The 56,279-nt window shown below is 71.3% G+C and carries 50 protein-coding genes, 2 pseudogenes and 1 riboswitch (1 of these 53 running past the window's edge); of the genes and pseudogenes, 28 read left to right on the top strand and 24 right to left on the bottom strand.

Going from position 1 to position 56,279, the window contains the following annotated elements:
• Positions 1-157: 157 nt before the first annotated feature.
• A complete protein-coding gene (locus tag IG62_RS0104120; protein WP_030417210.1) occupies positions 158-646 on the bottom strand; it encodes a TetR/AcrR family transcriptional regulator in 489 nt (162 codons plus the stop codon).
• 160 nt (positions 647-806) lie between these two features.
• Between IG62_RS0104120 and IG62_RS0104125 the strand changes: the two genes are divergently transcribed.
• Positions 807-1,868 carry an FAD-dependent monooxygenase gene (locus IG62_RS0104125; RefSeq protein WP_037837752.1) on the top strand — a complete coding sequence of 354 codons (1,062 nt, stop codon included), beginning with the start codon at positions 807-809 and terminating at the stop codon, positions 1,866-1,868.
• A gap of 213 nt (positions 1,869-2,081) precedes the next feature.
• Here the strand turns inward: IG62_RS0104125 and IG62_RS0104130 are convergent, their stop codons facing one another.
• A complete protein-coding gene (locus IG62_RS0104130; RefSeq protein WP_030797682.1) occupies positions 2,082-2,651 on the bottom strand; it encodes a SixA phosphatase family protein in 570 nt (189 codons plus the stop codon).
• A 455-nt stretch (positions 2,652-3,106) separates the two neighbouring features.
• On the opposite strand from IG62_RS0104130, the gene IG62_RS0104135 reads away from it, so the two are divergent.
• The 3 genes and pseudogenes from IG62_RS0104135 to IG62_RS46065 form a co-directional block, all read left to right on the top strand.
• The gene (locus IG62_RS0104135) at positions 3,107-3,388 is read left to right on the top strand and encodes a hypothetical protein (RefSeq protein WP_158794976.1); all 282 of its coding nucleotides are present in this window, start codon (positions 3,107-3,109) and stop codon (positions 3,386-3,388) included.
• Positions 3,389-3,693: 305 nt separating this feature from the next.
• Positions 3,694-4,440, top strand: coding sequence for a VC0807 family protein (locus tag IG62_RS41370; protein WP_051797560.1), 747 nt, complete (start codon positions 3,694-3,696; stop codon positions 4,438-4,440).
• A gap of 105 nt (positions 4,441-4,545) precedes the next feature.
• Positions 4,546-4,718: pseudogene (locus tag IG62_RS46065) on the top strand (IS5/IS1182 family transposase); the annotation flags it as partial.
• 22 nt (positions 4,719-4,740) lie between these two features.
• Here the strand turns inward: IG62_RS46065 and IG62_RS0104145 are convergent.
• On the bottom strand, positions 4,741-5,181 hold the full coding sequence (locus tag IG62_RS0104145) for a phage tail protein (protein WP_030797689.1): 441 nt from the start codon (positions 5,179-5,181) through the stop codon (positions 4,741-4,743).
• Between the two features lie 397 nt (positions 5,182-5,578).
• Between IG62_RS0104145 and IG62_RS0104150 the strand changes: the two genes are divergently transcribed.
• The 3 genes from IG62_RS0104150 to IG62_RS0104160 are packed head-to-tail and all read left to right on the top strand — an operon-like array spanning position 5,579 to position 6,999.
• Positions 5,579-6,505 (top strand): DMT family transporter, encoded by a 927-nt coding sequence (locus tag IG62_RS0104150; protein WP_051797562.1) that lies wholly within the window; start codon positions 5,579-5,581, stop codon positions 6,503-6,505.
• A gap of 10 nt (positions 6,506-6,515) precedes the next feature.
• Positions 6,516-6,716 (top strand): hypothetical protein, encoded by a 201-nt coding sequence (locus IG62_RS0104155; RefSeq protein WP_030797694.1) that lies wholly within the window; start codon positions 6,516-6,518, stop codon positions 6,714-6,716.
• Positions 6,717-6,726: 10 nt separating this feature from the next.
• Positions 6,727-6,999, top strand: coding sequence for a hypothetical protein (locus IG62_RS0104160; RefSeq protein WP_234326262.1), 273 nt, complete (start codon positions 6,727-6,729; stop codon positions 6,997-6,999).
• Positions 7,000-7,284: 285 nt separating this feature from the next.
• On the opposite strand, the gene IG62_RS0104165 is transcribed toward IG62_RS0104160, so the two are convergent.
• Positions 7,285-7,566: a DUF6355 family natural product biosynthesis protein gene (locus IG62_RS0104165; RefSeq protein ID WP_030797699.1), complete on the bottom strand. Its 282-nt coding sequence runs from the start codon at positions 7,564-7,566 to the stop codon at positions 7,285-7,287.
• A gap of 540 nt (positions 7,567-8,106) precedes the next feature.
• On the opposite strand from IG62_RS0104165, the gene IG62_RS0104170 reads away from it, so the two are divergent.
• Entirely contained in the window at positions 8,107-9,186 is a 1,080-nt protein-coding gene (locus tag IG62_RS0104170; RefSeq protein ID WP_030797702.1) for a mechanosensitive ion channel family protein, read from the top strand.
• A gap of 449 nt (positions 9,187-9,635) precedes the next feature.
• Positions 9,636-10,553, top strand: a complete 918-nt coding sequence (locus IG62_RS0104175; RefSeq protein WP_324604608.1) for an SDR family oxidoreductase — start codon at positions 9,636-9,638, stop codon at positions 10,551-10,553.
• A 104-nt stretch (positions 10,554-10,657) separates the two neighbouring features.
• Here IG62_RS0104175 and IG62_RS48305 read toward each other — a convergent pair whose 3' ends face one another.
• Both IG62_RS48305 and IG62_RS41375 read right to left on the bottom strand, forming a co-directional pair.
• Positions 10,658-11,023, bottom strand: coding sequence for a hypothetical protein (locus IG62_RS48305; protein WP_234326263.1), 366 nt, complete (start codon positions 11,021-11,023; stop codon positions 10,658-10,660).
• Entirely contained in the window at positions 11,020-12,117 is a 1,098-nt protein-coding gene (locus tag IG62_RS41375) for a DUF4419 domain-containing protein (protein WP_234326265.1), read from the bottom strand. Before IG62_RS41375 ends, IG62_RS48305 begins: the two co-directional genes overlap by 4 nt.
• Before the next feature lie 331 nt (positions 12,118-12,448).
• Between IG62_RS41375 and IG62_RS0104185 the strand changes: the two genes are divergently transcribed.
• Together IG62_RS0104185 and IG62_RS0104190 are read left to right on the top strand one after the other, a co-directional pair.
• Positions 12,449-13,093: a hypothetical protein gene (locus IG62_RS0104185; RefSeq protein ID WP_051797564.1), complete on the top strand. Its 645-nt coding sequence runs from the start codon at positions 12,449-12,451 to the stop codon at positions 13,091-13,093.
• 92 nt (positions 13,094-13,185) lie between these two features.
• Positions 13,186-13,446, top strand: coding sequence for a hypothetical protein (locus IG62_RS0104190; protein WP_030797709.1), 261 nt, complete (start codon positions 13,186-13,188; stop codon positions 13,444-13,446).
• 42 nt (positions 13,447-13,488) lie between these two features.
• Here IG62_RS0104190 and IG62_RS47020 read toward each other — a convergent pair whose 3' ends face one another.
• Positions 13,489-14,787 (bottom strand): hypothetical protein, encoded by a 1,299-nt coding sequence (locus IG62_RS47020; RefSeq protein ID WP_051797566.1) that lies wholly within the window; start codon positions 14,785-14,787, stop codon positions 13,489-13,491.
• Between the two features lie 92 nt (positions 14,788-14,879).
• On the opposite strand from IG62_RS47020, the gene IG62_RS0104200 reads away from it, so the two are divergent.
• Both IG62_RS0104200 and IG62_RS0104205 read left to right on the top strand, forming a co-directional pair.
• The gene (locus IG62_RS0104200) at positions 14,880-15,311 is read left to right on the top strand and encodes a Clp protease N-terminal domain-containing protein (protein WP_234326266.1); all 432 of its coding nucleotides are present in this window, start codon (positions 14,880-14,882) and stop codon (positions 15,309-15,311) included.
• Between the two features lie 430 nt (positions 15,312-15,741).
• Positions 15,742-16,701, top strand: a complete 960-nt coding sequence (locus IG62_RS0104205) for an EamA family transporter (RefSeq protein ID WP_051797568.1) — start codon at positions 15,742-15,744, stop codon at positions 16,699-16,701.
• A 166-nt stretch (positions 16,702-16,867) separates the two neighbouring features.
• Here the strand turns inward: IG62_RS0104205 and IG62_RS50025 are convergent.
• From IG62_RS50025 to IG62_RS0104215, 3 genes and pseudogenes are all read right to left on the bottom strand, one after another.
• A pseudogene (locus tag IG62_RS50025) lies at positions 16,868-17,063 on the bottom strand (tannase/feruloyl esterase family alpha/beta hydrolase); the annotation flags it as partial.
• Positions 17,064-17,111: 48 nt separating this feature from the next.
• Positions 17,112-17,972, bottom strand: coding sequence for an alpha/beta fold hydrolase (locus IG62_RS0104210; protein ID WP_030797716.1), 861 nt, complete (start codon positions 17,970-17,972; stop codon positions 17,112-17,114).
• Positions 17,969-18,415, bottom strand: a complete 447-nt coding sequence (locus IG62_RS0104215; RefSeq protein WP_030797718.1) for a helix-turn-helix domain-containing protein — start codon at positions 18,413-18,415, stop codon at positions 17,969-17,971. Before IG62_RS0104215 ends, IG62_RS0104210 begins: the two co-directional genes overlap by 4 nt.
• 257 nt (positions 18,416-18,672) lie before the next feature.
• Here IG62_RS0104215 and IG62_RS0104220 point away from each other — a divergent pair, with 257 nt between their 5' ends.
• Positions 18,673-19,398 carry a hypothetical protein gene (locus IG62_RS0104220; protein WP_030797721.1) on the top strand — a complete coding sequence of 242 codons (726 nt, stop codon included), beginning with the start codon at positions 18,673-18,675 and terminating at the stop codon, positions 19,396-19,398.
• Positions 19,399-19,447: 49 nt separating this feature from the next.
• On the opposite strand, the gene IG62_RS0104225 is transcribed toward IG62_RS0104220, so the two are convergent.
• From IG62_RS0104225 to IG62_RS0104245, 5 genes are all read right to left on the bottom strand, one after another.
• A complete protein-coding gene (locus IG62_RS0104225; protein ID WP_030797723.1) occupies positions 19,448-20,017 on the bottom strand; it encodes a GNAT family N-acetyltransferase in 570 nt (189 codons plus the stop codon).
• A gap of 142 nt (positions 20,018-20,159) precedes the next feature.
• On the bottom strand, positions 20,160-20,888 hold the full coding sequence (locus tag IG62_RS0104230; RefSeq protein WP_420711043.1) for a class I SAM-dependent methyltransferase: 729 nt from the start codon (positions 20,886-20,888) through the stop codon (positions 20,160-20,162).
• A gap of 256 nt (positions 20,889-21,144) precedes the next feature.
• Positions 21,145-22,545 carry an MFS transporter gene (locus IG62_RS0104235; protein WP_234326268.1) on the bottom strand — a complete coding sequence of 467 codons (1,401 nt, stop codon included), beginning with the start codon at positions 22,543-22,545 and terminating at the stop codon, positions 21,145-21,147.
• Complete coding sequence (locus IG62_RS0104240; RefSeq protein ID WP_030797729.1) at positions 22,542-24,845, bottom strand: PEP/pyruvate-binding domain-containing protein; 2,304 nt, start codon at positions 24,843-24,845, stop codon at positions 22,542-22,544. The genes IG62_RS0104235 and IG62_RS0104240 overlap by 4 nt, the downstream gene beginning before the upstream one ends.
• The gene (locus IG62_RS0104245) at positions 24,842-26,266 is read right to left on the bottom strand and encodes an ATP-grasp domain-containing protein (RefSeq protein ID WP_078871808.1); all 1,425 of its coding nucleotides are present in this window, start codon (positions 26,264-26,266) and stop codon (positions 24,842-24,844) included. The genes IG62_RS0104240 and IG62_RS0104245 overlap by 4 nt, the downstream gene beginning before the upstream one ends.
• A 343-nt stretch (positions 26,267-26,609) precedes the next feature.
• Between IG62_RS0104245 and IG62_RS0104250 the strand changes: the two genes are divergently transcribed.
• Together IG62_RS0104250 and IG62_RS0104255 are read left to right on the top strand one after the other, a co-directional pair.
• Entirely contained in the window at positions 26,610-28,118 is a 1,509-nt protein-coding gene (locus tag IG62_RS0104250) for a PAS domain S-box protein (RefSeq protein WP_030797733.1), read from the top strand.
• Positions 28,119-28,343: 225 nt separating this feature from the next.
• On the top strand, positions 28,344-29,210 hold the full coding sequence (locus tag IG62_RS0104255; protein WP_037837753.1) for a dienelactone hydrolase family protein: 867 nt from the start codon (positions 28,344-28,346) through the stop codon (positions 29,208-29,210).
• A 125-nt stretch (positions 29,211-29,335) separates the two neighbouring features.
• On the opposite strand, the gene IG62_RS0104260 is transcribed toward IG62_RS0104255, so the two are convergent.
• Positions 29,336-29,767: a VOC family protein gene (locus IG62_RS0104260; protein ID WP_030797738.1), complete on the bottom strand. Its 432-nt coding sequence runs from the start codon at positions 29,765-29,767 to the stop codon at positions 29,336-29,338.
• A 466-nt stretch (positions 29,768-30,233) separates the two neighbouring features.
• Between IG62_RS0104260 and IG62_RS0104265 the strand changes: the two genes are divergently transcribed.
• The 4 genes from IG62_RS0104265 to metE all read left to right on the top strand — a co-directional run bounded on the left by IG62_RS0104265 (position 30,234) and on the right by metE (position 37,980).
• Complete coding sequence (locus tag IG62_RS0104265) at positions 30,234-31,682, top strand: glyceraldehyde-3-phosphate dehydrogenase (RefSeq protein ID WP_030797741.1); 1,449 nt, start codon at positions 30,234-30,236, stop codon at positions 31,680-31,682.
• Positions 31,683-31,836: 154 nt separating this feature from the next.
• Positions 31,837-32,445: a signal peptidase II gene (gene lspA, locus IG62_RS41380; protein ID WP_199812408.1), complete on the top strand. Its 609-nt coding sequence runs from the start codon at positions 31,837-31,839 to the stop codon at positions 32,443-32,445.
• A gap of 211 nt (positions 32,446-32,656) precedes the next feature.
• Positions 32,657-35,221, top strand: a complete 2,565-nt coding sequence (locus IG62_RS0104275) for a SpoIIE family protein phosphatase (protein ID WP_030797746.1) — start codon at positions 32,657-32,659, stop codon at positions 35,219-35,221.
• A gap of 14 nt (positions 35,222-35,235) precedes the next feature.
• A riboswitch (cobalamin riboswitch) is annotated at positions 35,236-35,462 on the top strand.
• Positions 35,463-35,637: 175 nt separating this feature from the next.
• Complete coding sequence (metE, locus tag IG62_RS0104280) at positions 35,638-37,980, top strand: 5-methyltetrahydropteroyltriglutamate--homocysteine S-methyltransferase (RefSeq protein WP_030797749.1); 2,343 nt, start codon at positions 35,638-35,640, stop codon at positions 37,978-37,980.
• 67 nt (positions 37,981-38,047) lie between these two features.
• Here metE and IG62_RS0104285 read toward each other — a convergent pair whose 3' ends face one another.
• Positions 38,048-38,449 carry a VOC family protein gene (locus tag IG62_RS0104285; RefSeq protein ID WP_030797751.1) on the bottom strand — a complete coding sequence of 134 codons (402 nt, stop codon included), beginning with the start codon at positions 38,447-38,449 and terminating at the stop codon, positions 38,048-38,050.
• Positions 38,450-38,494: 45 nt separating this feature from the next.
• Positions 38,495-38,992 (bottom strand): hypothetical protein, encoded by a 498-nt coding sequence (locus IG62_RS0104290; RefSeq protein ID WP_199812409.1) that lies wholly within the window; start codon positions 38,990-38,992, stop codon positions 38,495-38,497.
• A 154-nt stretch (positions 38,993-39,146) separates the two neighbouring features.
• On the opposite strand from IG62_RS0104290, the gene IG62_RS0104295 reads away from it, so the two are divergent.
• Positions 39,147-40,400, top strand: coding sequence for a sensor histidine kinase (locus tag IG62_RS0104295; protein WP_030797755.1), 1,254 nt, complete (start codon positions 39,147-39,149; stop codon positions 40,398-40,400).
• Positions 40,385-41,032 (top strand): response regulator transcription factor, encoded by a 648-nt coding sequence (locus tag IG62_RS0104300; RefSeq protein WP_030797758.1) that lies wholly within the window; start codon positions 40,385-40,387, stop codon positions 41,030-41,032. Before IG62_RS0104295 ends, IG62_RS0104300 begins: the two co-directional genes overlap by 16 nt.
• Positions 41,033-41,194: 162 nt before the next feature.
• Here the strand turns inward: IG62_RS0104300 and IG62_RS0104310 are convergent, their stop codons facing one another.
• Complete coding sequence (locus IG62_RS0104310; protein WP_030797761.1) at positions 41,195-42,835, bottom strand: penicillin-binding transpeptidase domain-containing protein; 1,641 nt, start codon at positions 42,833-42,835, stop codon at positions 41,195-41,197.
• Positions 42,836-42,913: 78 nt separating this feature from the next.
• A complete protein-coding gene (locus IG62_RS0104315; RefSeq protein WP_030797763.1) occupies positions 42,914-43,900 on the bottom strand; it encodes an alpha/beta hydrolase family esterase in 987 nt (328 codons plus the stop codon).
• A gap of 85 nt (positions 43,901-43,985) precedes the next feature.
• Here IG62_RS0104315 and IG62_RS0104320 point away from each other — a divergent pair, with 85 nt between their 5' ends.
• The 3 genes from IG62_RS0104320 to IG62_RS0104330 all read left to right on the top strand — a co-directional run bounded on the left by IG62_RS0104320 (position 43,986) and on the right by IG62_RS0104330 (position 47,232).
• The gene (locus IG62_RS0104320) at positions 43,986-44,966 is read left to right on the top strand and encodes a LysR family transcriptional regulator (RefSeq protein WP_078871809.1); all 981 of its coding nucleotides are present in this window, start codon (positions 43,986-43,988) and stop codon (positions 44,964-44,966) included.
• Complete coding sequence (locus IG62_RS0104325) at positions 44,963-45,835, top strand: serine hydrolase (protein ID WP_420711044.1); 873 nt, start codon at positions 44,963-44,965, stop codon at positions 45,833-45,835. The genes IG62_RS0104320 and IG62_RS0104325 overlap by 4 nt, the downstream gene beginning before the upstream one ends.
• 182 nt (positions 45,836-46,017) lie before the next feature.
• Complete coding sequence (locus IG62_RS0104330; RefSeq protein WP_030797769.1) at positions 46,018-47,232, top strand: beta-ketoacyl-[acyl-carrier-protein] synthase family protein; 1,215 nt, start codon at positions 46,018-46,020, stop codon at positions 47,230-47,232.
• Positions 47,233-47,283: 51 nt separating this feature from the next.
• On the opposite strand, the gene IG62_RS0104335 is transcribed toward IG62_RS0104330, so the two are convergent.
• The 3 genes from IG62_RS0104335 to IG62_RS0104345 all read right to left on the bottom strand — a co-directional run bounded on the left by IG62_RS0104335 (position 47,284) and on the right by IG62_RS0104345 (position 51,586).
• Positions 47,284-48,366, bottom strand: a complete 1,083-nt coding sequence (locus IG62_RS0104335) for a PP2C family protein-serine/threonine phosphatase (protein WP_030797771.1) — start codon at positions 48,364-48,366, stop codon at positions 47,284-47,286.
• Positions 48,367-48,486: 120 nt separating this feature from the next.
• Entirely contained in the window at positions 48,487-48,684 is a 198-nt protein-coding gene (locus IG62_RS0104340) for a hypothetical protein (RefSeq protein WP_030797773.1), read from the bottom strand.
• A gap of 106 nt (positions 48,685-48,790) precedes the next feature.
• Positions 48,791-51,586: a LuxR C-terminal-related transcriptional regulator gene (locus IG62_RS0104345; RefSeq protein ID WP_051797573.1), complete on the bottom strand. Its 2,796-nt coding sequence runs from the start codon at positions 51,584-51,586 to the stop codon at positions 48,791-48,793.
• A gap of 292 nt (positions 51,587-51,878) precedes the next feature.
• On the opposite strand from IG62_RS0104345, the gene IG62_RS0104350 reads away from it, so the two are divergent.
• Positions 51,879-53,477 carry an MFS transporter gene (locus IG62_RS0104350; RefSeq protein WP_030797779.1) on the top strand — a complete coding sequence of 533 codons (1,599 nt, stop codon included), beginning with the start codon at positions 51,879-51,881 and terminating at the stop codon, positions 53,475-53,477.
• Here IG62_RS0104350 and IG62_RS0104355 read toward each other — a convergent pair.
• Entirely contained in the window at positions 53,463-54,785 is a 1,323-nt protein-coding gene (locus tag IG62_RS0104355) for a diacylglycerol/lipid kinase family protein (protein ID WP_030797781.1), read from the bottom strand. The two genes, IG62_RS0104350 and IG62_RS0104355, sit on opposite strands and share 15 nt — an antisense overlap.
• A gap of 324 nt (positions 54,786-55,109) precedes the next feature.
• Between IG62_RS0104355 and IG62_RS43055 the strand changes: the two genes are divergently transcribed.
• Entirely contained in the window at positions 55,110-56,102 is a 993-nt protein-coding gene (locus IG62_RS43055) for a hypothetical protein (RefSeq protein ID WP_051797575.1), read from the top strand.
• Positions 56,099-56,279, top strand: the start of a protein-coding gene (locus tag IG62_RS0104365) for a DUF2252 domain-containing protein (protein ID WP_030797785.1). Its footprint extends 1,220 nt past the window's final position; the window shows 181 of its 1,401 coding nt (coding positions 1-181); it begins with the start codon at positions 56,099-56,101; its stop codon lies beyond the right edge, outside the window. The genes IG62_RS43055 and IG62_RS0104365 overlap by 4 nt, the downstream gene beginning before the upstream one ends.

The raw sequence follows: 56,279 nt of genomic DNA on the forward strand, positions 1-56,279 counted from the left end.
GGGTGGGGGTGGTGGCGGTGGGCGTGGGGGGCGGGGTGAAGGGATGGGGGTGAAGCGACGGGGGCGAAGGGGGCTGGGCTATCGAGGGGTGTCAATCCATGGGGGCCGGTCCGTGAGTGCCCGCCCAGGGGTCGGGTCGGCCCCCATGGCGTTGGCGTCAATCCAGGGACGTCGAGCGCAGTTCCGCGATGACTTCCGCGCCCGACGGTGCGTTCTCCGGGTCCACCAGCCACTGCAGCATCAGACCGCTCAGCAGGGCGAGCGGTACCGAACCGCCCAGCCCCTCCCGCGCCATACGCTGCCCCTCGGCGAGGTGCGCCCGTACCTCCGGTGACCGCTCGGCCTGCACCGCGGCCTCCAACTGGGCCACCCACAGGGCCCGGTGTGTGGTGAAGCTGTCGATCAGTGCTTGCCAGCGCTGTTCCGGCGTCCCTTCGGGCGCGCGACTCGCGAGCTCGTCACCGAGCTCGTCCACGGCCTTCACGAGCGCCTGGGTGAGCAGTGCGTCCCGGGAGCCGAAGTGGTAGCCGATGGCGGCATGGCTGACCCCGGCCGCCGCGGCGATGTCCCGGACCGTGGTCCGTGCCCAGCCGCGTTCGATCAGGCACTGCTTGGCGCCGGCGAGGAGGTCCTCTCGATTTCCCATGTCCGCAGCGTATCCGGGGGTTGTCCGCTTGGTTCATCCGTCCGGTTCAGCCATTTGATCCAGGCGCGCGATGGCACGACCTGCTGACCGCTCGGCATTTGTCCATTTGGTTAATCCATTTGGTTTGCCCATATGGTCAAATCTGGCTAAGGTCAGTCCCATGACTCACGCAACGGTTCTGATCTCGGGTGCCAGCGTGGGCGGGCCCGCCCTCGCCTACTTCCTGCATCGCGACGGGTGCGACGTCACCGTGGTGGAACGCGCCCCGGACCTCCGGGACAGCGGATACGCGGTCGACTTCCGCGGCGCCGCGTTCGACGTGCTCGACGACCTGGGCGTTCTCGCCGAGGTGCGCGGCCACGAGACCAAGATGCGCGGCACAGCCCTGGTGGACGAGACCGGCACCGAGACCGGGATGCTGCCGGCCGAAGCCTTCGCGGGCGAACTGGAGGTGCCGAAGCGGGAGTTGACCCGGACCCTGCACCGGATCACCACGCACGACGTGGAGTACGTCTTCAACGACTCGATCAGCGCGCTGACCCAGCACGACTCCGGCGTCGCCGTCGAGTTCGAGCGCGGCGCGCCCCGTACCTTCGACCTCGTCATAGGGGCGGACGGGGTCTACTCGAAGGTCCGGCGGCTCGCGTTCGGCCCGCACGGCGACGCGGTGCGTCACCTCGGCCTCTCCGGCGCCGGCTTCAGCACCACGAACTACCTCGGCCTCGACCACAGCGGTGTGCTGCAGCATGCACCGGACACGGCGATCTACGCGTTCAGCGCGGGCGACGCGGACCGGCTGACGGTCAGCCTCTCGTTCGCCACCCCGACGCCCGCGCTGGACCGGTGCGGCCGGGAAGAACAGGAGCGGGCGCTGCGCACCGCGTTCGCGGGACGCGGCTGGGAAGCTCCGCGACTGCTGGACGCCATGACCGAGGCCGACGACTTCTACTTCTCCTCGGCCTGCCAGGTCCACCTGGACCGCTGGTCGCACGGCCGGGTCGCCCTGCTCGGCGACGCGGGCTACTGCGCGGCCCCCACCAGCGGTATGGGCACCTCCCAGGCCTTGATCGGCGCACGGACACTGGCCCGACACCTGGCCGCAGCGAACGGCGACCACACGGCCGCCTTCGCCGCCTACGAGGCGGAGCTGCGGCCGTACGTGGCACAAAACCAGGCGACGGGCGTGGAAGGGGCGGCCATGTTCGGGGGCGGGGGCCGGTGATTGCTGGCGAGTGGCTAGAGGCTAATTGCGGGTGACCATTGGCCGCGCTGGTCGGTGGCCGGTGGTCGAGGCCGGTAGGGGCCGGTAGTAGGGGGGCGTTCGGTCGGCGGCTGCGGGCCGTGGGCGGGTGGCTGCCCGGGGGGCCTGGTCGCCGATGATAGGTGGGTGAGGAAGGGAGAAGCGGAAGTGGAAGTGTGAGCTGAGCGTTCCGGGTCACTTCCCGGGGGCTTCGCCGCGCGGGACGGCGAAGTGCGTAAGGGTGGCGGTCCCCGGCGCGAGGTCCGCCCAGGCGCCCGACAGGGCCAGCACCGCAACCCCCGACGTCGGGAACTTCGCACGCACCCGCGCCCACGCTTCCTCGCTCCCGTCCTCGTCTCCCTCTCTCTCCGCCACTCCCTCTGCCTCTTCCGCCAGCGACAGCACCACGTCCTGAACGCCCGGCTGATGACCGATCAGCAGCACCGTCCGCCGCTGCTCCGGAACCTCACGCAACACATCGAGCAGCTCAGCAGCGCTCGCTCCGTACACCCGCGGCTCGAAGACCACCTCCGGTCGGCCGCCGAGCTCCGGTACGACCAGGTCCCAGGTCTCGCGGGTGCGGCGGGCCGTGGAGCACAGCACGAGGTCGGGTAGGCACCCGTACGCGAGCAGTTGGCGCCCGGCCGCCGGTGCATCCCTGCGGCCGCGCTTGGCCAGTGGGCGCTCGTGATCGGGCACGTCCGGCGGCCAGGCGGACTTGGCATGGCGCAGCACCACCAGCCGGGCGGGAAAGGACGGCGTCATGGCTCCATTGTCCTCCGGGGCACGGTGGACACGAGCCTTGCACTCCGTTCCCGGTCCCGGTTCACGCTCACGCCGCTGCTCGCTCCTCGCTGCTCGGTACCGGTGCTCAGTGCCCAGTGCCCAGTGCTCGGTGGTCGGGCTGTCGGGCTGACGGGCGATATGCGGGCCAGCGGCCGCTCGACGACTAAGTACGAGTCCCCACCGCACATCACCCCATCTGAGTAGCCGCCCCCTGGCAACCGGGCTCCCCAGCCACGTTGACTCATCCCATGACCGACAACGCAACTGCTCTGCCGCCTCAACCTGGCCCCACCGCATACGCGCCAGAGCCCGTTGCCCATCCCCACGCCGCACCTGCCATGGTGCCCCCGCCCCACCCTGCCGTGCCCCTGCCCCCTGTCGCCCCCGCCTCGGCACGGCGGCTCCGAGATCCGTTGTGGTGGTGCCCCCCGCTGGTGGCAGTCGGGGTGATCGGCGGTCTCTTCATGCCGGCCTTCGCCCTCTACGGCTTCGCAACCATGGCCACGGATTCCTGCGGCCCGGACCAATGTGCGGCCAGCGTGACCATCCCCCTGAGCAGCGCACCCTTCCTCTACCTGACCGGCGCATGCCTCGCCCTGCTCTCCTTCGCCTTCCCCTGGACCGTACGCTGGCGCAAGGCACGGATTTCGGTCGCTTGGATCGGTACCGCAACCTCTGCCTCGGTCGTGCCGCTGCTGCTCTCCGTCATGCTCTGAAAGCCGTCTCCTCGACAACGCCTACACCGCGATGAAGCACCGCGACGCCTGAGGGGCCCGGCATCCCGCAGCACGCAGGGGAGCGTCGTGGGGCCAGCAGGTCGAGCTCCACCCACCGGTTGAGGAGCACGGGTGGAGAGCCAGGACCGCCGGACCAACCCTCGGGCCGACGCCTCTCCACCCTCCCGCCCCCTAACGTCGATGCACGTGGTCATTGGCGACGGTGCTGCACGGCCGGACAGCCGTACAGCCACACAGCCATACACCTCGTCATCTTTGCTTCGTTCGAACCGCTGGGGGGCCTCATGAACACCGTGGAGGACAAGAAAGCCATCGAGGAGGCGAATGCCATGGAGACCGTTGCGGGCACGGAAGCCACGGGAGCCACGGGAGCCACGGGAGGCGCGGATGCCTCGTATCCGGACGGCACACGCCGACGGCCCGCCTTCCTCATCCCGCTGATCGTCAACCTCCTCCTGCCTTTCGTCGCGTATTACGTGCTGCGCGCTCAGGACATCGCCCAGTGGCAGGCGCTGCTGCTGAGCGGCGCCATCCCGGCGGCGCACGCAGTCGGCACCGCCGTGGTACGCCGACGCGTCGAATTCTTCGACCTGCTGGTGGTAGCCCTGCTGGTGGTATCGGCCGTCACCTCACTGATCAGCGGCAGTCCACGGGTCCTGCTGCTGAAGGACGCCGCCATCCCCGCAGTCCTAGGGGTGTGGATCCTGAGCTCGCTGTTCGCGGCCCGGCCGCTGGCGTACCAGTTCGGACGCCGACTACGCGGTCCGGGCGCGGAGAAAGCAGCGGAACGCACCTGGCGCGAGCAGCCGGACTTCCGCGCCGCGCTCCGCAGCCTCACGGTGCTGTGGGGCAGCGCGCAGCTGGTCGACGCCGCATTGAGCACCGTCGAGGCATTGACGCTGCCCGTCGACCTGGTGCCGATCGTCGGCCGCTTCCAGTCCCTCGGCATCCTGGCCGCCATGGTGACACTCACCGTGCGCCACAGCCGCGCCTTCCACCGACGCCGCGGCATACCCCTCTTCGGCCCCTGATCAGCGCTCACCACGCCCCCGACGTAACGGCCGCCGTGCTACCCCACGCGCCTACGAACCGTCCGCGTGCCTGCCTGTCTGCCTTGACCTGCCTGCTTGCCTTAAGGGCGCCGCCCCGCCGGCTTCTACAAAGAGCAGTACAAGCGCCGCAACGAAATCGAACGGGCTATCAATCGGATCAAGAGTTTCCGAGCCGTGGCAACCGCTATGAGAAGCGGGCTTACGTCTTCCACGGCACCGACACCGTCGCCGCGATCCGCCTTTGGCTTCGGACGTGATCCGCCGGACAGAAAACAATCGCTACTCGATGGTGATGTCTTCGTAGGTGATCGTCACCTGCTCCGTCGCAGGCCCGGAGTCGGAGGCCTCCAGTTGCGGCCCCTCCCAGCGGGACGCCCAGGCGTTGCTGAGATGAATTCGGCGGACGGTCTGCTTCTGAGCGTCCTTCAACGCGATCGTGATGTTCTGACGGGCAGAGTCGAGGTCGGAGTTGACCAGGTTGGCCTTGATCCAGTCGGTGAAGGCGGCGCTCTTGTCCCTACCGCGGGTGATGGTGATCTCGCCGGTGTTGCGGGCCCCCGGCTGCTTGCGAACAATCAGCTCACCGGTCGCCGAGACCTGCCGGGTCTCCACTACGTCCTGCTCCAGAGTGAGTCCCGAGACGGCCTGGACGGTCTCCACCTGGAACTTGCCAAGCTCGATGGCGAAAGTACTGCTGCTGAAGGTGTCACCAGTCAACACGATGCATGTCCTCCGCTGCTCATGGCTGAACGGCCGGCGGTCATCTCCTCCGGCCGCTACGCAGGTGCCTAACGCCACAACCATGAGGAGGTCACATGATCCGCCGGACAGGCCCTGGGCACCAGCCGGGGACCGCAGCCGCCGTTCATGCCTCACGCCAGGTCGACTCACGCCCGGACGGCCCAGGACGAGGCGGGGACTGGCGAGGCAGGGACGGGCTAGGAGGAGGGATACGAGGGAGGGGCCGGGAGGGCTAGGTCGCTGACAGAGGGGCGTTTCCGGACGTGGTGTGGCCGCCGTTGTCATCTGGTGGCGTGCCGTGCTCCGCGCGTTGCGGATTGCTCTGCCACGGTTGCTGCGAGGGACCGATGGCCCAACGACCCGAGGGGATCGCACGGTGGCGGCTGTGTTGTCTGCGCTGTTCGCGCTGCTGGCGGCCGTGGGCAATGCCACGGGTACCGTGCTCCAGCGCCTGGCCGCACGGACCGTTCCGGCGGGTGATGCGTTCAGTCCCAGGCTGGTCCGGCACCTGGTGCGGAATCCGGCATGGCTTGGCGGGATCGCCGTGGTGGTCGGCGCTGCGGCGTGTCAGGCGCTGGCCCTGTGGCTGGGTTCGCTCGTCCTGGTCCAGCCGATCCTGGTGACCGAACTGCCACTGGCACTGGTGATCGCGTGCGCGCTGGCCCGCCGAAGGCTTCCGGCGGCGGGCTGGGCCGGTTCCCTGAGTGTCGCCGCCGGCCTCGGTCTGGCGCTGGCCGCTGCCGCACCGTCCGGTGCGGGCACCGAGGTCTCGTCGGCAACGTGGGTGGTGACGCTGCTGGCCACCGGCGGCGCCATCACGCTGTGTGCGTCGGCCGCGGCACCCCGCCCGCGTGGAAAGGCCCGCGCGGCCCTCTTCAGCGCCGCCTCAGCGATCGGTTACGCCCTGACGGCGACATTGATGAAGTCCGCGACCGACACCTTCGACCGGCACGGTCCGGGCGCCTTCTTCGCCTCCTGGCAGACCTACGGCTTCGTGGCGGCCGGCGCATGCGCGCTGTTTCTGCTGGCCAACGCCCTCGAATCCGGCCCGCTGGTGGTCTCCCAGCCCGTCCTCACCCTCGGAGAGGCCCTTGTCAGCCTGGCTCTGGGCATCGTGGTGTACGGGGACCGCGTACGCACCGGGTGGTGGCTGATTCCGGAGGCGATCGGGGCGGTGCTGGTCACTTGGGGAGTGCTCGTCCTGTCAAGGGTCCAGATGGAGGACGAGGGGGAAGGGCAGGGAGAGGGGGAAGGGGCGGCGGCGGGGGAGCAAGGGCCGCCCGCGGGAGGCAACGTCACCTGACGGTCTGCCCGTGCTCGTGCAGTCCTCCCCCTACGTCGGGGCCGCCGGCATCGCCGGGTCCGGGGCCTGCGCATCGGCCGAGGGCACCCTCTGTGTGACGCGAGCCCGCGCCGTACCCCAGGTGGCGTGGGAGCGTCAGGCATCGGCCGAGGGCCTGCTGGGCTGTCGCCCCGCCGAGGGCACCCACTCGTGGTTCGATCGGCTCCCGTAGGGTTGCCGCCGTGGGCAAGGGAATGGGGCGGTGGCCCAAGGTGGATCTGGACAGCGGTGTCGAGGACGCGACGCTGCTCATCCTGGAGTGGCTCGGTGAGCAGGGAATCGGAGCCATGATCCGCGTCGATGCGGAGCGCCTGCACGAGGGCCGGCCGGCATGGACCTTTGCTGCCAGCGGTGGCCCGTTGCCACCGATGAGAGCTGACGGCGCCTCGGCTGCCGAGTGCATGAGCCGGGCCCTGAGCCGACTGCGAGAGGCTGGGGTCGCCGTCCCCTTCTGAGTCGGCGACCGAGGTACCTCATTGGTGCGCCAGACGATGTCCCGCGACCCGGCACATCACCCGTTGGGTACGCGAACTCGCGGACCAGCACCACGAAGTTTCGTCCGTTCTCAAGCGCGCGCTGTGTGCGGCATCTACGGCATCTACGGGAGTAGCGGAATCCCCAAGTGGAGTGGCGTCTGTGGGGGCCACAGAGGCTACGGAGTCCACGGCCTCGTCCCGCAGAGTGCGTACAAGCGTAGAGGTAGTGGGACGCCGCGCTGCCGGCGCGCGGCTCGCCGCTGGTCAGCAGGTGCGCCCCACGTAGTGCGCGCCCTGGATCCTGGAGGCGGAGCCCAGCCACGTACGGCCGGGGCCCACGCAGCGTTCGTAGTCGGGGGCCCAGGCGACCTCCACCTTGATCACGACGTTCGAACCGTCGCTGGTGCAGTGGCGGTAGTACGCATCACTGCCCGTCTCGTAGAAGCCACACGGTTCTTTGGCCAGGGCGATGGCCTGACCGGGTGCGGCGGCGACCGTTCCGCAGAATGCGGCGGCACCGAGCATGAGAGCGGCAAAGCGGCGCATGGAACACCCTTCCTCAAGGCTCCACTTGGGCCTTGGCCCTTTCTGGCCTTTCACCCGACCCAAGTCGGCCCTTCTCAAAACACCAGTTGGTCCGCCGCCGTGTCGGTCGACGTGTGCGGCTCCGCATGACTCCCCCTCGCGGAACCGTCCATGCACAGGACCGCACGTGTGGGTGACGGCAAAATGGGCCAGATCGGGGTTCGGCGCGTGGGGTGGGTGGGGTTCGTAGCGAGTGCAGGCGTGACGGAGGCGGCGGACAGGGGCGGTTGGTTTCTCCTAGGGTGCCCGCCGTGTGCCATGTCGCGTGCGGCAGGATGGCTGATCGCGTCAGGACGACTTCGTCTGCGGGACGTCTGCGTTTACGTTGCGTCTTCGTCGTCGTATTCGTCCACGTCCCGTCCATGTCCCGTCGACGTCTACGGGCGGGGCCCCGGCGCGTTCGAAGTCCTAGAGACAAGCAGGTAAAAACCGAATGATGGAGCATCACATGCGATGCGTGGCAGTGGCAGGGCCGCAGTTCCCGGGAGTGGGGGTCGACCGGTGAACCGTGCTGTCACGCTGCATGACCTGATCCTTGCCGGTGCCGCGCTGATTGCCGGTATCGTCGCCGGCCTGTTGTGCAAAGCGGTATTGCGGTGGCTGGGAAAGCACGCGAGCAGAACGCGATGGAGCGGCGACGATGTCATTGTCGATTCACTGCGATCCGTGGTGCCCTGGGCGGCGATATCCGGCGGCCTGGCGGCCGCGGCCGCCGCGCTGCCGCTGACGCCTACGGTCGGACGGAACGTCAACCGGACGCTGACCGTGCTGCTCATCCTGGTCGTCACGCTGACCGCGGCCCGGATGATCACTCGACTCGTGAGGTCCCTGGCGCAGTCGCGTTCCGGCGTGGCCGGTTCGGCCACCATTTTCGCCAACATCACCCGCATCGTGGTGCTGGCAATGGGCGTTCTCGTCATCCTGCAGACCCTGGGCATTTCCATAGCCCCTCTGCTCACCGCGCTCGGTGTGGGCGGCCTGGCGGTCGCCCTGGCACTGCAAGACACCCTCGCCAATCTCTTCGCCGGCGTACACGTATTGGCTTCGAAGACCGTACAGCCCGGTGACTACATTCGGCTGAGCAGCGGGGAGGAGGGATACGTCGTCGACATCAACTGGCGTAACACCGTGGTGCGCCAGCTCTCCAACAATCTCGTGATCATCCCGAATGCACAGCTGGCCGGCACCAACATGACCAACTTCACCCGACCGGAACAGCAGTTGTCGATCCTCGTCCAGGTTGGCGTCGGCTACGACAGTGATCTCGAACACGTCGAGCGGGTCACCATGGAGGTCGTCAAGGGCGTCATGACCGATGTCAGCGGCGCCGTCCCGGAACATGAACCGGCCGTTCGTTTCCACACCTTCGGAGACTCTCGGATCGGCCTCACGGTGATTCTGGGCGTGGGCGAATTCAGCGACCAGTACCGGATCAAGCATGAATTCATCAAGCGGCTCCACCAGCGGTACCAGGCCGAGGGCATCAGGATTCCCGCGCCGACACGGACGGTGGCACTGCAGCAGCACCCCGAAGACGTGGGGATACCGCAGCAACGGGGCACGTCCGACCCGGTGCTGTAGGGGTGTCGGTGAGGTGAGGTGAGGTGAGGTGAGGTGAGGGGAGGGGAGGGAGGCGGGGCGGGGCGGAGTGAGGCGGGGGTCGGGTGGTGCGCCGGTACGGTGATCGGCGCTTCGAGGTTGGCGTCTGTCCAGCTTCGCGCGGCCCGGCTCGGGTGCTGTCCGGCCCCGGTCCGCCTCCGTAGGGTCCGCCTCCGTACGGCCCCGGTCCGCCTCCGTACGGTCCGCCTCCGTACGGCCCCAAGCCCGGCGCCCTGACCGCCCTGAGCCCTGCCTCACCTCCGGCTCGCGGCTCAGAAGAATGACGGCAGCCGGTGACGGTATCCGTCGTCATGACACTCAACATGCCGGTATCCGCCAATCTCTCCGCGGTGGTGGCTGGCCCCGGAGCTCCGTTGCGCACTGTGGACGGCGCCAAGTGGGACAGACATCGACTGAAGAGGAGTAGTGCGATGGACACGGAGACGGCGATGAACCGGACGGCGGAGGGCATGGCGGAGCCGGAGCCCACCGTGCTGGTCACCGGTGCGACGGGGAACGTGGGCCGGCAGGTCGTCGCCCAGTTGTTGGCAACCGGTGTCGAGGTACGGGCCCTGACCCGGCACCCGGACTCGGCCGGCCTGCCGCACGGCGGCGTCGACGTACGGGCCGGCGACCTGGCTGACCCACGCGGCCTGGAAGAGGCCCTGAAGGGCGTCGATCGAGCTTTCCTCATGTGGCCCTTCCATACGGCTGACGCCGCGCCCGGTGTCGTCGAGGCGCTACGGCATCACGTGGACCGCGTCGTCTTCCTCTCCTCGGGGGCCGTCCAGGACGGGCTCACCCCCGAGCAACAGCGGCACCCGGTAGGCCGCTCCCACGCCGCGGTGGAGCGCCTCATCGAACGGTCGGGACTCGGCTGGACGCACCTACGCCCCAGCACCTTCGCCAGCAACACCCTCTGGTGGGCCGACCAGATCCGCGCCGGTGACGTGGTGCGCGGCGCTTTCGGAGCGGTTCCCATGGCCCTGCTGCACGAGGCCGACATCGCCGCCGTCGCCGTACGCGCCTTGACCGAGGACGGCCACGACAAGGCGGCCTACGCGCTGACCGGGCCCGAGGTCCTGACCCAGGTCGACCAGGTGCGCATCCTCGGTGAGGCCATCGGACGGCCCCTCCGGTGGGAGGAACTGACGCGGGAGGCTGCCCGGCAGCAGCTGCTCGCCGACGACACCTTTCCCGACTTCTTCGTGGACACCCTGCTGGATGGGTACGCCGAGATGCTTGACGCCCCGCGTCCGGTCACGACCACGACGGTCGAGGACGTGGTGGGGAGGCCGGCACACACCTTGCACCAGTGGGCGGTTGAGCACGCCGCCGACTTCCGTTAGCCGACCTCACCCCACCCCGCCCCATTCCGTCCCACGCCACCCCGCCCGCGGACTTGTCCCCTGACCGTCGAGAGGCAACGCCCTCGGAGCCGGCTGGCCGGCTGTCAGAGAGCGCGCAGTGCGTCGCCAAGGTCCGGGCCGTAGGAGGCCCAACACTGGATGTCACCGGCGTCGGAGACCAGATCGCCCAGATACCAGTGGCCGCCATTGTCGTCATTGCCGTCGCTGGCCCGGACCGCGCAGATGCCGTCGAGGTTGACCACGCAGTCGGCATGGAGGCGGTTGCCGTTGTGAGTAACGATGCCGACGGTGGTGAGCAGATGGGCTTGTGGGCAACCGGTGAGGCCCTGGACGTCCGCCAACGTCCAGGGCTCGGGCAGGCGCACGCCATACGGCCTGTCCTGCGGTTCGCCGTTCGGGCGGCCGTCCGGTTCGTCGTTGGGCTTGGGGCGCTTGGATGTGGGAGTCAACTCGGCGACGACGTGGCCGAGTTGCGGTCTCTGATCCACTCTTCGTCGCGCTCAATGCCGAGGACGCCTCCGAGGAACGCCATGTCCAAGGTTCCCGTGGGGGTCTCCCAGCGGAACGGGACCCGGGAGACGTGTGAGGGGAATTCGTCCTCGGCGGTCGTGCCGGGCCCGAACGACTGCTTCGGGCGCGGCCCGTCGTCGGTGTACCGGTGGGCGAAGAACGCGGTGATCCACCCGGTGACCCGGTCGCCACCCGATGCCGACTCCCACTTGTAGAGGGAACGCCAGAATTTCTGGTCGATCCCCCACCCCGAGGCCGTCGCCCAGATCGCGTCCAGCACCGGTTGCAGTGCCGTGAACCATGGCCGCAGCCCTTCGAACCACTCCGCCAGTTCCCGCACCCGGGCCGCCAGCAGACGCCAGTCCCGGTCCGTGCCCTCCAGTCGGATCCGCGGAATGCCGCAGAGGGTTTGCCACCGAAAGCGGTAGTACGGGCTGACCACGTCCATCAGCGCCACCAGTATGGCCGTGGCGTCCGTGTCCGTGGTGGTGGAGAAGGTGGGCTGGAAGAGGTCGGCGACCTCGTCACCGATCCTGGCGCGCAGGGGCTGTTGGACCAGATTGATCGAGCGCTCCCAGTCCAGCGGGGCCAGATCGTCGCGTACGGCGATGGTCTGCCGGTGCCCCGGCGTCTCCGTGAAGATTCCCTCGTACGTCTTGGAGTTCAGCCGGACGTGCACGGCCACCTCGTGCACGACTGCGTACCAGAGGAGGTCGGGCGAGAGGCTCAGGGGGAGGTGAGCGGTGAAGCAGGTGTGGAGGGCGCGGAGCAGGAGGCTGGTGGTGGGTTCGGCGATGTCTGGGACGTCAGTGGACCAGCCTAGGAGGCGGTCGGTGCTGCGGTGGTGGAAGCATGCCGGCGGCTGATCGCGGAGCACCGCCCGTAGGAAGCCTTCGTTGCCGAGGTCGGTGAGTTCTGAGGTGAGCCGGGCGGCCTTGCCGTCGGCTGTGTCTCTTTCATCGTCTGCTGCGGCCTGTGCACATTCTTCGTCTTTGCGTTCTTCGTCCAGCGGCAGGTCTATCTCGAATGCCATCGGTCCCCCTCCGATTCCGCCCCCTGAACGGCGGTCTGAACGGCCATGTGAATGGCGCTACGAAGGCGCTACGAAGGCGCTGTGAACGGCGATCGTCCGTGATCTTAAAACGTCGACGATGTCACGGCGAATGACTGACAGAGAGCTGAAATCAGTAGCGTCGGCCCACGGCCACTTGCGGTAGTAACGGCCGGCCACTTTCCGTAGTACGGCGACATTTCCGTAGTGGCGGGTCGGCGAGGCAGGGGCCGTACCGGATGCGACTCCCGTCCGGGGAGCACAGCATGGCAGCAGGGACGCCGGACCGGACGGAGCCGACCGGAGGTTTCGTATGACTCACCCTGACACGACGCCCAAGCCCGACGATGCGTCGTCGCCGAGCGACCCGCAACGTCCCGACGGCACACGCGGTGTCAACCTCTTCCTCGGCTTCGCCCCCTGGATCATTTTCGCCGTGGTGGCGAGCCCCAGCTCGTGGGGGTTTGCCGCGCTGGCCGCGCTCATCACGGCGATCGGGGCAAGCATCCCGGACATCAGGCGTCGCAGCTTGAAGATCCTGGACATCGCCGGACTGCTCTTCTTCGCCGTCATCTGCGTCCTGTCGCTGGTCCTTGACCGTCACGACCTGATCTGGCTGGAGACGTACGCCCAGACCCTGTCCGGCGCGGTCCTGGCCGCCGTGGCCTTCACGTCCCTCGCCTTCATGCCGTTCACCGAGCAGTACGCGCGGGAGTCCGTGCCCCGTGCGTACTGGGGGAGCCCGCTCTTCCGGCACGTCAACCGGGTGCTGACGACGGTGTGGGGCGCGGTGTTCCTGCTGACGGCCCTGCTCGGCGTCCTCGCCCTGCACGTCACGTCAGGGGTGGACTGGTTGAACTGGATCATTCCTATCGCGTTGTTCGTGGGCGCGGTCCGCTTCACGAGGTGGTACCCGGATCAAGCCCGGGCGCGAGCTCGGCGGACGGCTGCCACGTAGGCGTCGGGCGGCCTACGAGTCTTCGAGGCCGGCATCGGGATTCACCCTTACGTGTGCTGCACCTCAATTCGAACATGTGATGCAATCTTCGTGTGACTCCTCCCTACGCCTTCCCTGAAGATCTCGTGCAGGCTCAGCGCGCCTGGTACACCGCGTACCGAGAGCTTTCGCATGAGGAAAACCCGTCCCAGACCACGGTGCTGCGGCGCAGACTGCAGCAGCTGTCCGTGCGGATCGCCACGCACCCGTACTGGGCGAGCATCCCCGGCCGAGCACCGGCCGCACGAATGGCGCTCAAGCAGCAGACCTGGGAGCTCGGACCGGAACCCGAGCCTGAGGAGGTCAGACCGTGAAACACGAAAGGGCTCCGCCGTGCTCCACGGGCAGGACGGGCCCTACGAGGCTGACTCCGTACCTGCGCCCGCATCCGTATCGGCACCCGCTCTCGCATCCGCGCCCGCGCCCGCAGTCGTATCTGCGCCCGCACTCGCATCCGCATCCGCATGCGGAGTCGAGAGGGGGGAGATGTGGGGGAGTCCCAGTTCCACCCGGCAAAGCCGGGCCGGTGCGCCGTCGAGGCGGACGTCTTCCTCGAGGAGTTCGGTCCAGTTCGGGCGCCAGTGGGCCGCTCGGCGTGCCATTTCGAGGCGGACGGTGTGGGGCAGGGCGGCGACGACTCCGCGTCTGTCCGGCCACCAGTCCGGGAGGCAGTCGTAGCCGCGCTCGATGGTGCTGTTGGCGTCAGCATCAGCGTCAGTGTTGGAGTTGGAGTTGAAGTTGGTGTCGGGAACAGTGATGCGGATGTACAGCCAGCGGCCCCGTTCGGGGTCGGCTTCCGCGTCTCGTGGGGCGGTCAACAGGGTGGCTGCCTCGCCGAAGATACGTCGGCCCAGCTCGTCCAGGAATCCGTCCGCACCGCGACCGTAATCGGTGTCCCCGGCGTCCACGAACGCCGCCGAGAGCACCGAACTCCCGCCCGTCCGGGTCCCATTGGTGCGCAGCCAGGCGATCAGCCGTTCCTGTTCCGATGTGGCCGGCGGTTCCGGGCGGTTGAGTTCGGTGGCCGCCTTCATCTCCACGGCGAGTACCGCGGCGTGCTGCTCGGGCAGCCAGCACGGGACCCTCCGGCCGGCGGGCTCGCCATGACCGGCCGGCAATGCTGCGGACTCGTTCGGGAGCGCGGCCGTCCGTCGGTGCGCCGCCTCGCGCTCGCGTACGGCGGCCGGGTCCGCACCGTCGGCCACCAGGTCGGCGCAGACCTGCCGCACCTCGCTGTCGTCCGCCGGGACCATGCTGCGCACGCCGTCGTCGTGCACCTCGGCGGGGTATGGCGTCCGCCCCCACGCCCGGCCGTCCCACCAGTACACAAAGCCGATCTCTTCGCCGCCGGCGATGACCTCGTCAAGCCGCTGCCATGGAAGCCAGGAGGGCCCGTCGGCCAGCAGGTCGAGGGGCGGGGACAGGCTGACGGTCTCGCTGTAGTCGTGGTCGACGCCGTAGAGGACGGCCCGTCCGTCCTCGACCCAGGACAGGGCCCACCAACCGTTCCCCACGTCCTCGGAACGCAGTTCGGCCTCGTCATGACGGTAGTTGTGCACGGGGAGCTGTTGCTCGGCACTCCAGGAAGCGAGGGTGGCGGCGTGGGACCAGAGGACGTCGGGCGCCGGGAGGTATGAGGTTCCGTCTGTGGTCACCGCGTTGCACCGTTCGGAACGGGGGCGGGGAGGTGGGCGAGTGGGTGAGTGCTGGGCATTGGGGGAGCGTATGCGACGAGGGGTGGGCAGGGATGCAAGTACGCCTGACCATGACTGACGACCTACGCCAGGCCATGGTGCAGGTGAAGCAGGCCGCGGTGCATCACCGCAACAACTACATCGGGACGGAGCACCTGCTCTGGGGCCTCACCGCGGAGGACAACACTGCTACGCGTCTGTTGCGGGCCGCCGGCGTATCGCCCGAGGACCTGCACCGGGCCGTTGGGGCGCGGCTGAGTATGGGGGCGTCGCAAGCGGCCGAGCGGATTGCCTGGACGCCCTACTCCCGTAAGGCCATGGCGATCGCGGAAGAGCGGGCCGAGGCGGCGGGTTCGGCGCGTATCGATTGTGACCAGTTGCTTCTGGGGCTTGCCCAGATCGGTCGTGGAGTGGCTGCCGGGGTGCTCTGTGACGCGGGAGTGGATCTGGCGACACTCGATGACTGTCTTGGGCGTTCCGGTTGAGCTGCCTGACGAACGCGACAGACGCGAGGGAGGCGAGGGAGGCGAGGGAGGCGACGGACGAGGTGGGACGTGGCGGACTCCTGGGGGCCTGCAAAGTCCCCGCAAAAAGCTGATTCGGCTGTCTTCTCCTCCCACGGAAACCTGACCGGTGGACGCCGCTGCAATGTGCGGCGCGGCTGCATAAAAAGCCAGGTCAACGGGCCCGGGAGGATGCGGATTTCGTTGAGCGTCGAGGGGTTGTGGCCATGTTGTCGACGTGCCACATTTCACGTCGTCGCGACGCCAAGGTTCTTCGCCCGACCGGACGCACCCGCTCGCGATGGGTGGTCAACGCCCGCCTGGTGGACTGCCACCGGGCCGCACGAACGTATCGAATCGAAAGGGGCATGAGCCTCAAGGGGCATGAGCCGGAAGGCAGGGTGCTGCCCGCATGCCGACTGCCTTGTCTTCGCTCGTTCCGCATCTGGAGGAGGGCACCATCAGCCAGCTCGCCAGCCGCCGTGGGCATGCTGTCGCCGTGATCAGCCGGGGGTTGGGCGGAGTGTCGGCCCCCGGTCTGGTCATGGGTGGTGTGCTCGGTCTGCAGTGCGGGGCCGCGCTGACCACTCGGCTCTACCCCGTCGTGGGCCCGGCGGGGGTGGTGAGCCTGCGCCTGTGTCTGGCCGCCGTGGTCCTGACGGCCCTGTGGCGCCCTGGGCTGCGCTGGGGTCGGACCACCCTCGGCGTCGCGGCGGCCGCCGGCACCCTGCTCGCCGTCCACCACCTCAGCTACTACGAAGCGGTCGGCCGTCTCCCTTTGGGTGCCGCCACCACGATGGAGTTCCTCGGTCCGTTCGCCATCGCGCTGTTCGGCTCACGCCGGGTCGCCGACCTGCTGTGGGCCTGCCTGGCTGCGGCGGGTGTCGTGCTGCTCAGCCACTCCGGCATTCCGCTCGACGCAGCGGGACTGGCCTGCGCCCTTCTCGCCGGATGCTGCTGGGGCGGCTACATTCTGGTCGGCAAGCGGCTCGCGGAGCGGGTTCCTGATGGCCGTGGTCTGGCCCTCGCCGTCACCTGGGGCGCCCTCCTCAGCCTCCCGTACGGCATCGCCCAGGCAGGCAGCAGACTTCTCGGCCCCACTACCCTCGCCCTGGCCGTCGTCGTCGCCCTCCTCTCCAGCGTTCTGCCGTACACCTTCCATCTTGAGGCCCTCCGCCGGCTGCCACCCCGCACGTTCGGCATCCTCACGAGCCTCGAACCCGCCGTCGGTGCCCTCATCGGCCTCATCGTTCTCGACCAGCACCTGGCCGTCCTCCAATGGGCCGGCGTCCTGGCCGTAGCTCTGGCCTCCATCGGTGCCACCCGTACGCCGGAACGCGCCGGTCTCAAGAAGAGAGTTGGCAATTCGTGAGGAGAGCGGTGCAGTGCGGGGTGCGTGCCTGCGTCGGGCCGTCGAAGCCCGGGGCCGGTTCCCCGCGGTGGGTGCGTTGGGTGAGGTCCCAGTCGGCCCCGGTAGTGCTGTCATTGGAACGGCCACAGGAATGCGGAGCGGAGCCGACTGGGAATCCGGCGTCCAGTTGCCACCGGACGGGACAGCCCCCGTTGGAAAGTCCGGTGGGCAGGGTGCGGGTGGTTGGCCGGAGAGAGCGCTGAGTCGTTACGGCGCCGGGCGGCGCGGGCGGGGCGGGTGAGTTGGGTGTCGCGTTGGTTCCGTTCGGCGATTGCGTCACCTGGAGCGGTGCCGTCGCGGTGGAAGTCGGGGCCGGTGTTGCCTACCTGGCGTCCCACTTCGCGTCCCACCTGGCGTCTGCGCGAAGGGGGTCAGTCGGCGCGGAGGAAAGTGAGGACGGAGTCGGTCTGGTTGAGGAGGGCGTGGCCGGCCTCGGGCAGGACGTTCACGGTCGCGTGGGGGAGGCACTGGCGTACGCGCCGGGCGGTGTCCTCGGAGTCGAAGAGGGTGTCGCGGCTGCCGACCGTCACCAGGGTGGGCATGGTCAGGCGGCGCAGCGCACTGTCGGGGAAGAGGGGGAGCCGCTCGGTACGGGGCTTGAAGTGAGTGAAGGTCAGCATGACGTGGTCGAGGAGGTGCTGGACCTCGGGTGCTTCCAGGCCCGTGCCGGTCGCTACTGACCGGCGTACTCCCCGGCGTCCCAACGGGCGCAGGAGCAGGGCCTTGAACAGCCACGCCATCTTCTGCCTGCCCAGACCGCCGGGGCAGAGCAGGGCCAGGCGGGTCACTCGCTCCGGCCGGCGGGTGGCGTAGTCCAGTGCCACCCATCCGCCCAGGGAAGTGCCGACGATCGCGGTGCGGGTCAGGCCCAGATGTTCCAACACCTCGTCCAACCACAGTGCATGAGCGTCGGAGGACAAGGGCGGGCGGGAGGCGGCACTCAGGCCCGGTTCGCCTATGAGGTCGAGGGCGTACGTCCGGAAGTGCCGGGACCAGGAGGCGATGTCGTCCTGCCACATCGTCGCGTTCGCTCCCGATCCGTGGAGCAGCAGTACGGGCGGAGCGTCCTTCGGGCCGGAGACGAGGACGAAGGTTTCGCCTTCCCGGGTCGGTATCCGTACCTCCTCGGCGGGGACCGGCCAGGCTTGGAGCATCTCGCGGTAACGCTGCTGGAGCTCCCTGCCACCGGCTTCGGTCTTATAGATCGTGGTTGTGCTGGTGCTCGTACTCATGTCGCGAGCACTCCCTCCATGTAGTCGAAGATCCGGGCCGTGTCGGCGAGGCCGCCCAGGACGATGACCTTCATCCGGGCCCGTCCCTTGTCGTAGGCCGTCTCGATGCGCAGGGGCGCATGGCCCGGGCCGCGGTGGGTGGCCAGGCTCATCAGGAGGGCGGTCAAGCGGTCGGCCGTGTCGGGGGTGATCGCGTCGATCTCGACGATGCTTGAGACCTCGGTGTGCTGTCGCTGTTCTTGCGGTCGCCGTCCGTCCGCGTCGCCCGGGGGCGCGGGTGCCGGGCGGCCGGTGAAGGCCTCCAGGTCCTCGTGGGCGATGCGGTACTGCTTGCCGATGCGGACCGCGTGGAGACGTCCGTCCCGCACGTAGTTCCGGATGGTGCGGACATGCAGGCCCAGATGCTCCGCCACTTGTTCCACGGAGTAGAAACGATCAGGCATGAAAGTACCTTAACTTCCCCTACTGGTAGGCACAATGAGGAAGTTTGAGGAATGTAGCGGAGTGTTGGGGAGTCGTTGGGGGTGGTGAGGCTGGTGAGGCTGGTGGGGGTGGTGGGGGTGCTGGGTTCCCCTGTCTCGATGCTCAGGGACTTCAGAGGCTTCAGGCGTTTCCGGGGCTGTAAGCCATCTCAGTGGCCGTGAAGGGAAGCCGGTGGCTGTGCAACGGGGCGGGGACGAGGTGCCGCCACGATGGGGTGATGGAGGAGAGACGCTCTCTTGAGGCCACGTCGGGCAGGGTGCTGCGTACGCCGCGGGCGGCTGGTGCAGCGGGAGTGCTGGCGGCGCTGCTGCTGGCCGCCGTACTCATGATCGTCCGGATCAGCTTGCCCTCCGCGATCCCTGCCCACGCGGGGGCGTGGCCGTCGCGTTCGTCCCACCGGCAGGTCCTGGAAATCGCCCTGGGCCTGCTGCCGTTCGCCGGCATCTTCTTCCTGTGGTTCATGGGCGCCGTACGAGACCACATCGGGCGCACGGAGCGGGGCACCGGCCCTCCGGCGAACGCCGTCTCGGGAAATGCGGAAGAGCGGGCGGAGAACAGGTTCTTCGCGACGCTCTTCCTGTGCAGCGGGCTGATGTTCACCGCCTTGGTGCTCGCGGCGGGGGCCGCCGCCGGCGGCCTGCTCGCCATCACCGGCAACATCCCCGCCGGCGCGCAGGACCTGTGGACCTACGGGCGGACGACGCTCACCTTGCTTGCGAGCTACGCCATGCGGATGGCCGCGGTGTTCACGCTGTCCACCACGACCATCGGACTCGCCTTGCGCGTCTTCCCGCGCTGGCTCGCCTGGCTCGGCTGTGCGGCCGCGCTTGTGCTGCTGTTCGTCGTCGGTACCGTCCCCTGGACCGAACTGGTCTTTCCCCTCTGGATGCTGGCCACCAGTACGTACATCCTGGGGGCCTCCTTCCGAAGGGGTGGCGCGTGAGTGGATCGCCAGGGCTCCCGGCCCGTTGATCTCCCTACTTCTCATCTCCCTACTTCGCCGCGCGCCACTCAGGGGCCAGTACCGCCCAGACTTCGATGTCCTGCCGCTCGCCCCGGTAGAGATAGCCCTCGCGCAGCACGCCCTCCTTGGTCATCCCCAGCCGCCTGGCCACCGCGATACTGGGTTCGTTGGCCGCCGAGACCAGCCACTCCACACGGTGGATGCCCCGCTCCTCGACGGCCCAGTCGATGAGCACGCGTACGGCACGGGTCACCAGCCCCTTGCCCACCGCCGACGGCTCCAGCCAGCAGCCCGCCTCGGCAGTGCCCTGCTTGACGTCCATGGTGCGGAAGAGGACCCCGCCGACCAGTCGGCCGTCCAGCCAGATGCCGCAGATGCGGCCGGTGTCGGCGGCGGCCTTCTTCGCGTACGAGTGGAGGTACGAGCGGCTCGCGTCCAGGTCCACGATCAGGTCGGCCAGCCCGATGTACTGCCCGATGAACTCCCGTCCCCGGTCGATGTGGGCGAGGAATTCCTCGGCCTGCCACGGCTCCAGCGGACGCAACTCGGCGCGGTTGTCACCGTTGGCAGCGTCACCACCCAGGGGTATCGCGTACATCGGTCACCTTTCACTCGGACCACTTGGGACAGTCGGATCACTCGGGCCACTCGGACACTCGGGCCACTCGGAGTGCCAGGCGCTGGAATGCGGGGGGGGAGGGGGCTGGAACGGCAGGGGACCAGGGACCACCGCCACCGGCTCATGGGGGTGGTGAGGGGGTTGGGGAAGCGGTGTGCCGGGGTTTCCAGCCCCAGGCGGTGAGCATTCCGGGGGAGAGGGCGGCGGAGTGCGGGGAGGACAGGGCCTGGCGGGCCTGTTCGAGTAGGGGCTCGTCCACCTGGCCGGTGGCGAGGATGGCGTCGCGGGTGCGTTGCCAAGTGTCCTCCCAGAAGCGGCTGATGGGGCTGCCGGGCAGTAGTGGGGGGACGTGGATTTCGGCGGCCACGGAGTGCAGGCCCTCCTCCAGCAGGAAGGCGGGGTAATCGGGCACCCAGGAGATGTCCGTCCCGATGGTCGTACGCAGGGCCTGCCACATCGCGCGCATGACCCGGGTGTACGGGGTGGCCGGGGCGGAGGAGGTCGTCAGGTCGACGGCGTCGCTGAGCACGAGAACGCCGCCCGGGGCGAGCAAGGAGCTCAGCTGGTTGATCATGCGTCGCCACGGGCGTAGGTGCATCAGTACGAAGCGGGCGTGGACCAGGTGGAAGCGGCCGGGGTCGAAGTCGGGTGCGGTCACGTCGGCGGTCTGGGCCACGAGCCCCGGCGGGGCATCGGCGGTGAGGAAGCGGGTGTCACGGTCGACGGCCAGGACGGACGTGACATCCGCCGACTCCAGCAGCCACCGGGCGACGGTGCCGGTCCCGGCGCCTACGTCGAGGCAGTGCCAGCCGGGGCCGGCGCCCAGCGCCGTCAGCCGTGCGGTGCTCACCGCGTCGTAGGCGAGCGCTCCCAGGTCGATGCGCTCTGCCTCGCCGGCTTCCTCCGGCCGGAAGGCGTCTTCACCGTAGTGCCCGGCAGCCGGTCCAGAAAGCTCATCTGGTCCAGAAGGTGCATCTGGTCCAGAAGGCTCAGCCGGTCCGGAAGGCTCAGCGGGTCCAGCCGGTCCAGCCGGGCCAGAAGGCTCAGCCGGCCGGTCTGGCTGTCGCACCCCTCCAGTACGCACCCCTCCAGTATGGGCGCGGGAGTCAGGGCTTTCCTGCTGTGGCGAGCGGACGGATCTCGTCGGTACGGCCCGTCTCCGCTTGGCTGCCCTCCGCACGGGCCCCGCCGCTCTCCGTACGGGTCCCGCCGTTCTCCGCACGGGCCCCGCCCTTCGCCGTACGGGCCTTGCCGTGACGTCGTAGGAGCAGGTGGAGGACGGCCAGCAGGACGGCGGTGGCCAGCGCGCTGTGCCACAACAGGGCGTCCAGGCGGTGCGCCGAGAGGTACGCGCCTGCGGCGACGGCCGCCAGAGCGCACACCGCGCGGTCGACGAGGCTCTCGACGGACAGCAGGGTGGCGCGGGGCGCGCCCGCGGGGACCGCGTCGTTGACCAGCTTCCGCTGGAGGGGGGACGCGAGGCCGGTGACGGCGGCGAACACGCACAGCAGCGCGACGGTCGTCCAGGGACCGCCCAGCGTGCTGCCCGCCAGAGCCGCCGCCATCGCGAGGCTGAGCAGCGACACCCATGCCACCGGGGAGAGCCGCGAGGTGAGCCATTGCGGACGGGCCGAGGCCACCGCCTCCGCGACGGTCATGGCGGCCAGCACGGTGCCGTGCGAGCTCTCGCCGATGCCGTGGTCGAGCAGTACCGGCTGGAAGAGATTGACCTGGCAGATACGGGCGAGCGTGAACAGGGCCACCCCCTGCACCATGACCAGGGCGAGCCAGGGCGTGCTGCGGACGGCGCGGAGGGCGGCGGCCGCCTCGTGGCCCGTGGCGCGCTTTCGGCCCCTGGCCGGGTCGGCCGCGGCCTGGCGGGGCAGCAGTACGGCACAGACCAGGGAGGCGCCCGCGCTGGCCGCGCTCAGGACGTACGGTGCGGAGTGCGCCAGGGCCATCAGCGGACCGAGCAGCGGCCAGCACAGCACCTTCGCGGCGAGGCCGAGCGCGCGGGCCTGGCCCTCGGCCTTCAGATAGTGGGCGCCCGCACCTTCGGCCCGCAGGCCCTCGTAGAGGTACGCACTGGCGGCACCGGAGGTCAGGGAGCGGCCGGCGGCGATGAGCAAGAAGTGGACGAGGAAGCCGGTGTAGCTGGGGGCCCAGACCGGGGCGAGGTTGGCCGCGGTCATGACGACCGCGCCCGCCCGCAGGCAGTTGCGGGTGCCGATGCGGTCGGCGATCAGTCCGGTGGGGATCTCGAAGAGGCAGAACGCGGTGTAGTAGATGCTCTGGATGCCGAAGATCTGGCCGTCGGTGAGTCCCGCCTGCCGTTGGTAGGCGTAGAACACCGGCATCCACCAGAGCAGGTTGAACAGGAGCTGGAAGCCGTTGTTCAGGCGGATGATGCGGCGGGCCCGGGGTGGCAGGGGCGGCGCGCCCGTCGTGGCCTTCGCGCGCCTGCCCGCACGACTGAGGCCCCAGGGGCCGGGGAGGTGGCGGCTCATCGGGCGGCGTAGGGGCGGATCTGGACCAGGTGGAAGTCGCCCTGATCGGTCATCAGCCATTCGATGTCCAATGGCCGGTCCACGTCCAGGTCCGGGCCGTCGGTCGGGGTTGTACCGCTGAAATGGGACTGCAGTAGCCGGCCGGTCAGGGCGAGGTCCGCCAGTCGTTCGCGGGTGGCGGCCGGCAGGTCCTCGGCGGACGAGCCCAGCGCGACGGTGCGGCCGCCGCCTTCGACCGTGTTGTACAGGTACTGCAGCGGTAGGGCGGTGCCGTCGACGACGTTCTCCGGGGAGCCGGACGAGCAGTTGAGGTAGACGTTGCGGAAATCCGCGCGCCGGGTCGGGTTGCAGGTCACCAGCACGCCGCCGAGGCCCGCGGGCTGGTAGCGCTGGATGATCACGCCCATGTAGGTGTCGTCGGGAGAGATGCCCGCCTGGTGGCGCAGCCGGACGCTGCGCGGCGACAGCAGGGACGCCCACACCCGGCGTACCGCGGCGAGGAGTTCGTCCGCACCGTGCACCGCCGTGACCGAGTCGTACACCCCCGCCGCGGAGAACCCGGGCAGGTCCTCGGCGTTGGAGGACGAACGCACCACGAGCCGGCCGGGGGTACCGGACGCACCGGAGGGCAGCGCCTGGGGGGCGGCCGTGATGGCACGGGCCACGTCGTCAGGCATCGGGGCGGCGTGCTGGATGAGGTGCTGCAGCCGCCGGCAGAGCGGGTCGATCGTGTCGACGGTCCCGCGCGCCAGGGCGGCCTTCAGGTCGCCGATGCCCTGCTGTAGGGCGGGGGAGGAGGTGAGAAAACGGTGCTGCAGGGCGAACGGGAGGGCGATGCCGTCCGGAGCGGTGACTGTGGCGCGGACGAAGTCCCGGGCAGCTGCGCGGAGTTGGGCGCCTCGCGCGCCCTCAGGAAGGGCGGGAAGGTCAGAAAGCCCAGGAAGGACCGGAAGGCCGGAGAGGCCCAGGCGGGCGGTGAGGCGCGCGGTGAGGTGGGCGTAGAGGTTGGCCCGCGGAGGCCTGGGGCGGCCGTAGTACGCGGTCAGGTCGATGGTGTGGCCGGGGCCCTGGCCGGCGTGTTCGGACTCACCGGCCGGAATGTCCTCGCCACCGGCCAGGACGTGGTGCAGCTCCCCGAGGTTGGCTGCCTTGGTGCCGTAGCGGTTCTGGTCGGTGCGGCGCAGTTGGTGCAGGGGCAGCGCGGGTATGTCGGCGTGCAGCAGCGGGGGTTCCAGCCGTATCCGGGGCGCCGGCCGCCGGTCTGACACGCTCGGTGCCGACGTCTGGGTGAGCGCCGCAGATGATGGGGCAAGCAGTGGGGAGAGCGTCGAGCCCGACGCCTGGCGGAGCGACGCCGGGGCCTGAGGGAGCCGTACGAGGGTGATGTCGTCGTCCTGCACTTCGTAGCGGACCCATGCGCCCGCGAGTTCCTCCGCCTCGATGAGCTGGTCCAGGTCGCGGATGATGGCGTTGGGGATGCCCCAGCCGGACGCGAGGACGTTGGTGTGCGAGAGCGGGGTGGTGGGCGCGGTGTTGATGAAGCCGGCGACCCTCGGTACGTCGTCGGGCAGGCACGGCATGGCGACGATGTCGGACCCGCCGAGCGGGCCGGCACCGGCCGCGTACTGCTCGTACTCCCGGGCGGTACGGAAGTGGCGCAGCCGGCCGACGGCCTCGCCGGGGTTGAGCGGGGTGCGGGTGCGGCTGCCGAACAGCTGGTGGCTGAGGATCCGCGGCACCCGGACGTCACTGATCGCGGCGAGCGCGTGCTCCTGGCCGTGGTTCGCGGGCTTCAGCAGCAGCGGCAGCCGGCTGTCGAGCCGGTGGCGGACGAAGGTGTAGAACTCCTCCAGCATCGGGCCGCTCATGGTGTCGGCCTCGGTCGTCTCCAGCACGAGGAAGGGGCGCGCCCGGCGGCCGGTGGGCATGTGGGTGCCCGCGTCCGCCCCCGCGCCCGCCGTCCCCGCGCCCGTGTCGGTGTGCAGGGAGAGCACGCCCAACAGGAACCTGCGCTCCGGGTCGGCGTAGACCGAGGCGTTGAACGCGTCCAGGCAGGCGTCGAGTTCCGCCAGCTCCATGCCCAGGACGCGCGTGGCGATGTAGTCGACGTGGAAGGGGTGGACGGCGGCGTCCAGCAGGTGCCAGGTGTTCTCGGCGCGGTCGACCACGACCTTCAGGAAGGGGTGGCCGGCCAGGGTGCCGCAGAGGGTGTGGAAGAGCGGGAGGGCCAGGTGCGCGCCGATGGTCGTACGGTCGCAGGCGGTCGTGTGGTCGTGGGGGGTGGTCATGGTGAGTGTCATGAGCGCGCCTCCGCGGTCTCCGTCGTGCACTGCCTGTCCGTCTTGGCTTTCTCCGTCTCCTCGTGCTTCTCCTCCAGGGGGAGCACCGATGGCAACGCGTCCACCAGAGTCCGGAAGTCATGGAGCACGGTCTCGGGGTCGGCGGCGGACAACAGGCACAGCGCCGCCATCGTGTTGGCGCCAGCGGCCGGGTCGTACACCGGGACCGGAGATCCGTCCGGGAGCGAGTTCTCGGCCACTACGGACAGCCGGCTGCCGGCGCTGAGCGGTACCGCGTCCCGTACGGTCGGGAAGTCCCACCGCCGCCGGTCCGGCCAGGCGTCACCGGCGCCGTCCACGGCCAGTACGACGAGGGAGCCGGCCGCACCGCGCGCCTCCTGCGGGGTGAGAGCTTGCGCGGGCCAGGACACCGGGCGGCCCAGCAGATGGTCGATGAGCATGCCGATGAGGTCCAGGCCGAAGACCTCCTCGATCTGCGGCACGGTCATCGCCCCGCCGAACCGGGCGGCGGTCTCGATGACCCACATCCGGCCGTCGGCACCGAGCTTGATCTCGGTGTGCGTACCGCAGTTCTCCAGCCCCAGCGCGTCGACGGCCTCGCGGGCGAGGGCCACGACGCGCTGCTGGGCGTCGGCCGGCAGCGCGGCCGGGGTGATGCCGGCGCGTTCGGTGAACGGTTCCACCGTCGGCATCCGGCCACTGAGGCAGACCGGTCGGAACACGCCGTCGACGACGACGCCTTCGACGCTGACGTAGTCTCCCCAGCCCGGCTGGTCGAACCAGCCGTCCGCGGTGCCCGGCACGATCTCCTCGACCAGGAAGTCGGCCCCGGCGTCGGCCACGTGCAGCTCCGCGTAGCCCAGTTCGGCGGATTCGGCCATCACCTCGCGGGCCCGCTGCCAGGCAGCCGGGACCTCGTCGGTGGAACGGATGATCCGGTGCGCGGTGGAGCCGGCGCTCCAGGCGGCCTTCAGCAGTACGGGGAGGCGGAGCGCGGCGGCCGCGTCCTGCAGCTCCCGCTCGTCGGCCACCGGGCGGAACCGCGGCTGGGCGATGCCCTGCCGGTCCCAGACCCGGCGCATCAGCCGCTTGTCACGGGCGAGCGCACCGGAGGCGCCGGCGCCGGCCAGGCCGAGCTTCTCACAGGCCTCGGCGACCGCGACGACGGCGTACTCGGAGAAGGTGATGACCGCGTCCGCGCCCACGGCCTGGGCCCGGGAGACGATCAGGGACACCAGGTCGCCCCGCTCGGGCCCGGTGGCGGTCCGTACGGACGCGCACCGGTGCTCGGCGGAGGCGGCGACGGTGGGCGGAAGCGTGCTGAGTGCCAGCAGGTGCACTGCCGACCGAGCGGCGACCCGTGACAGGGCATACCCCAAGGGCGGCCCACCCTTGGCATACACGAACAGCACCGTGCTCACTGGAATCCGACTCCTTCACAGGCGGGGAGGGGCCGTGGGAACGGCCTTTGTTGTCGCGGCGGCTGACTGCCTCGCCGCGGTACTTCCAGAGAACCACCGGGACGGTGCCCGATCTGCCGTCTCGGGCGCCGAACGCTCAGGCAAACGCCAGAGTTGTGGAGTTCGCCGAGCGGCTGTGAAAGTTCTGTGATGCCGTATGGGGCCCCGCGCCCACCAGATAGGCCGAGAACCGGGCATACGGCGTAGCGGCAGGGGATACGCATGCCAGGGGCGAGCCGGCCCGGGACGCCAGGTGGCCGAACGCCCCGCCATCTCTCCGTCTCTTCGTCACAGAGAGGCCGTCGTGGACGAGACCGGTCTGAAGTCGCTGCTCCAACACCTCCCGGTGTCCTGGTGGGAGGCCGACCGCGAGCTACGGGTGATCGACAGCGGAGGAGGAGCCTTCGACGACACCCGCACCGCCCAGCGCTTCCTCGACACGGTCACGGACCAATGGCAGGCACTCGACCCCTCGCAGGCGACCGACCTCTCGCAGGCCAGGGGCGCATCTCGGGCCACCGACACCTCGCGGGGCACAGACACACCACGGGCCACCGACGACCGGAAGGCCGGTGACCACTGGCGGACGGGTGACCACTCGCGGACCGGTAACCACTGGCGCGCGCGGTTCGACGGCCGGGTCTTCGACGTGAACTGGCCACTCGATCCAGCCCGGCAGGACCGCCTCCGCGGCATCGCGGTCGAGGTAACCCCGGAACCGGCCACGGAACCGGCCACGGAACCGGCCACGGAATCGGCTTCAGCCCCTGGCCCGGAGCCGACCCCGCCCCCGGCTCCCGCCCCTGCTTCCCCGCCCGCCACCACCACCCGCCGCTACGACGCCTTCGCCGACCTCGCCCCCGCCGCGGCCTTCATCCGTGACCCCGACGGCCGTTACGTATGGGCCAACCACGCCTACGCGCACCTCTACGGAACCACCCCCGAGCACGTCATCGGCAAGGACGTGCGCCAGGTCGACGCCCCGGCCGACGCCGACCGGGTGCTCGCCCTGGACCAGGAGGTGCTGGCCCGCGGCAAACCGGTGCGGCACACCCTCACCTACCACCGCTCGGACGGCACCACCGGCCACGCGGCCGGCCACCGCTTCCCCGTACACGAGGGCACCCAGACCTGTGTGGCCGGTATCTACATCGACATCAGCGACCACACCCGCGCCCTCCACCAGCGCCAACAGGCCGAGGAGAACCTGTACGCGCTGCGCGACCACAGCGGTCTGCCGTGCGCCCTGATCTCCGCCGGGGGAAGGATCCTCCAGGCCAGCGCGGCAGCCGCGGAACTCCTGCAGACCCGGCTCTCCGACCTCGTGGGCCGCCGGGCCCACACCCTGCTCGCGCCCGCCCCGGACTTACCCGCACTCCGGCGGAGCTGGCACGCCCTGATAGCCCGCCGCAGCCGGCGCGTCGAGACCTCCACCGTCCTCGTCGACGGCCGGGGTCGCCAGCGCCGCGCCCAACTGCACCTGACCACCGTGGGCCGGGGCCCGTCCCGCGCGGCCAGCGTCTGGGCGGTGATCACCCACCAGAGCCTCGCCCACGAACCCCATCCCCCGCTGACGGCCAGTCAGGTACGGATCCTCTCCCTCCTGGCCGCGGGCCGCAGCAACGCCGAGATCGCCACCTCCCTCCGCCTCTCCCGCCAAACCGTCGACTACCACCTCAGCCGCCTGCGCGACCTCCTCAACGCCCCCACCCGATGCGCCCTGGTCGCCCGCGCCTACGTCCTCGGCATCCTCGCCCCCCAGTCCTGGCCACCCCGCTCAGCAACGGCAGGCCATCCACAGAGCGCCACTTGAGGGACGGGGGAGCGGAAACACGGCCCGCAACCGCGCTGCCGAGACTCTCATCCTGCCGTGTTCCTCACCCCTGCCATGATCCGCACCTCAGCCATGACCCGCACCTCGCCGTGATCCTCACCACTGCCGTGATGCTCACCGCTGCGCTCCCACCGCGGGACCGGCATCATGATCCAACTCCCAAGGCACCGCGCGGCACTTGACCAGGACAGGATGGGGCACTCCATGGCAGCAGATCAGCACCCGACCGGCTTTGACCGCGACGCCTTCACCCACGACGGAGTCACCCGCGAGCTCCTGCGTCGCGGCACCGGCCCCGCGGTGATCGTGATGGCGGAAATACCGGGGATCACGCCCAAGGTGCTGCACTTCGCCGAACGGGTGGCCGCCATCGGCTGCACCGCCGTCCTCCCGGTGCTCTTCGGCACGCCCGGCCGCCCCGCCGACTTCGAGGCCGGCCGTCGGCTCAAGTCCGCCACGTACCTGGCCTCTTCCCTGGGAAAGGTGTGCGTGAGCCGCGAATTCACCACGCTGGCCACCGGGAAGTCCTCTCCCGTGGTGACCTGGCTACGGGCTCTGGCCGCCCATGAGCACCAGCGCTGCGGCGGCCCCGGCGTCGGCGCCGTCGGTATGTGCCTCACCGGGGGCTTCGCCCTGGCCATGGCCGTGGACGAGCGCCTCGTGGCCCCCGTCCTGTCCCAGCCCTCGCTGCCCTTGCCCGTCACCAAGGACCGCGCCGCCGGCATCGACATCTCCCGCGAGGACCTCGCCGCCGTCCGCACCCGCTGCGAACGCGACGGCCTTCAGGTCATGGGGCTGCGCTTCCGCACGGACCGCTTGGTGCCGGGCGACCGGTTCGCCTTCCTCCGCCGCGAACTCGGCGACGCGTTCCTCGCGGTCGAACTCGACGACGACGCCGCGAACCCCGAGGCCGTGCTGCGGCCGCACTCCGTACTCACCGAGCACCTCATCGACGAACCGGGCCAGCCGACCCGCGCCGCACTGGACGGCGTGCTCGACCTGTTCCGCAACCGCTTGCTGGAGGGGCACGACACCACCCCCGCCGCCACCGCGGAAACGCCGGCCGGTTAGGGACGGTGGACTGCCCCTATCGACCGGTGGACTGGCCCTGTCGACCGGTGAACGGGCCCCGCCGGCCGGTGAACTGGCCCTTCCGGTCCGGGTGCTGACCCGGACCGGCAGGCCTGGCGACGAACCTACGGACGGATGTAGGGCCGGGTCATGATCTCCATGTTGTGGCCGTCGGGGTCGACGAAGTACGCGCCGCGGCCGCCGAAGAGCCGGTTTATCCGGCCGGGTTCGGTGTGATGGGGGTCGGCGAAGTAGGTGACGCCGAGCGTTTCGAGACGGGCGATCATGGCGTCGAACTGTGCGTCCGGTACGAGGAAGGCGTAGTGCTGCGACTGGATCGGTTCGTCACGCTTCTCGAAGTAGTCGAGGGTGACGCCGTTGCCGAGGTCGACGGGCACGAAGGGGCCGAACGGTGCGCTGACCTTGAGGCCCAGGATCGCGGCGAGGAACTCGGCGGACAGCTGGCGGTCACTGGCGTAGACGGCGGTGTGGTTGAGCTGGGCGACGGTGGTCGGCAGCTCGGACGGGTGGGAGTGCTGGTTCGGGTCGTACGGCATGGCTTGGTGTGTCTCCGGGTCTTGGGAAGTGCTGGGAAGGGCGCCGCGTGGGGGCGCCGGGAGCGAGAAGACGCGGAGAAGGGGGGCGGGGCTCTTGCCCGCCTCGGGCTCACGCCGAGGCCGGGAGCCTCACTGTTGAATGGCCCATGGCCGACCCGGCAGTCACCCGGTTGACCTTAATGATCATCAGCGGCCGTTGCAACGTCGTTTTCGGTCCCCGCGGGGCGGTGGTCCGTCGGGCCGGGGGAGGCGGGTCGCGTCGGGTGCTGCTGGGGCCGGGAGTGCGACCGGAGCGGATCGGGTGAATCGCCTCACAACGCACTGCACTTACGCGGCAAAGCGGGACATTTCGCTCACTGGTTGGTCATGGGGGTGCTGGCGGGATCCCGTTCAGGTGGGACCGCTTGAATGATCAAAAAGTCGAGGGGTTAGCATATGAGCACCGCCTAGCTCGAAAGATAAACCTGTGACTGTCAACGACGACTCGTTCACCAACTGGAAGAACCGCGAGGAGATCGCGGAGTCGATGATCCCGATCATCGGGAAGCTGCAGAGGGAGCGGGACGTCACGGTCCTGCTTCACAGCCGCTCCTTGGTGAACAAGTCGGTGGTCAGCATCCTCAAGACGCACCGTTTTGCCCGGCAGATCGCCGGTGAGGAGCTCTCGGTCACCGAGACGATGCCGTTCCTGCAGGCCCTCGCCGCGCTCGACCTCGGGCCTTCCCAGATCGACCTCGGCATGCTCGCCGCGATGTACAAGGCCGACGACCGCGGTCTCTCGGTGGCGGAGTTCACCGCCGAGGCCGTCGCCGGTGCCACGGGTGCCGACAAGATCGAGCGCTGCGCCCCGCGGGACGTCGTCCTCTACGGGTTCGGCCGCATCGGCCGCCTCGTCGCGCGCCTGCTCATCGAGAAGGCCGGCTCGGGCAACGGCCTGCGGCTGCGTGCCATCGTCGTCCGTGGGGGCGGCGACCAGGACCTCGTGAAGCGGGCCTCGCTGCTGCGCCGTGACTCCATCCACGGTCAGTTCCAGGGCACGATCACCGTCGACGAGGCGAACAGCACGATCATCGCCAACGGCAACTCGATCAAGGTGATCTACGCCAACGACCCCTCGGAGGTCGACTACACGGCGTACGGCATCAAGGACGCCATCCTCATCGACAACACCGGCAAGTGGCGCGACCGCGAGGGCCTGTCCAAGCACCTGCGCCCCGGTGTCGAGAAGGTCGTCCTGACCGCTCCGGGCAAGGGCGACGTCCCGAACATCGTGCACGGCGTCAACCACGACATGATCAAGCCGGACGAGCAGATCCTGTCCTGCGCGTCCTGCACCACCAATGCGATCGTGCCGCCGCTGAAGGCGATGGACGACGAGTACGGCGTGCTGCGCGGTCACGTGGAGACCGTCCACTCGTTCACCAATGACCAGAACCTGCTGGACAACTACCACAAGGCCGACCGCCGCGGCCGCTCCGCGCCGCTCAACATGGTCATCACCGAGACCGGCGCCGCCTCGGCCGTCGCCAAGGCGCTGCCCGACCTCAAGGCGCCGATCACCGGCAGCTCGATCCGCGTGCCGGTGCCGGACGTCTCGATCGCGATCCTCAGCCTGCGGCTCGGCCGCGAGACCAGCCGCGAGGAGGTCCTCGACTACCTCCGCGACGTCTCCCTGCACTCGCCGCTGAAGCGCCAGATCGACTTCACCACCGCCCCCGACGCCGTCTCCATGGACTTCGTCGGCTCGCGCCACGCCTCGATCGTGGACGCCGGCGCCACCAAGGTCGACGGCGACAACGCGATCCTCTACCTCTGGTACGACAACGAGTTCGGCTACTCGTGCCAGGTGATCCGCGTCGTCCAGCACGTCTCCGGGGTGGAGTACCCGACCTACCCGGTGTCGCCGGCGGTCTGATCCCGGCGGACCGTCCGGTCGCACCTCTCCGATCTCTCTGATCCGGCCTGTCTTCCGGTCTTCCGGAAGGCAGGCCGGAGGTGTTCGGGCAGGGCGAAGTGAGTCGCGGGTATGCCCCGGCCCCGCGGGCGGCATGAGCGATCATGGGCGGAACATGCAGACGTCGAGGGGGCCGAAAGTGACGAATCCGGGGCGGGGCGCGGCGGCGGGTGGCCAGGGCGGGCGCGGGGGAGTGGAGACCAAGGGAAAACGGCGCATTCCGCTCCTCCTGGCGGTGGCGTGCCTGGCCTACGCGGTCGACCTGTTCAGCAAACTGGCCGTGGTGGCGAAGCTGGAACACCACGACCCGGTGAACGTGATAGGTGCCTGGCTGCAGCTGCGGGTGATACGCAATTCCGGTGCGGCGTTCGGTATGGGCGGGGCAAGTACCGTCGTGTTCACGGTGATTGCCGTGGCCGTCGCCCTGGCGATCGTTCGTCTGGCGCGCCGTCTCTACAGCGTCCCGTGGGCGATCGCCCTGGGTCTCCTGCTGGGCGGTGCACTGGGAAACCTGACGGACCGTCTCTTCCGGACTCCCGGCCAACTCCAGGGCGCCGTGGTCGACTTCATCTCCGTCCGCGGTTTCAGCGTGATGAACCTCGCCGACTGGGCGATCGTCTGCGGGGGCGTCCTGATCGTGTTCTTCGTGTTCCGAGGGTGGGAACTGGGCGAACCCCACGAAGAGGCGGCCGACCAGGGCCCCTCCGCCCCCGCCCAGCCCTGACACGCCCAGCCCTGACGCGCCCACTGACACACCCAGCCCTGAGACGGCCCGGACAGCCGACCTCGCCGGCAGGCGCTCGCCCAAGCGTGATCCGGCCGCCGGCCGCCCGGCGCCTTCGACGCCACGACGCCCTCGCGCACCCTCCGTAGTGGACCCTTCGCGTCGGGTCACCGTCTGGGCCGCCCGGCCCGCCTCTGCGCACACTGGAGGCATGGGCCGGTCGACCGTGCGCGAGGAGACGGCGGAGCGCGACGACCTGCTGGCGGCAGCCGCCGTCAAGGCCGTTCAGGGGGCGGGCGCCTACGCCGGAAGTGTCTTCCTGCGCTCCCGCGACCGCCGCTCCCTGGTGCTCGCCGCGACCTGCGGGGTGCCGCCGTCCCTGCTGGGCGGCTGGGGTCTCGTTCCGGTGAGCAGCCCGATACCGGTCGCGGTCGCTTACGGCTCCGGGCGCACCATCCACCTGACCGACGCCGACGAGACCATGCGCCGCTTCCCCCAGCTCGCGGTGGCCCTGCCGTACGCCTTCGGCTCCTGCTCCGTGCCGGTGGGCGCGGGCGGGGAGACCTTCGGTGCGCTCGCGGTCGTATGGGCCGCGCCGCCCGGCAGCGACGGGCTGACCAAGACCCAGCGGCGCCATCTGCGGGCCGTCGCCAACCGCCTCGGTGCGTCCCTGGCGGCCTTGCGCGACCGCACCGGCGACCCCTTGGAGGCCGATGCGGGCACGGCCCCGGTCGAGACCCCGGCCCCCTACGCCCCGGCCGTACGGGCCGGCCTGTTCGACTGGGACCTGGCCGCGGGCACCCTCACCGCGGACGGCGATTTCTGCGCGATCTTCGGCCTCGACCCCGAAACCTTCGACGCCCGGGCGGACACCCTGGCCTCGCGTCTCCATCCTGGCGACCGTGCCGCGTTCCGTGCCGCGGCCCGTACGGCGGCTGCCGAGGGGCGGGTCGTGTCCCGGGCCCTGCGGGTACGCGAGGGCGCGGGCGCCGGGCCGGGCGGTGGCGCGGAAGGTGGCGGTGAGGGGCACGGCAGCAGCGAGGGGTACCGCACCGTGGTGCTCTGGGGCCGGGTCCCCGATCTGCCGGGTGACCGGGCGCGCACCCACCTCGTCGGAGTGGTCATCGACGCACGGGCCGGCCACGCGGCGGCCGCGGCGGTCGAGCGCCTGCGGGACGGACTGTTCTCCCTCACCCCCGACGGCCGGGTCAGCTACGCCAACCGCAGCCTGGAGCAGTTGCTGGACGTCAGCGACGAGGAGGTGGTCGGACACTGCCTGTGGGACGCCCTGCCGTGGCTGTCCGACCCCGCGATCGAGTACCAGCACCGGTCGGCGATGGTCTCGCAGACGCCGACGTCCTTCCTCGTCTGCCGCCCGCCCGACCAGTGGCTCGCCTTCTCCCTCCACCCCGACCCGAGCGGCGTCACCGGCCGGGTCGTCCCCACCGGCCGCCCGGACGCCGCCCCGGAACCCGCCGGGCCGCCCACCACGACCGCACCGCCCCAGCCGGCCTCGCCGACCGCTCCGGCCTCCTCCACCACCGCGGCCGCCGCACCGGCCCGGCTGGGCGTCATGTACCACGTCCTGCAACTGGGCAGTGCGCTGACCGAGGCGGTCACCACCCACCAGGTCTGCGAAGTCGTCGCCGACCAGCTCCTCCCGGCCTTCGGCGGCCAGCAACTCGCCCTCTACGCGGTCCGTGACGGCATGATGCAGCTGATCTTCCACACCGGCCACCACGAAGGCTTCCTCGACTGGCTGGACGGCATGCCGCTGCACGCGCCGCTGCCCGGCACCGAAACCCTGACCTCCGGGGTCCCGCTCTTCATCGAGTCACAGCAGAGCCTCTCCCAGGGTTACCCCGGCATCCCGGTCGGTGGTGTGAACTCCTGGGCGTACCTCCCGCTGATCGCCTCCGGCCGCCCCGCCGGCACCTGCGTCCTCGGCTTCGACGAGATCCATCACTTCACGGCCAAGGACCGCAGCGTCCTCACCGCGCTCGCCGGCCTGATCGCCCAGGCCCTGGAGCGCGCACGGCTCTACGACTCCGAATTCGCCCTCGCCCGCGGCCTCCAACAGGCCCTGCTGCCGCACCGGCTCCCGGTCCTGCCCGGCCTGCGGACGACCGCCCGCTACCTCCCCTGCACCAGCGGCATGGACATCGGCGGTGACTGGTACGACGTCATCCCGGCCACCGACGGCGTGTCCCTGGTCATCGGGGACGTCGAGGGACACAGCATCGCGGCGGCCGCCACCATGGCCCAACTCCGCAGCGCGGTAAGGGCGTTCGTCGCGGTGGGGCACGCCCCCGGCGACGTCCTGGCGGGCGCCAACCGCACCCTCATCGACCTCGGCACCGGCCTCCTCGCCAGCTGCTGCTACCTCCGCCTCGACCCCGTCGGCCACCGTGCCTGGGCCGTCCGCGCGGGTCACCCGCCGCCCCTGCTCCGCCATCCTGACGGCCACACCGACGTACTGGACCTGGAGACCGGCCCCCTCCTCGGCGTGGACCACTCCAGCGACTATCCGCAAACCCGCGTCGACCTGCCACCCGGCTGCGCGCTCGCCCTCTACACCGACGGCCTGGTCGAGGAGCGCGGCACCCCCATCGACGTGGGCATCGACCACCTCCGCACCTCGATGGCCCACGCCCGCGCCGACTCCCTCGACGAACTCGCCGACCGCCTCCTCCACCACGCCCAGCGCTCCTCCTACCGCGCTGACGACATCGCTCTCCTGCTCACCGAATACCGGCCGGCCGCGACAGGCCGATAGCCGCTGAGGGGCGTTAGGCTGGTCGGGCAGCTGGTTCGCCCTGTCCGCCAGGCAGGCGCGTCGTAAGAGGGAACCCGGTGGGATTCCGGGACTGCCCCGCAGCGGTGAGTGGGAACGAGCGCCGTCATACGCACTGGGCCCGGACGGGCCTGGGAAGCGACGGCCAGTAGGTGTCCGCCTTTCATACGAGGGGTGGATGTGCCCGCGAGTCCGAAGACCTGCCCGTTGCCCGCGCGTGAGGGATCACGTGCGGACATTCCGGTGACCTTCGAGGGCGGGTCGGCGTACAGACCGGACAGTGGCCCGCGGTGCCTGAACTCTTCGGCCGCTGCGTCCGGTTCGTTCGTCCTTCGCGCCTCCGTTCCGTCTCCGGGATCCGTAGGAGACAAGCTCGCGAAGGAGAGTTTCTTGTGACCGTGACAGCGACAGGGACAGGGGCCGGGAAGTCCGCGGCCGCGACCGTTCGGGCCACCGTGTACGGCTACCCCCGGCAGGGCCCGCGGCGGGAGCTGAAGAAGGCCGTCGAGGGGTACTGGACGGGCCGGGTCACCGCCGACGCCCTCCGGCGGACCGCCGCCGAGCTCCGCGGCGCCAACTGGCGGCAGCTGGCCGACACCGGCATCGACGAGGTCCCGACCGGCGACTTCTCGTACTACGACCATGTCCTGGACACCACCGTCATGGTGGGCGCGATCCCCGAACGCCACCGGGAGGCCGTCGCCGCCGACCCGCTCGACGGCTACTTCGCCATGGCCCGCGGCACCCAGGACGTCGCGCCGCTGGAGATGACCAAGTGGTTCGACACCAACTACCACTATCTGGTCCCGGAGTTGGGCCCGGACACGGTGTTCGCCGCCGACTCGGCCAAGCAGGTCGGTGAGCTGCGCGAAGCCCTCGCGCTCGGCCACACCCCGCGCCCCGTCCTCGTCGGCCCCGTCACCTACCTGCTGCTCGCCAAGCCCGCGCCCGGTGTCGCCGCCGGCTTCGAGCCGCTCACCCTGCTGGACCGCCTGCTGCCGGTGTACGCCGAGGTCCTCGCCGACCTGCACGCGGCCGGCGCCGCATGGGTGCAGCTCGACGAGCCCGCCCTCGTCCAGGACCGCACCCCGGCCGAACTCAACGCCGCCGAGCGCGTCTACCGTGAGCTCGGCGCCCTCACCGGCCGGCCGAAGCTCCTGGTCGCCTCGTACTTCGACCGCCTGGGGGAGGCCCTGCCCGTACTGGCCAGGACCCCGGTGGACGGGCTCGCGCTGGACTTCACCGGGCCCGCGGCCGCCCACCTCGACGACCTCGCCGCCGTCGGCGGACTGCCCGGCAAGCGGCTGGTCGCCGGAGTGGTCAACGGCCGGAACGTCTGGATCAACGACCTCGAGAAGTCGCTGTCCACCCTCGGCACCCTCCTCGGGCTCGCCGGCCACGTCGACGTCGCCGCCTCCTGCTCCCTCCTGCACGTCCCCCTCGACACCGCCGCCGAACACGACATCGACCCGCAGATCCTGCGCTGGCTGGCCTTCGCCCGCCAGAAGACCACCGAGATCGTCACCCTGGCCCGTGGTCTCGGCCGCGGAACGGAGACCATCGCCGCCGAACTCGCCGCCAACCGCGCCGACCTGGCCTCCCGTGCCGCTTCGCCGATCACCCGCGTCCCTGCCGTACGCGCCCGGGCCGCGGCCGTCACGGACCGCGACACCCGCCGCTCGCAGCCGTACGAGCGGCGGGCCGCCGCACAGCGCGCCCAGCTCTCGCTGCCGCTGCTCCCGACGACCACCATCGGTTCCTTCCCGCAGACCGGCGAACTGCGCACCGCCCGGGCCGATTTGCGGGCCGGGCGCATCGATGCGGCCGCCTACGAGGAGCGCATCAAGGCGGAGATCCAGGAAGTGATCTCCTTCCAGGAGAAGGCCGGGCTCGACGTCCTGGTACACGGCGAGCCCGAACGCAGCGACATGGTCCAGTACTTCGCCGAGCAGCTCTCCGGCTACCTCGCCACCCATCACGGCTGGGTCCAGTCCTACGGCACCCGCTACGTCCGCCCGCCGATCCTCGCCGGCGACCTCGCCCGTCCCGAGCCCATGACCGTGCGCTGGACGACCTACGCCCAGTCGCTCACCGGCCGCCCCGTCAAGGGCATGCTCACCGGCCCGGTCACCATGCTCGCCTGGTCCTTCGTCCGCGACGACCAGCCGCTCGCCGACACCGCCCGCCAGGTCGCCCTCGCCCTGCGCGACGAGGTCAACGACCTGGAAGCGGCCGGGACGTCGGTCATCCAGGTCGACGAGCCGGCACTGCGCGAGACCCTGCCGCTGCGCGCCGACGCCCGCCCGGCGTACCTGGCCTGGGCCACCGAGGCGTTCCGGCTGACCACCGGCGGCGTACGCCCGGACACCCAGATCCACACCCATATGTGCTACGCCGAGTTCGGCGACATCCTCGCCGCCATCGAGGACCTCGACGCCGACGTCATCAGCCTGGAGGCCGCCCGCTCCCACATGCAGATCGCCGGCGAACTCGCCGAGGCCGGCTACTCCCGCGAGGCCGGACCCGGCGTCTACGACATCCACTCGCCCCGTGTCCCCGATGTCGACGAGGCGGCGGCCCTGCTGCGCAAGGGGCTCGCGGCCCTCCCGCCGGAGCGGCTGTGGGTCAACCCGGACTGCGGCCTGAAGACCCGCGGTTGGGCCGAAGTGCGTGCTTCGCTGGAGAACCTCGTCACCGCGGCCCGCAACGTCCGCGCCACGCTTCCCACCAGCTCCTCCTGAGCACCCGGTGAGCGAACCCCACGTCCGGTGCGGCACCGCGACCGTGCCGGACGTGGGGCCCGGCGGCTCATGAGCCGCTGCCGCCGAGGTAGTGCGCGTGCCCGTCGTCGTCGACCTCGAACGGCCCGGGCGGAATGACGCAGAATTCGTTCCCCTCGGGATCGGCCATGACCAGGAAGCCTCCCGCCGCATACGCGTCGAGCAGCCGGCCGCCCAGCGCCTCGATCCGCGCCCGCTCGGAGGCCGGGTCCGCCGAGGCCAGGTCGAAGTGGAGGCGGTTCTTGCCGCACGTGGGCTCGGCGACCTTCTGGAAGCCCACGCCCGGGCCCTCGCCACGGGCGAGCCAGACGTACGGACCCGTTCTGGCCGCGACCGGTCTCCCGAGGAGCTCCGCCCAGAACGAGGCCAGCCGTTCCGGGTCCACACAGTCGATGATGAGGTCCTTGATCTTCGGATGAGTGCCTGCCATGCCTGGATCTTGGCAGGCACCACGGCGTTGCCAGAAGATCCTTTCCTAGGAGCTCTTGGGGAAGGCAGCCCGCAGCCGGGACCCGTTGCTGACGAAAGCGGCTGCGGCGAGGGGGAGGGCGGAGGCGGCCTGGACCAGGGCGAACCACGGCGGACAGATGCCGGGGACCAGGTCGACGCCGACGATCACGATCGGCATGAGGACCGAGAGGATGCGCACCCGGAGAAAGGCCCATCGGGTTCCCCGTGCGGCGAGGACGGTCATCCAGTAGATCACCGCGGCGCTCGCGAGCACTCCGCCCGAGCGGCCCCACATGAACGAGGTCACCGGATGTCCCGTGGTCGCGAGGACGGCGACCGTGATGAGGACGGCGGTGCTGAGCGCACCGTAGGCCGCGACGAGTCTCTTCACCGTGCTGAAGTCCCACTGGATGCACGGAGGGTGAAGGTGGCCCGCGGCCGCAGAGGGGCGGCCGGTGGTGCCCAGGTCGTGGGTGCTGGTGGTGTGCGTGCCGGTGTCGTTCGTGCTTCGTGTCGTCGTCATGGTGTCGACGCTATGGAGCGCACGAGTGGTGCGGTATGCGCCTGGACGTACGGGTGAGTGGGGCTGGACCCACTACCGGGCCGATCCGGCGGAGATCAGGATGTGCGCAGCGCAGAGTGGAAGCACTGGCGATGAGAAGCGACAAGGGACGGTCATGCGAAGACTGGGGTTGTGGGTGGCGGGCGCCGGGGTGGGGTTCGTCCGGACGTGTGTGGTGGTGGCCGTCAGCATGCTGGTGCCGGCCGTGTGGGCCGCCGTCGCGCTGGGGGTCTGGTGGGCGGGGAACCCGTGGGCGTGGACAGCGGTGTTCGTGTGGGCGGGCATCGGCACGTTCGCCGTGTCCAGGCCGCTCTGCCGGACGGTCCGCCACCTCGTCGCGACGTGGACGGGCACCGTCATTCCCGCCGGATACCGGCAGGCCGAGCCGGTGGTGCGGATGTCCACCGGTTACTGGTGGAACGGTTTCTCCTACCGGCGCAGCAGCCGGGACGCCCGCCAGGAGCAGCGGTGGCGGCTCTGGTGGAGCGATCCCGCGACCTGGCGCGACCTGCGGTTCATGGCGATCGCGCCGCTCACCGTCGGTGTGACCGCCGCCGTCCCGCCGGCCGGAGTCGCGGCGGCGGCCCTCGGCCTCGGCCGGCCGGAGCTCCCCCTGCGCCTGGCCGGGGTGCTCGGCCTGGTCCTGGCCGTCGCGAGCGCCCCGTACGCCTGGCGGACCGTCGAGCCGGTGGCCGTCCGCTTCCTGCGCCCGTCGCCGGCGATGGCGCTGGCGGACCGGGTGGACGAGCTGACGGCCCAGCGCGCGGACACCACCATCGCGCAGGCCGCGGAGATCCGCCGGATCGAGCGGGACCTGCACGACGGTGCGCAGGCCCGCCTGGTCTCGCTCGGGCTCTCGCTGGCGACTGCGGAGAAGCTGATGGAGACCGACCCCGACCGGGCCAGGACGCTGATGCGGGAGGCACGGGCCGGCGCCGCCACGTCACTGACCGAACTGCGCGAACTGGTCCGGGGCATCAACCCGCCGGTGCTCAACGAGCGGGGGCTCATCGACGCCGTGCGCGCCCTCGCCCTGGACAGCCCGCTGGAAGCGGACGTCCACGCCGACCTCCGGCTCCGCCTGGACCCGCCCATCGAGTCCGCCGTCTACTTCGGTATCGCCGAACTGCTGACCAACGCGGTCAAGCACGCCCGTGCGACCCGGGCCCGGATCTCCCTCGCACTGGACGGCACCGGCCTCGTCGTCGAGGTGGCGGACGACGGCCGCGGCGGAGCCGGCGAGCGTGCGGGCGGCGGACTTGCCGGGCTGCGCCGTCGTCTCGCGGTCTTCGACGGCACCCTGGAGATCAGCAGTCCGGCAGGCGGCCCGACCCGCGCAAGAATGGTGGTGCCATGCGAATCGTTGTAGCCGAAGACCTCTACCTCCTGCGTGACGGGATGGTCCGCCTGATCGAGGCGTACGGACACCAGGTGGTGGCGACCGCGGCCACCGGACCCGAGACGCTCGATGCGCTGCTGACGTGGCGGCCTGATGTGGCCGTCGTCGACGTCCGCATGCCGCCGACGCAGTCGGACGAGGGCCTGCGGGCCGCTCTCGCTGCCCGCCGCGAACTGCCCGGGCTGCCGGTCCTGATCCTCTCCCAGCACGTGGAACAGCTATATGCCCGCGAGCTGTTGGCCGACGGTGCCGGCGGCATCGGCTATTTCCTCAAGGAGAGCGTCTTCGACGCCGATCAGTTCATCAATGCGCTGGCACGCGTGGCCGGGGGCGGGACGGCGATGGACCCGGCCGTCATCGCCAAACTGCTGTCCAGCGGCTCCTCGAACCGCCGCCTGGAAGGGCTCACCGAACGCGAACATTCCGTGCTCGGCCTGATGGCGGAAGGACTGTCCAACCAGGCCATCGGCCAGCGGCTCTTCCTCAGCGACAGCGCCATCAGCAAATACACCACGTCCATGTTCGGCAAACTCGGCATCACCGATGATGACAACAACAACCGCCGTGTCCTCGCGGTCCTCGCGTACCTGAACAAGGCATGAACGACCGGCAGGGGACCTGAACTGATGGAGCGGCTGCGGGCCGCCCACCCGACCACGGACGTCGACCTCAGCGGCGCCCGGGGCGAACTCCCCGCTCCCTTCGGCGAGGCCTGCAACCTGGTCGCGGACGGCCGGGACTTCTGAGCGGGACAGCCGCCGCCGTCATGAGGGATCGGTGGGCACGGCGCTCAGCAGGTCGCGGATGACGGGACCCGCCGAGCCGCCGCCGGTTACTCCCTGTTCGACGACACAGGCAACGGCGACGTTGCCACGGTGCGCCGCGAGCCAGCCGTTGTTGGGTTCGTCGTCGGAGACCTCGGCGGTGCCGGTCTTCGCGCCGATGTCGCCGGGCAGACCGGACAGGACCCGCGCCGTGCCGTCCGTGACGGTGGTGCGCAGCATCGTGCGGAGTGGGGCGACGACCTTGCGGGGCAGCGGTGTGGTGGTCGTGGTGTCCCGGTTCCCGTGGGTGATCGAGGGCTGGTGGAAGGTGCCGGAGACCGCGGTGGCGGTGACCGACGCCATGATCAGCGGGTTGGCCTGGATCCTGCCCTGCCCGATCATCGAGGCGGCCTGCTCGGTCTCGTCGCGCGGCACCGGCACCGACCCGTCGTACGAGGCGATGCCCACGTGCCACTTCTGGCCGACGCCGAAGTACTTGCCGGCGACGTCGCCAAGTTCCCGGTCGCCGAGCTTGCCGCGCAGGCTGATGAACGCGGTGTTGCAGGACTCGGTGAAGTCCTTCAGGAAGGTCGCGTTGCGGTGTTCGGAGGTCTCCACGTTGTGGAACTCCTTGCCCACCGTGAGGTACTTGGGACAGTCGACGACGTCGGAGGGGGCGACAGCACCCTTGAGCAACAGGGCGCTGCTGGTGACGATCTTCCACGTGGAGCCAGGCGCATAGGTGCCGGAAACGGCGCGGTTGAAGCCCGAGGACGGGGAGTTGGCCATCGCGAGGATCTCGCCGTTGTCGACCCGGAGGGCGACGAGCGAGGCGTTCTTGCCGTGGGCACCGGCGGCGAGGGCCTTCTCCGCGGCGGCCTGCCAGGTGGCGTCGAGCGTCGTGCGGACGGGCCGGTGGGCCGGCTGGCCGGGCCTCTTCGCGAAGGTGGCCTCCGTGCGTTCGACCTTCCCGGTGGCCCGGTCGACGAGCTGGATCGCCCCGCGCGCGCCGCCCGTACCGGCGTCGAGCTGGTGCAGGACGGGGCCGAGCGAGGGGAACTTGGCGGCCGACAGGGACGCGCCCTTGCGGTCGGTGACGTCCGGGTTGGCGCCGGTGTCCTCGCGTTCGAGGTGGAACTTCTTGGTGCCGCTCAGCCGCGGATGGACGACCGACAGCGACCAGTCCACCTTCCAGCTCCCGTCGGGCTGTTGACGGAGTGGAAGCTTCGACCGGTACGTCCAGGTGCCCAGGCCGGCTATGGGCATCGTGGCGGTGAAGGGCACGTCGACGGTGTCGTCCTCGGCCTGCGTGGGCGCCGCCGCCGCGGTGAGCGTGGGACGGCGGATGTCGAGGCCGGCGGTGAAGTTGCGCAGCACTTCCTGCGCCGTGGCGGGTCTGGTGGTGCGGCCGGCCGCGTTCGGCAGGCGCCCGGCGGCCCAGTCGGCGAGGAACGCCCGCGCCTGGGCCAGGGCCGCGGGCTCGGGGTCGGTGGCACCGCGGGCGAAGGGGCCGAGCCCGGCCGCGTAGGACCCGCCCACGACGACCGCGCTCACTACCGCCACCGAGGTCACGGTGCGGACCACGGGGCGCGGTCTGCGACGCCGGGTGGTGGCGGAGGCGGCGTATCCGGATCGGGGCATCGGAAAGTCCTTGTCTGGCAGGGAGGTTGGTGGGCGGGGCGGTCGGGCCGGTCGGCCGGGCGGGCCGGAGCCCGGTCTTCAGATGTGGAAGAAATCGAGGATCGTGCGGGTCGCGTTCAGCGCGGTGCTGGTGCGTCCGAAGCCCGCCGGCGGCTTGATGCGCGAGCCCGGCCAGCTGTGTCCCGCGTCGTGCATGACCAGGAGTTGGACGGTCGCTCCGGGGGCCGACAGGCGCCACACGGTCCGGTCGTAGCCGGCTTCGGCCTTGGTGGTCGCGGGGGCCGATGCGGTGGCTCCGCCCGCGGCCGCGAACGCCGCGGCGCTGTCGTGGGCCGACATGGTCGGGGTGACCGGTTCCTCGCCGGCGGGGGCCGGGGAGGGGTGGGGCATTCCGGCGAGCGGGCGCACGGGATCGTCGGCGCCATAAATGATCATGAGGGGTACCGGTCCGGTGGGCTTGACCGCGGCGTTCCCCGTGGGGAGTTCGCCGGACACCGCGGCCGCTCCCGCCAGCAGTCCGGGGCTCTGGGCCGCCATGCGCAGGGCCATCGAGCCGCCGTTGGAGAACCCGACGACATAGACCCGCTTGGGGTCGGCCCGCTCCGTGCGCACCAGTTCGGCGATGAGCGCCTTGGTGAACCGCACGTCGAGGTCCGGGTCCGGTCGCCGCGCGGTCGCCCGGGTGCCGGCCCCCCACAGCTTGCCCAGGCCCTCGGGATAGGCGATCAGCATGCCGCGGGCCCTGGCGTCCTCGTCCAGGCGGGTCTGCTCGCGCAGGTACGAGGCGGTGGAGCCGCGGCCGTGGAAGGCGATGACCAGGGGCCGGGACCGGCCGTCGCGCACGGTGGGACGGTGCAGCTGGTACTCCCGTGTGCGGCCGTCCACCCGCAGCTGCTGGTGGGTGGTGTCGGCCTTGGGGGCCGGGGAGCCGGCGGCCGCCTTGGCCGGTGACTCCGGCCGCTCGGTCGTACCGCAACCGGCGAGAGCCGGTCCGAGCAGCAGGGCGAGGGCGAGGGACCAGGCGCGGACGGAGCGGCCGCGGCGCGGCGGGGGGAAGGCATCCATGCCTTGAGGAGAGCAATGCCCACCGCATCCTGTCCAAGACCGATATCGATCTCAGATCGATCAATTGCCGATATGATCGCTGGCCATGGACCTGGTTCGGCATCTGGAGTGCTTCGTGGCTGTTGCAGAACAGTCACACTTCGGCCGTGCCGCGGCCCGACTCGGCATCGCCCAGCCGCCGCTGTCGCAGCGCATCCAGCGGCTGGAGCGGGAGCTGGGGGTCCGGCTGTTCGAACGCACCAGCCGGCAGGTGACGATCACCGAAGCCGGCACGCTGCTGCTGGCGGAGGCGCGTGAACTCCTCGCCCGCTCCGAGGCGTTCATGGCCACCGCCCGCCGCATCCGGGACGGCGAGACCGGTCTGCTGCGCGCCGCCCTGCTGCCCGACCTCGCCGGCGAGACCGTCGCCGCGGTCCTGGCGGACTTCCCCCGGCGCCATGCCGGCCTGGAACTGGAGCTGCACGAGCTGTCCACCGCTCAGCAACTCGCCCGGTTCGCCTCGCAGGACCTGGACGTCGGCGTCATCCACCATCCCTGCGACGTCACCGGTCTGGAGCTGGGCCCGGTCCTGCGCCGCGAGTTGGGGGTGCTGCTGCCGCACGGCGCCGCCGCGGCCGCGCTCGACGAGGTGCCGCTCGCCTCGCTCACCGGCTACGACCTGATCCTCTTCCCCCGCACCAGCGCCCCGGCGCTGTACGACGACCTGCTGACCACGTGCGCCCGCAACGGCTTCACCCCCGCCGCCGTCCGGCACGGCCAGGGCGCGAGTTTCGTCCGCGGGCTGGTCCTGTCCGCCGGGGCGGTGGCCTTCGGTCCGTACGACACCCAGCCCGCGGACGTCCGCGACCCGGGCGCGGACACCGGGCCGGGTGTCGTGTGGCGTCCGCTCGCCGGTGCCCCGCTGGCCTGGCGGCACTCCGTGGCCTGGCCGAAGGGCCGGGGCGACGCCGCCGTCGGCGCGTTCGCGGACGCGGCCACGCAGGCGCTGCGCACCACCGCCGGCGCGCGGGCCGAGGTGCCCTCGCAACCGCTGCACCTTCGCCCGGCATCGGAGTACTGGCTGTGACCGACACCCCCGCCCGCATCCGGGCGGCCTTCGCCGAAGCCGGCGTCACCGGCTGGCTGCACGCCCTCGACATCGACTCCGGCGCGCAGCTCGACGCCGGTGCGGACCAGCCGGTCTGCACCGCCAGCGTCCACAAACTCTGTCTGCTCGTCACCCTGCACCAGTTGGCCGCTGCGGGCGCCCTGGACCTCGGCGAACACATCGAGTGCCCGTCGGCCGGCCGCACGCCGGGCCCCACCGGACTGGCCGCGATGCTCGACCCCGTCCGGATGTCCGTGCGCGATGTCGCGTACCTGATGATGGCGGTGAGCGACAACGCCGCCGCCGACCTCCTGCTGGGGCGCGTCGGCCTCGACGCCGTCAACCGCACCACGCGGCGCCTCGGCCTCACCGGCACCCACGCCGTCCACACCTTCGGTGAACTCTTCGCCACCATACGGGCGGACGCCGGCCCCGGCGGCGCCCGGGCGCTGACCGACCCGCACGTCATCACCCGACTCCGGGCCCTCGACCCGGCGCGCACCAACCACAGCACCCCGCGCGACATGACCCGCCTGCTCGGCGCCGTCTGGCGCGACGAGGCCTGCACCCCCGAGCACGGGGCCGCCATCCGTCGCATCCTCGGCCTGCAGGTCTGGCCGCACCGGATGGCCTCCGGCTTCCCCTTCGACGACGTGCACGTGGCGGGCAAGACCGGCAGTCTGCCGACCGTGCGCAATGAGGTCGGCGTCGTCGAGTACCCCGACGGTGGCCGCTACGCCGTCGCCGTCTTCACCCGCACCGCCCACACCGCCGCCACCCTGCCCGCGGCCGACGCCGTCATCGGCACGGCCGCCCGCATCGCCGTCGATGCCTTGCGGGCGCCGTAGCCGGCCTTCCCTCCACCGCCTTTTCGCCACGGCATTTGTCTGGACCTGCCTTGTGAGGTTTCCACAGCTCCGGGGTCGTCGAATCGGTCCACTTGCCGATCTTTTCGCTGGTGAATCGCTGGCATGATCGGAGCGGGTCATTGCAGACCTTGTCAGTTTCCTATGCCTTTGGAGGAGCAGGGATGGCCGCGACGGATCAGGTGCTGGTGACCGGTGTCGGTGCGATGACGCCCTTGGGTGGTGACGCGCCGTCGACCTGGTCGAGCCTGCTGGCGGGGAAGTCCGGGGTGCGGGCCCTGAACGAGGAGTGGGCCGCGGACCTCCCGGTCCACATCGCCGCCAGGCTTTCCGACGACCCGGCGGCCGCGCTGCCCCGGGCGGAGGCGCGGAAGCTGGACCGCGTGGAGCAGATCGCCCTGGTCAGCTCGCGTGAAGCCTGGCAGGACGCCGGCGCCCCGGACGTCGACCCGGTACGGCTCGCCGTCGTCATCGGCACCGGGACCGGCGGCATGCTGACCACTCTCGGCCAGGACGACCTCTTCGAGAAGTCCGGCGCCCGCCGGCTCTCGCCGTTCGCCGTCCCCATGCTCATGCCCAACGGCCCCGCCGCCTGGGTGAGCATGGACCTCGGCGCCAAGGGCGGCGCCCGCACCCCGGTCAGCGCCTGTGCATCGGGCGCCGAAGCACTGGCCATGGCGCTGGACCTGATACGTGCCGACCGGGCGGACGTGGTGGTCGCCGGCGGGGTGGAGGCATGCCTGCACCCCTTCCCCCTCGCCGCCTTCGCCCAGATGAAGGCCCTCTCCCCGGAGCACGAGCACCCCGAGTCCGTCTCCCGGCCCTTCGACGAGGCCCGCAGCGGCTTCGTCATGGGCGAGGGCGGATGCGTGATGGTGCTGGAGCGCGCCGAGTTCGCCCGCGCCCGGCGGGCCCGCACCTACGGCACGCTGGCCGGGGCCGGCATCGGTTCGAGCGCGGACCACATCACGGCCTCCAACACGGAGGGCCAGGTCCACGCCATCGGCGCCGCGCTACGGGACGCCGGGGTGAGCCCCCGGGACATCGGCCATGTGCATGCGCACGCCACCTCCACCGAGTCCGGCGATCTGGCCGAGGCACGGGCCATCGGCCTCGCCGTCGGGGACCACGCCCCGGTCACCGCGACCAAGTCGATGACCGGTCATATGCTCGGCGCCTCGGGCGCGGTGGGCGCCCTGTCGGCGCTGCTCACCCTCCGGGACGGCATCGCACCCGCCGTACGCAACCTCGAACGGCTCGATCCCCGCGTGGAGTTGGACGTGGTGCGGGGCGAGAACCGCACCGGCCGGTGGCACGCCGCGCTCGCCAACTCCTTCGGCTTCGGCGGTCACAACGTCAGTCTCGTGTTCACCGGCTGATCCACCGGTCGATTCACCGGCGAATTCCCCCAGTGCCGCCCCCGGCCGGGATCACGGGGTGTGGGGAGGGCGGCCGCGCCGGGTGACCACCAGGATGGCCATATCGTCCGCGCGCTCGCCCTCGGTCCAGCGCCCGACGTCCTCCGTCAGGGCCTCCACCAGCTCCTCCGGGTCGTCGAACCGCCGGTGCAGACGCTCCGAGGAGACCGGGTCGTAGAACGTCCCGCGCCCGTCCCGCGCCTCGGTGACCCCGTCGGTCACCAGCAGCAGCGAGGCCCCCGGGGGCAGCCGCACCACATCGACCGGCACGGAGCCGGCCGGAGCGAGCTCCCCCAGGCCCACCCCGAGGGGCAGTTGCGGGGCGGCCGGGTCGAGCCGCACGATCCGACCGCCGTGCAGCAGGTACGGCGGTGGATGCCCGCGGTTCACCAGGTTCAGCGTCTCACCGTCGGCGGAGACCTCGGCCAGCACAGCCGTGGTGAAGCCCTCCGTCGAGATGACCGGGCCGCTCCGGGCCGCCTCCCTGGCCAGCGCCTCGTCCATCCGCTGCGACAGCAGGGCCAGGGTGGGGGCGTACTCGGCCTCCTGACGGAACGCCCCGATCGCGACGGACACCGCGGCGACGGCCGCGATCCCCTTGCCCCGCACGTCCCCGATGATCATCCGCACCCCGAACGGCGTCTCCTGCACCGCGAAGAGATCGCCACCGATCCGCGCCTCGGCCTGCGCCGCCGTGTACCCCGCGGCCACGGCCACCGGGCCGACCTCCCGCGGCGGGTCCGGGAGCACCGCCCGCTGGGCCGCCTCCGCGACGTCCCTGGCCCGCGCCAGATCGAGCCCCTGCCGCACGATGAGCCGGTTGACCACGAGGGCCAGCACACCGACCAGGCCGACCACCGCCAGATCGACCAGCAACGGCGTCGCCGGACGTTCCCGTTCCACGTCCACCGCCACCGAGACCACGCAGGTGACGCACACGACGGCGAACGCGGAGCGGAAGGACAGCGTGGCGCCCGCGATGAGCGGGGCGGCGGCCAGCAGCGGAAGCCCCGTGTACGGCTCGGGCGCCAAGAGATCCAGCAGCACGCCGGCCACCAGGACCAGCGCCGCGAGCATCCACGGCACCTTCGTCAGGGTGGGTTGCAGGACGTTCACCGCGTCTCTCCTGCTGCCGGGCCGCGCTCGCGAACCGGAGGGTACCGGCCCGCTGCCCCGGGGGTGGACGGGCAGGGCCCTCCTCCCGGGCAGGCTCCCTCATTCCGGCAGACGGCGCATCTCCTCGACCCGTAGGCCGAGGTCCTGGAAGCGGGCGAGGAGCCCGTACAGGTGGGCCTCGTCCGAGACCGTGCCGAAGAACAGCGTCTCCCGGCGGGCCGGTTCCGTCCGCAGTTCGGGGAACGCCTCGGACAGGAGACGCGAAACATCGCCGGTCACGCGGAATTCGTAGCGCATGGTCGTATGGCTCCCCACCGCTGGGGCACGTTCAGCAGCAGCGTGCGGCCGGCAGCGGCCGATGCCACCACCCGGAACAGGTGGGACCCGGCGGACGGTCCCGGCGTCACAGCACGTGCAGTTCCCTGGCCCGTTCCACCGCGTCCCGGCGCCGGGAGACGCCCAGCTTGCGGTAGACGCTGCGCAGGTGGGTCTTGACGGTGTTGACGGAGAGGGTGAGTTCGGCGGCGATCTCGTCGACGGTCATCATCCTCTGCACACACCCGAGCACCTCGCGTTCCCGGCCGCTGAGGGGAGTCACCGGGCAGGGGAGGGCCGCGCCTCCCCGTGCGGTGAGCCAGGCGCCCCGGGCCGGTGCGGCGGCGGTGCCGTCGATGCCGCCCAGCAGATGGCGCAGCCAGGGACCGGCGTCGGTGAAGGGCCGGCGCAGCCGCTCGGGCCGGGCGGCGTCCAGCGCGTCGACGAGCAGACGCTGAGCGGTCGTCCGGTCGTCCGCCAATACGGCGGCATGGGCGCGGACGAGCTGGGCGGCCACCCGGTCCGGCAGGCTCAACCGGGGGGAGCCGCACGCACGGTCCAGCAGCCGCCGGGCGCGGTCCGGGCGACCGGCGACGAGGTGGGCGCCGGCCAGGGCGATGAGGGGGGCCGGCCCGTCGGCGGGGACGTCGTGCACGGCGGCGATGGCGGCCCGGTGGTCCCCGCGGGCCAGTGCCACGACCGCGCGGGTGAGGGCGAGCCGCTGGGCGGGCCACCGCTCGCCGGCGGCCCCCGGACCGGGGAGCGCGCCGAGGGCCGCCTCCCAGCGCCCGCGGGACAGTTCCAGGCGGGCCCGCAGCACGGCTGCCTCGGCGGCCAGGACCGGGTCGTCGGGCACGTCGGGGCAGGCCAGGGCCTGTTCGAGGCGGCGGTGGGCGGCCTCGCGGTCCTCGCGTTCGTCCCGTTCGACCACGACCACGGCCAGGGCGAGGTAGCCGGCCCCTGAACACTGGTCCGGGCCGACGCCTTGACCCTCGGTGAGGGCCAGGGCCCGCAGTGCATGGTCTTCCGCGGACGTCAGGGCGCCCTCGGCGCTCTCGGCCAGCGCGAGCAGGCCCAGCGCCCGGTGGCGCAGCGGCAGGGTCGCGTCGGTCGTGCAGGCGTCGACGGCCTCGGCGCCGAGGTGGCGGGCCTCGCCGAGACGACCGGCACCGAGGAACGCCCGGGCGAGCCCGTGCAGCCGTAGCGCCTCGATTTCGGGATGCACCCGCACCAGCCCGGCCGGTAGCTGCCGCTGCAGGTCCGAGACGGCCCGGGCGGCTTCCTCGGCCGCCCTGAGCCGCCGGCCGTCTCCGCCGTCGCCGTCCCCACCCACGTCGCCGTCACCGCGTCCGCCACGGTGTGGGCCGTGCGCACCGACCCCGTCGTGCTCGCCCCGCTCGCCGTCCCCCGGCCCGCACAGCAGCCGGAGGAGGGCGTGGGTGAGCGCGACCTCCGGGTGCGGCTGCGGGTCCGTCCCGCGCGGGTGCGGCCCGGCCGGGCGCCGCTCGTCCCTCGCCCGTTCGGCCGCGGCGAGGTGCGTACGGCAGCCGGCGCGGTCCTGTCGCGCCAGCCGGCACGCGGCGGCCACCAGGGCCGGTTCGGCTCCCGGCACGGAGGACGGCATACCGGCGAAGGCGCCCGCCACACGCTCGGCCTCCGGCGTGGCGAGCAGGGACCCGACCAGCAGCTGACGGAGGGCGAGCCAGGTGGCGTACTGCCAGTCCCCGGCCTGCGCGGCGTGCTCCAGCGCCTCCGTGACACAGCCCGCCCCGGCGAGCCAGCGGGCGGCACGGGCATGGAGGCGGGGAGCGAGACCGGGGTGCCGGATCCGCAGCTGGGTGCGGAGCACCTCCGCGAACAGGGGGTGGACCCGGCACCAGGTGGTGCCGGGCACGGGCTCGACGAAGGCGTTCTCGCGCGTGAGCCGGGCCAGGATCGCCTCCGCGTCACCCCCACCGCCGAGGGCGTTCGCCAGGTCCGGGTGGAGGCGGTCGAGCACACTGGTGCGCAGCAGCAGTTCCGTGGTGGCGGCGGACTGGGCGTCGAGCACCTCCGCGAGCAGATAGCCGGAGACGACCTGCTCGGAGCTGACCAACGACCGGACGAAGGCAGCCGGATCGTCGGTCCGGCCCATGGCCAGGGCGCACAACCGCAACCCGGCGGCCCATCCCTCGGTGCGCCGGGTGAGGGCCTGTACGACGTCCTCCGGTGGTCGCAGATCGTGCCGGCGCAGCAGCACGGCCACCTCGTGCGGGGTGAAGGCCAGGTCGGCGCCCCGGATCTCCGTGAGCCGGTCCTCGGCCCGGTAGCGGTGGAGCGGCAGCAAGGGATCGACACGGCTGGTGATGACCAGTCGCCACAGCGGCCCGGCGTGTTCGAGGAGGAACTCCAGACCGGCCGGGACGCGCCGGCCCGCCACCTTCTCGAAACCGTCGAGGACGAGGACCACGGGCGCGGGCAGCCGCTCCGTCGCGGCGGCGAGCCGGGTCAGCAGAGAGGTGCCGGCGTCGCCGGGGGCGGACGGCATCCCGATGCCGTCGGGCAGCCGGGGGAGGGCCCGCCGCAGGGCCTCCACGACGTAGCTCCAGAAGACGCCCGGCGTGCGGTCGTACATATCGAGCGTCAGCCAGGCAACCGGCCCGGGGGGCCCGCCGCTCCGCGCCCAGGCGGCGGCGAGCGTCGTCTTTCCGGTGCCGGCCGGGCCGGTGATCAGGGTCAGCGGCCCGGCCGCGCCCGCGCTCAGCCCGTCGAGCAGCCGGTGCCGGGCGACGTGGGCCCGCGGGGCGGCGGGCACCGTCAGCTTGGCGTCGAGCAGGGGATCACCGGACCAGGGCAGCGTCGTCCGCGCTCCGGTGTCCGGGAGCGCGTGTCCGGTCGAAGCCATCCGATCACCACCGTGCGACGGGCCGCGGCCCCGCCTCGGCACCCGTGCACCACACCGGGCCCGGCTGCCTCGGCGAACGCGGCCCCGTCAGGTCACTGCCGCCCGTCCTGTCCCCGCACGTCCATCTTCGCCACCGCCGGCCGGTGATCGCACGACGGCTGGGCGGCGGCCCTGGCCGGGCGGGTGACACGCCCCGTGGCGAGCCGACCGTCGGGCACCGGGCGGCCCTAGGGTGCGATCAGGAGTCGCTCGCCCCTCATCGGGGAGCACCGGAACGTGGAGAGGTGCAGGCGTGCAGCGATGGCGGGCTCTGATCGTGCTCGGGACGGCGCAGTTCCTGATGGTGCTGGACACCTCGGTGATGAACGTCTCCATCAGCACGCTGGTCGAGGACTTCGACACCGAGGTCACCGCGATCCAGGCCGTCATCACGCTCTATACGCTGGTCATGGCCGCCTTCATGATCACAGGTGGGAAGCTCGGCGACGCGTTCGGGCGCCGCCGGACCTTCACCGTGGGCCTGATCGTCTACGCGGTCGGCTCCGCCCTCACCTCGGTGGCGCCATCGCTGTGGGTGCTGGCCCTGGGCTGGTCCGTGATCGAGGGACTCGGTGCCACGCTCGTTCTCCCGGCCCTCGCGGCGCTCGTCGCCGGCGCGTACCGGGGCCGGGACCGGTCGGTCGCCTACGGCGTCATCGGCGGCCTGGCCGGAGCCGGCATCGCGGTGGGGCCGCTGCTCGGCGGATGGGTGACGACGTATCTGACCTGGCGGCTGGTGTTCGCCGGTGAGGTCGTGCTGGTCGTCGCCATGCTGTGCGTGATCCGGTGGATCCCGGACGCCCCGCCGGGGCCACGCACCAAGCTGGACGCAGGGGGCGTCGCGCTGTCCGCGGCCGGGCTCGCCCTCGTCGTCCTGGGCGTGCTGCAGAGCAGCTCCTGGGGATGGCTGAAACCGCGCAACCCGCCCTTCCTGCTGTTGGGCTTCGCCCCGACCCTGTTCGTCATCGCCGCCGGAGCCGTCGTGCTGTGGCTGTTCTGCTGCTGGGAGCGGCGACAGCAGGAGCGCGGGCGGAACCCGCTGGTCCGGCTGTCCCTCTTCGGCGTCCCCCCGCTGCGCTCCGGCCTGACCATGCTGCTCTGCCAGAACCTCGTCCTGCTCGGGCTGTTCTTCGTCATCCCGCTGTACCTCCAGGTCGTCCAGGGCCTCAACGCCTTCGAGACCGGAGTCCGCCTGCTGCCGGTGTCGGTCGCCATGCTGCTGTCCGCCATGAGCGGCCCGCTCCTCGGCCGGATCGCGGCACCGCGCACGGTGGTGCGATGCGGCCTCCTCGTGCTCGTCGTGGCGGCCGGGTGGCTCATCGCGACGATCGAGCCCCGGATCGACAACCTCTCCTTCGGCCTGGCGATGGCCGTCCTCGGGCTGGGCATGGGACTGCTCGCTTCCCAACTCGGCAACATCGTGCAGTCCAGCGTCGGGGAGACCGAACGCAGCGAAGCGGGCGGCCTGCAGTACACCGCGCAGAACCTCGGATCGTCCCTCGGCACCGCGCTCATCGGATCCCTGCTGATCGGCGCCCTGGTCAGTGCCTTCACCACGCAGATCGAAAAAGACCCGAAGATCTCCGACGCGTCACGCCACCAGGCAGGCATCGCCATGGAGGCCGGCGTCAGCTTCGTGAGCACGGCCCAGGTGCGCGCGGCGGCGGAACGCGCCGGGCTGCCGCCGTCCGAGACCGATGCGCTGGTCGACTCCTATGCCACGGCGCAGCTGAACAGCCTGAAGGCCGCCGTCCTGGCAGCCGCGGCCATCCCGCTCGCCGCCTTCCCGTTCACCCGCCGGCTGCCGGCCGAGCGACCGGCCAAGGAGGCCGCCCGCTCAGCCGGTGGCTGACCCACGTCCGGCAGGAAGGGCGAGGGTGCCCAGCCGCCGCCAGCCCAGCCGCGGCCGGGCCGGCGGTACGCCCGGACGGTGCCGGGGCACCCGGACCCGGAGGGCGGCCGGCTCCGAGACACAGCGCACGGGGGTGGGGAGCGCCAGCGACTCGCCGTCGACCCCGGCCCTCACCTCCGGCCGGTCGGCGTCGATCACGAGCGCCTCGGCGGTCAGCGAGACAAGCCCTTGCCCGTGCCGGCCGCGCAGCAGACCGGCCGCCTGGACCGCACTGTCGACCGTCACGCTCAGCATGCCCAGCACACCCCCGTCGAGCCGGTCGCGACGGCCCAGCCCCGCGCGATCACCGACCCGGTACGGGTTGTTGCTGACCAGCACGGCCTGGGGGCCGTCGACACGGACGTCCCCGGCGCTGACCGACAGCCGCGGCCCGTGCTGGTGGGTCAGCACATCGGGCAGCAGCCGCAGGAGCGTGCCGACCTTGTCGTCGCGGTACGCCGGGCTCTGCACGACCTCCGCGTACGCACCGAAGGACGCGTTGTTGACGAAGGCCCGTCCCCCGACCCACCCGAGGTCCACCCGAACCTCCACCCCGTCGGTCAGCGCCGCGAGACTCTGCGCCGGGTCGTCCCGGTCGAGCCCCAGATCCAGCGCGAAGTGGTTGCGCGTCCCCGCCGGGATCACCACGAACGGCACGTCGTGCTCCGCCGCCACCAGCGCCTGCGTCCCGTCACCGCCCGCCACACCGAGCAGGTCGGCACCACGGGCGAGGGCCTCGCGGGCGAGCCCGGCCACATCATCGTGGCGGGCGGCGTCGAGCAGCAGCACCTCCGCGCCCAGCGCCTCCGCCTTCTCCCGCAACCCGAACCGCCCCACCTTGCCACCACCGGAGCGCGGATTCATCAGGAGGCAGGCACGCTCGGGCGGGGGGACCGGACGACCGGGGGACGCCCGCGCGACGGCATCCGCCCGCAGTGCGGCCCAGCCCGCTGCGGCGGCCAGCACCCACAGCCCCAACGAGACCAGCACGAGCCAGAGCAGACGCGCCGCCACATACGACACGAGCACCGCCACCGGCGCCAGCAGGGCCAGGACCAGCGCCACACCGCGCGCCACACCCCGGCGGGACAGTGCCCACCAGCCGGCCGCCGCCGAAACCGCCAGCCCCGCCATCCCCATGGCGACCAGCACCAGGCTCCGCAGCCCCGCCACGGACAGCAGGAGCACCGTCGCGCCGACGCCCGCCACGATCGCCAGCCGCGCGCTCCAACGCTGTCCCGCCCGCCCGGGCGTGACGACACCTCTCATGGCCTCTCCTGGGCTCGTGGCATCTTCCGGGCCACTCGTGGATCTTCCGGGCTCGCGGCCCGCGGTGTGCACAGCCGCTCCCGGGCCGGTGTCCGTAACCCCATGGTGGCGGCCCGGGGGACCCGTCACCGTCACCCACAACGGGTGAGGCAGGCCGGGCGGGCGGCCCGCAGAGTGGCAGTGCCGCCGGGTGCAGGCCGGGCCGTACCAGTGGTGGCGGACCGCACCAGCCGTCCCCCGCCGGGGCACCACCACATCCCGGACCACCACCACGGCCGAGGAGGGGGCCCGGCGCCACGCAGACAGCGGAGGAACTGGAGCCGGATGAACGGCGGCAGACGGACCACCGACGGGTCGCGGCCGACCCGGCCGGACGACTCGACGACGGTGCAGGCCCAGGCACTGTTGCCGATGATCTGGGCCGATCCCCAGCACATGCCCGAGCAACTGGCCTTCTTCGCGGTGCGGCGGTTCGGCCAGCGGGCCGCGGCCGCCACGGAGCGGCGCAAGCAGCACAAGCCGGAGGCCGGGGACGCCGAGCTCGCCGGGGACACCATCGCCCACGGAACGCGGCTGACGATCGCCGACGGCGCCGCGCTCGGCGGGCCGTTCGTAGTCCTCATGCCGGCCAGTTTCGTGGCGGCCCTGCTCGCCCAGGCCCAGATGATCCTCGAACTGGCCGCGCTCGCCGGCCAGGACCCCCGCAGCGAACGACGCGTGGCGGACCTGCTGGTCCTGCAGGACGTGTACCCGTCGACCGAGGCCGCCGAAGCCGCCCTGCCCGGGGTGCCGCGCCACCCGCAGGGCGGCCGGGGCCGGCTCCCCCGCCGGACGCGGTGGTCACTGCTCGTCAGGATGGCGGCGATCCTCGGCATCACCGGGGGCGGCGAGAAGCCGGGCAAACTCCAGCGGGTGATGTCGACGGCCCTGATCGCGGCGCTCTTCCTCGTGGGCATGGTGCTGCCGTTGATCTGGGTGCCGGCACTCGCGTGGTTCTACCGGCAGAACAGCCTGCGGCTCGGCGTGAAAGCCGTGCAGTACTACACCCCGGGGGCCACCGGGGACCGGGTCCGGCGCCGGCGCGGGACCACCCGCGTGCCCCGGGCGGCCGGCATCGCCGCCATCCTGCGCTTCCTGGCCCTCACCGTGGTGCCCTTCCTCGCGGCAGCCGCGGTCGTGCTGGCCGGCGTACGGGTCGTCGGCGGTTTCTGGGGGACCGCCCTCCTCGTCCTCGTCGCGGTGTCCTTCCTGGCGGCGGGCGCCTGGTTCGTACGGCACCGGTCACGGCCGGCCGACGGAGGGAGGGACGGGCCGTGAGGACGGACGCATCCCTCCCGGCACCGGCCGAACGTGCCCGGCGCGGCAAGGCGGTGCGCGCACGCCTGCCGCGCTCGTCCCACGCCGAGTTCGAGCCCGCGCCGGACCGCCCCGACCCGGTCGGGATCCTCGACCGGCAGAGCGCCGGACGCGTGCCGGACCTCGTGCCCCTCCGCT

Source organism: Streptomyces sp. NRRL S-337 (genome assembly GCF_000720175.1).
Lineage (GTDB): Bacteria > Actinomycetota > Actinomycetes > Streptomycetales > Streptomycetaceae > Streptomyces > Streptomyces siderophoricus.

What these genes read in the sequence shown, in the direction of transcription:
- IG62_RS0104340 (WP_030797773.1), bottom strand. Translation starts at nt 48,684, where the DNA reads ATGCGCTACGAATTCCGCGTGACCGGCGATGTTTCGCGTCTCCTGTCC.
- IG62_RS0104330 (WP_030797769.1), top strand. Translation starts at nt 46,018, where the DNA reads ATGGCCGCGACGGATCAGGTGCTGGTGACCGGTGTCGGTGCGATGACG.
- IG62_RS0104240 (WP_030797729.1), bottom strand. Translation starts at nt 24,845, where the DNA reads ATGACACTCACCATGACCACCCCCCACGACCACACGACCGCCTGCGAC.
- IG62_RS0104260 (WP_030797738.1), bottom strand. Translation starts at nt 29,767, where the DNA reads ATGCCGTACGACCCGAACCAGCACTCCCACCCGTCCGAGCTGCCGACC.
- IG62_RS0104290 (WP_199812409.1), bottom strand. Translation starts at nt 38,992, where the DNA reads ATGACGACGACACGAAGCACGAACGACACCGGCACGCACACCACCAGC.
- IG62_RS0104175 (WP_324604608.1), top strand. Translation starts at nt 9,636, where the DNA reads ATGGACACGGAGACGGCGATGAACCGGACGGCGGAGGGCATGGCGGAG.
- IG62_RS41375 (WP_234326265.1), bottom strand. Translation starts at nt 12,117, where the DNA reads ATGGCATTCGAGATAGACCTGCCGCTGGACGAAGAACGCAAAGACGAA.
- IG62_RS0104165 (WP_030797699.1), bottom strand. Translation starts at nt 7,566, where the DNA reads ATGCGCCGCTTTGCCGCTCTCATGCTCGGTGCCGCCGCATTCTGCGGA.
- IG62_RS0104300 (WP_030797758.1), top strand. Translation starts at nt 40,385, where the DNA reads ATGCGAATCGTTGTAGCCGAAGACCTCTACCTCCTGCGTGACGGGATG.
- IG62_RS0104220 (WP_030797721.1), top strand. Translation starts at nt 18,673, where the DNA reads ATGGAGGAGAGACGCTCTCTTGAGGCCACGTCGGGCAGGGTGCTGCGT.
- IG62_RS0104130 (WP_030797682.1), bottom strand. Translation starts at nt 2,651, where the DNA reads ATGACGCCGTCCTTTCCCGCCCGGCTGGTGGTGCTGCGCCATGCCAAG.
- IG62_RS0104310 (WP_030797761.1), bottom strand. Translation starts at nt 42,835, where the DNA reads ATGCCCCGATCCGGATACGCCGCCTCCGCCACCACCCGGCGTCGCAGA.
- IG62_RS0104235 (WP_234326268.1), bottom strand. Translation starts at nt 22,545, where the DNA reads ATGAGCCGCCACCTCCCCGGCCCCTGGGGCCTCAGTCGTGCGGGCAGG.
- IG62_RS0104205 (WP_051797568.1), top strand. Translation starts at nt 15,742, where the DNA reads ATGCCGACTGCCTTGTCTTCGCTCGTTCCGCATCTGGAGGAGGGCACC.
- IG62_RS0104185 (WP_051797564.1), top strand. Translation starts at nt 12,449, where the DNA reads ATGACTCACCCTGACACGACGCCCAAGCCCGACGATGCGTCGTCGCCG.
- IG62_RS0104295 (WP_030797755.1), top strand. Translation starts at nt 39,147, where the DNA reads ATGCGAAGACTGGGGTTGTGGGTGGCGGGCGCCGGGGTGGGGTTCGTC.
- IG62_RS0104320 (WP_078871809.1), top strand. Translation starts at nt 43,986, where the DNA reads ATGGACCTGGTTCGGCATCTGGAGTGCTTCGTGGCTGTTGCAGAACAG.
- IG62_RS0104275 (WP_030797746.1), top strand. Translation starts at nt 32,657, where the DNA reads ATGGGCCGGTCGACCGTGCGCGAGGAGACGGCGGAGCGCGACGACCTG.
- IG62_RS0104120 (WP_030417210.1), bottom strand. Translation starts at nt 646, where the DNA reads ATGGGAAATCGAGAGGACCTCCTCGCCGGCGCCAAGCAGTGCCTGATC.
- IG62_RS0104225 (WP_030797723.1), bottom strand. Translation starts at nt 20,017, where the DNA reads ATGTACGCGATACCCCTGGGTGGTGACGCTGCCAACGGTGACAACCGC.
- lspA (WP_199812408.1), top strand. Translation starts at nt 31,837, where the DNA reads ATGCAGACGTCGAGGGGGCCGAAAGTGACGAATCCGGGGCGGGGCGCG.
- IG62_RS0104125 (WP_037837752.1), top strand. Translation starts at nt 807, where the DNA reads ATGACTCACGCAACGGTTCTGATCTCGGGTGCCAGCGTGGGCGGGCCC.
- IG62_RS0104210 (WP_030797716.1), bottom strand. Translation starts at nt 17,972, where the DNA reads ATGAGTACGAGCACCAGCACAACCACGATCTATAAGACCGAAGCCGGT.
- IG62_RS0104315 (WP_030797763.1), bottom strand. Translation starts at nt 43,900, where the DNA reads ATGGATGCCTTCCCCCCGCCGCGCCGCGGCCGCTCCGTCCGCGCCTGG.
- IG62_RS0104345 (WP_051797573.1), bottom strand. Translation starts at nt 51,586, where the DNA reads ATGGCTTCGACCGGACACGCGCTCCCGGACACCGGAGCGCGGACGACG.
- IG62_RS43055 (WP_051797575.1), top strand. Translation starts at nt 55,110, where the DNA reads ATGAACGGCGGCAGACGGACCACCGACGGGTCGCGGCCGACCCGGCCG.
- IG62_RS0104255 (WP_037837753.1), top strand. Translation starts at nt 28,344, where the DNA reads ATGGCAGCAGATCAGCACCCGACCGGCTTTGACCGCGACGCCTTCACC.
- IG62_RS0104355 (WP_030797781.1), bottom strand. Translation starts at nt 54,785, where the DNA reads ATGAGAGGTGTCGTCACGCCCGGGCGGGCGGGACAGCGTTGGAGCGCG.
- IG62_RS0104200 (WP_234326266.1), top strand. Translation starts at nt 14,880, where the DNA reads ATGCAAGTACGCCTGACCATGACTGACGACCTACGCCAGGCCATGGTG.
- IG62_RS0104285 (WP_030797751.1), bottom strand. Translation starts at nt 38,449, where the DNA reads ATGGCAGGCACTCATCCGAAGATCAAGGACCTCATCATCGACTGTGTG.
- IG62_RS0104215 (WP_030797718.1), bottom strand. Translation starts at nt 18,415, where the DNA reads ATGCCTGATCGTTTCTACTCCGTGGAACAAGTGGCGGAGCATCTGGGC.
- IG62_RS41370 (WP_051797560.1), top strand. Translation starts at nt 3,694, where the DNA reads ATGAACACCGTGGAGGACAAGAAAGCCATCGAGGAGGCGAATGCCATG.